Genomic DNA, 57,671 nt, shown 5'->3' on the forward strand with positions numbered 1-57,671 from the left:
TACCCTGTCATGGAAGTTAGGAGTTTAACATGGTCAAAGTTTATGCCCCGGCTTCCAGCGCCAATATGAGCGTCGGATTCGATGTGCTGGGTGCGGCGGTCACGCCGGTGGACGGTTCGCTGTTGGGCGATACGGTTACGGTTGAGGCAGCGGCGAGTTTCAGCCTCAATAACGTGGGCCGATTCGCCAGCAAACTGCCGTCCGACCCGCGCGAGAATATCGTCTATCAGTGCTGGGAACGCTTCTGTCAGGAGATCGGCAAAAACGTGCCGGTCGCCATGACGCTGGAAAAAAGTATGCCGATTGGTTCGGGGCTGGGCTCCAGCGCCTGTTCCGTGGTTGCCGCGCTGGTGGCGATGAACGAGCACTGCGGCAAGCCTTTGAATAACAGCCGCCTGCTGGGGTTAATGGGCGAGCTGGAAGGGCGTATCTCCGGCAGTATCCACTATGACAATGTGGCACCGTGCTTCCTTGGCGGTATGCAACTGATGATCGAAGAAAATGGCATCATCAGCCAGCAGGTGCCAGGGTTTGATGAGTGGCTGTGGGTGCTGGCGTATCCGGGGATTAAGGTCTCTACCGCGGAAGCGCGTGCGATCCTGCCTGCGCAATATCGTCGTCAGGACTGTATTGCTCACGGACGTCATCTGGCGGGCTTTATCCACGCCTGCTATACCCGTCAGCCGCAGCTGGCGGCGAAGCTGATGAAGGATGTCATTGCCGAGCCGTACCGCACGAAGCTGCTGCCTGGCTTTAACGAGGCGCGACAGGCCGCCATGGATATCGGCGCGCAGGCGTGCGGCATCTCCGGCTCCGGCCCGACGCTGTTCGCCCTGTGCGATAAGCCAGACACCGCGCAGCGCGTGGCGGACTGGCTCTCTAAACACTACCTGCAAAATCAGGAAGGCTTTGTTCATATTTGCCGTCTGGACACGGCTGGCGCACGAGTACTGGGATAACGAATGAAACTCTATAACCTTAAAGATCATAACGAGCAGGTCAGCTTCGCGCAGGCAGTGACTCAGGGGCTGGGCAAAAATCAGGGGCTGTTCTTCCCGCATGACCTGCCGGAATTTCAGTTGACCGAGATTGATGAACTGCTGAAGCAGGACTTTGTCACCCGCAGCACCAAAATTCTGTCTGCGTTTATCGGCGACGAAATCCCTCAGGAGCTGCTGGAAGAGCGCGTGCGTGCGGCGTTTGCCTTCCCGGCTCCGGTGCAGCAGGTGGAGCCTGACGTCGGTTGTCTGGAGCTGTTCCACGGCCCGACCCTGGCGTTTAAAGACTTCGGCGGCCGCTTTATGGCGCAGATGCTGACCCACATCAGCGGCGACAAGCCGGTGACCATTCTGACAGCCACCTCCGGCGATACCGGTGCCGCGGTCGCGCATGCGTTCTACGGCCTGAAAAACGTCCGCGTGGTGATCCTCTATCCAAAAGGCAAAATCAGCCCGCTGCAGGAAAAACTGTTCTGTACGCTCGGCGGCAACATTGAGACCGTGGCGATCGACGGTGACTTTGATGCCTGTCAGGCGCTGGTCAAGCAGGCGTTCGATGATGAAGAGCTGAAGGCCGCGCTGGGGCTGAATTCCGCCAACTCCATCAACATCAGCCGTCTGCTGGCGCAGATTTGCTACTACTTCGAAGCGGTAGCGCAGCTGCCGCAGGAAGCGCGCAATCAGCTGGTGGTGTCCGTACCAAGCGGTAACTTCGGTGACCTGACGGCGGGATTACTGGCGAAATCGCTCGGTCTGCCGGTGAAGCGCTTTATCGCCGCTACCAACGCCAACGACACCGTGCCGCGCTTCCTGAAAGACGGGAAATGGGCACCGAACGCGACGCAGGCAACGCTCTCCAATGCCATGGATGTGTCACAGCCAAACAACTGGCCGCGCGTGGAAGAGCTGTTCCGCCGCAAGGTATGGCGTCTGGTGGACCTGGGCTACGCGGCGGTGACGGATGAGACCACTAAAGCGACCATGCGCGAGCTGAAGGCGGTGGGATATACCTCTGAGCCGCACGCGGCAATTGCGTATCGCGCACTGCGCGACCAGCTCAACCCGGGGGAATATGGTCTGTTCCTCGGTACCGCCCATCCCGCCAAGTTCAAAGAGAGCGTGGAAGCGATCCTGGGCGAAACGCTGCCGCTGCCAAAAGAGCTGGCCGAGCGTGCCGACCTGCCGCTGCTGTCACACGAGCTGCCTGCGGATTTTGCCGCGCTGCGTAAGTTGATGATGACTCGCGCGTGAGTGTGTTGCCCGGTGGCGGCTACGCCTTACCGGACCTACGGGGTTTGTAGGCCGGGTAAGCGCAGCGCCACCCGGCAAAAGCAGCACCGATTTTTAGGCCGGGAAAGGCGAAGCCGCCACCCGGCTTTTTTGTGAAGAAAATAAGGAGGAATAAAGCAGGAAAAAAGCAGAAATTCCCAATAAATGCGGTCACTTAGCGTTTAGGATTGCAGAGAATAACATCCCCCGTTCCCCTCGCGTACTCTCCTTACATCGGCCCACGTTGGGCAAGAAGAATAAGGAGTCACAGATGTCTACACTGAAACCTGCACTCATCGCGCTTTCACTGGTGCTGGTCGCTCCCATGGCGGCACAGGCATCCGAAATCACCCTCGTACCGGCGGTTAAACTGCAGATTGGCGACCGGGACAACAGCGGGCATTACTGGGACGGCGGCCGCTGGCGCGACCACGACTGGTGGAAGGCGCATTATGACTGGCGTGATAACCACTGGCGCCCGCATGACGAACATCGCGATCGCGATCGCGACGATCGACACGACCATCATCATGACGATCGCCATCCAGGGCCGGACTGGAAGCACCATTAATGCAACACCCCGCCAGCAGGCGGGGTGTTGTTTTACTGTTCGTGGCGTTTAAAGACCAGTTCGCCTTTCCCCGACGCGTCTTCGTCAAAGAAATAGCCTTCGCTGTTAAAACCGGTCAGTTGCTCCGGCTTGGTCAGGCGGTTCTGAATGATATAGCGGCTCATGAGGCCCCGCGCCTTTTTGGCATAGAAGCTGATGACCTTGAACTTGCCGTTTTTCTCATCCAGGAAGACCGGCTTGATGATCTCCGCATCCAGCTTTTTCGGTTTCACCGACTTGTAGTATTCATCGGATGCCAGGTTAATCACCACGTTATCGCCCTGAGCGCGTAGCGCCGCGTTCAGCTTATCGGTGATAATTTCGCCCCAGAAATGGTACAAGTCTTTGCCTTTGGCGTTTTCCAGACGAATGCCCATCTCCAGACGGTACGGCTGCATTAAATCCAGCGGACGCAGTACGCCATACAGACCCGACAGCATACGCAGATGCTGCTGGGCAAAATCGAAGTCGGCTTCACTGAAGTCTTCCGCCTGCAGACCGGTATAGACATCACCTTTAAACGCCAGAATCGCCTGACGCGCGTTAGCAGGGGTGAAATCCGGATGCCATTCATGGAATCGGGTCGCGTTCAGGTCCGCCAGCTTGTCGCTGATGCCCATCAGCGAGGCGATTTGCGGCGCAGAGAGCTTGCGCGCTTCACGGATCAGCTGCTGTGAATAATCCAGCAGTTCTGGCTGGGTATAGCGCTCAGTGGCGAGCGGGCTCTGGTAGTCGAGCGTTTTTGCAGGTGAAATCAGAATCAGCATATCCAGTCCTTGCAGGAAATTTAGAGCGACTTTAACAAAAAATCGCCCTGAATTGATCGATAGCTGTTATCGCCGGGGCAAATCATCCCAGGTGCCAGGGGCAAGTTGTGACGCAATTTCGGGGTAACGTGATGCATCAAATACCGGGGCAACCCCCAGCTTGCGCTGGCGAAGATAATCTTTGGCAATAAGCGTCACAACGGGGGAGAGCAGCAGGATCGCCGTCAGGTTAGTGATTGCCATTAGCGCCATAATGACATCCGCCAGCTGCCAGATCATAGGCATCGTCAGAAGGGCGCCCGCGAACACCATCAGTATCACCCCCAGGCGAAGCAGGAGGATAGCAGGGCGAGCGTTGAATCTCAGGAAAATGAGGTTGTTTTCAGCGTACAGATAGTTGACCACAATTGAGCTGAAGGAGAACAACATCAGTATGAGCGAGACAAAGCCAGCCCCCCAGCCGCCGGTCAGGTTCACCAGCGCCTGCTGAAGAAATTGTATCCCGACGGCATCCGAGGTATGGGGGACCGGGCCGGCCAGCAGGAGGATCATGGCACTGGCGGAACAGATGATCACCGTATCCATAAAGACGCCGATCATCTGCACAATACCCTGCGCAGCCGGGTGTGGCGGCCACGAAGAGGCGGCCGCTGCGACGTTGGGAGTGGAACCCATTCCGGCTTCATTGGAGAACATGCCCCGTTGAAAACCTGCCATCAATGCCTGGCTCAGGGTATAGCCCAGCGCGCCTGATGCGACTTCTCGCCAGCCAAAGGCGCTTTTAAAGATGGACGCAATGACCCCCGGAACCTGTTCGAAATGCAGTGCTGCAACGACCAGACTCGCGGCAACCCAGAGCAGGGCCATAATGGGCACCAGCCACTGCATCAGGCGGGCGACGCCCCTAAGGCCGGCAGAAATGGCGAGCAAAACAAAGAGGGCTAACACGCTGCCCGTGAGCCACTCCGGACAGGAGAAGGTATAGCGCAGAGCATGGGCAACCGAGTTTGACTGGACGGTATTAAAAATGAGGCCGTATGCGAACAGTAAAAAAAGCGAGAACAGCACGCCCATCCAGCGCATCCCTAAGCCACGCGCCATATACCATGACGGGCCGCCACGAAACTGTCCGCTTTTATCCTTCTCTTTGTAGAGTTGCGCCAGCGAACTTTCGGCGAAAGAGGTGGCCATCCCCAGAAGTGCCGTGACCCACATCCAGAACACTGCGCCAGGCCCTCCTGCGCTGATGGCCAGCGCAACGCCTGCCAGATTGCCGCTGCCAAGGCGTGCCGCAAGGCTGGTACACAGCGCCTGAAACGAGGTGAGTCCGCCCTGATGGGGCGTGACGCTGTTTTTCAGACTTCTGCCAAACTTGCGAATATAGCGAAACTGGATAAACCCACTGCGTAGCGTAAACCAGATACCTGCTCCCAGGAGCAGGTAAATCATTATCGAACCCCAGAGGACTTCGTTAATAAAGAAAAAGAAATCAGGCATTAACGTCCCTCTTGTTGATGCCAATGTGAATATGTAAGCGCTACCACTGATTGGGCATGCTGTTGCTTAGCAGCCTGTTAATATTCTCAGTTTATCATACTCTGCCTAAGCGCACTGTCTGCGGTTGCGCTACCCCTCCGTCGTGTTATCATCAGGGCAGACCGGTTACATCCCCCTAACAAGTAAACCTGTCATTTTTCCGCTGCAGGCATGCTGTCGGTAGCGTGAATTATCCAGGGCACGTTAAAAGAGAAACACTATCATGACGGATAAATTGACCTCCCTTCGTCAGTTCACCACTGTCGTAGCTGACACCGGAGATATCGCGGCAATGAAGCTGTACCAGCCGCAGGATGCCACAACTAACCCTTCTCTGATCCTTAACGCCGCACAGATCCCTGAGTATCGCAAACTGATTGACGAGGCCGTGACCTGGGCGAAAGCACAGAGCAATGACCGCGCGCAGCAGGTTGTGGATGCCACTGATAAACTGGCCGTGAACATCGGTCTGGAAATTCTGAAACTGGTCCCGGGCCGTATCTCCACCGAAGTGGATGCACGTCTGTCCTACGACACCGAAGCGTCAATTGCTAAAGCAAAACGTCTGATCAAACTGTACAACGATGCGGGCATCAGCAACGACCGTATCCTGATCAAACTGGCGTCTACCTGGCAGGGCATCCGCGCGGCGGAGCAGCTGGAAAAAGAAGGCATCAACTGTAACCTGACCCTGCTGTTCTCCTTCGCGCAGGCGCGTGCTTGTGCTGAAGCTGGCGTATACCTGATTTCTCCGTTCGTAGGCCGTATTCTGGACTGGTACAAAGCCAACACCGACAAGAAAGAGTACGCGGCGTCTGAAGATCCAGGCGTGGTTTCCGTGACTGAAATCTACGAATACTACAAACAGCATGGTTATGAGACCGTGGTGATGGGCGCAAGCTTCCGTAACGTCGGTGAAATCATCGAACTGGCTGGCTGTGACCGCCTGACCATCGCCCCTGCGCTGCTGAAAGAGCTGGCAGAAAGCGAAGGTACCATCGAGCGTAAACTGTCCTACACCGGTGAAGTGAAAGCACGCCCAGAGCGCATCACTGAATCCGAGTTCCTTTGGCAGCACAACCAGGATCCAATGGCGGTAGACAAACTGGCGGACGGTATCCGTAAGTTTGCTATTGACCAGGAAAAACTGGAAAAAATGATCGGCGACCTGCTGTAATCATTCTGCGTGACCGGGTCCCCGGTCACGCTACTTCTTTCGTACTCTGTCTGAATTTCCCCTCTGCGTGTATCATTCCCTTTAATCAGTACTTTTTGAATGGAATGGATATGAATACCTTACGCATCGGCTTAGTGTCGATTTCCGACCGCGCCTCCAGCGGCGTTTACCAGGATAAAGGCATCCCTGCTCTGGAAGAGTGGCTGGCAAGCGCGTTGACCACCCCGTTTGAGATCCTGACCCGCCTGATCCCGGACGAACAGCCAATCATCGAGCAGACCCTGTGTGAGCTGGTGGATGAAATGAGCTGTCACCTTGTGCTGACGACGGGCGGAACCGGCCCTGCGCGCCGCGATGTTACCCCGGACGCGACGCTGGCGATTGCCGATCGTGAAATGCCAGGCTTCGGTGAACAGATGCGTCAGATCAGTCTACACTTTGTCCCGACGGCCATTTTGTCTCGCCAGGTGGGGGTGATCCGCAAACAGGCGCTGATTCTGAACCTGCCGGGCCAGCCGAAGTCCATCAAAGAGACGCTGGAAGGACTCAAAGCGGAGGATGGCAGCGTCATCGTCCACGGCATCTTTGCAAGTGTACCGTATTGTATACAGTTGCTGGAGGGACCGTACGTCGAGACGGACGACAAAGTGGTAGCAGCATTTCGTCCTAAAAGCGCCCGCCGCGAGACAATCTCCTGAAATTAATTAAAATGTGACATTAGCGTCAGCCGCAGTGGCGTGTAAATGGATTTACGATATAGTAATTTTTTCTTTACGATTGCTGTAAAAAATAATCCACAAAACATGCACAATGGTTCGCTATGTCACATAACACCCGACCTCTGAATCGACAGGATTACAAAACCCTCACGCTCGCCGCTCTGGGCGGCGTGCTGGAGTTTTACGACTTCATCATCTTTGTTTTCTTCGCCGCTGTGGTAGGGGAGTTATTCTTCCCGGCGGATATCCCGGAATGGCTGCGACAGGTGCAAACCTTCGGCATTTTTGCTGCCGGATATCTGGCACGTCCGCTGGGCGGCATTGTGATGGCGCACTTTGGCGATCTGGTCGGGCGCAAGAAAATGTTTACCCTGAGTATCCTGCTGATGGCCGTGCCGACGCTGGCGATTGGCCTGCTGCCAACCTATGCCTCAATGGGTATTGTTGCCCTGTTATTGCTGCTACTGATGCGTATTCTTCAGGGGGCGGCGATCGGTGGTGAGGTACCGGGGGCGTGGGTGTTTGTTGCGGAACATGTTCCGGCGCGCCGCATTGGTATCGCCTGCGGCACCTTAACCGCGGGGTTAACGGTGGGGATTTTGCTTGGTTCCGTCGTTGCGACCATTGTAAACACCAGCATGACGCAGCAGGCTGTGCACGACTGGGGCTGGCGCTTACCGTTCCTGCTGGGCGGAGCGTTTGGCCTGGTGGCGATGTACCTGCGTCGCTGGTTGCAGGAGACGCCGATTTTCCTTGAGATGCAGCAGCGCAAAGCGCTGGCTCAGGAGTTGCCGGTCAAAGCCGTGGTGGTGCGCCATAAAAAAGCGGTCGTGGTGTCGATGCTGCTCACCTGGCTTCTCTCGGCGGGCATCGTAGTGGTGATTTTGATGTCGCCGGTCTGGCTGCAAAAACAGTACGGGTTCGCCCCGGCAGTGACGTTACAGGCGAACAGTATCGCGACCATTATGCTTTGCTTTGGCTGTCTTGCCGCCGGGCTGGCTGCCGATCGTTTCGGTGCCAGCGTGACCTTTATCGTCGGCAGCCTGTTACTGGCCGTATCAAGCTGGGCGTTTTACCATTTGGCAGGCAGCCACCCTGAACAACTGTTCCTGCTGTACGGTGTGGTAGGCCTGTGCGTGGGCGTTGTCGGGGCGGTACCGTATGTGATGGTACGTGCGTTTCCACCTGAGGTGCGCTTCACCGGCATCTCATTTTCTTACAACGTCTCGTATGCCATCTTTGGCGGACTGACGCCGATTGCGGTGACGGTATTAATGGGGGTGTCTCCCCTGGCGCCGGCCTGGTACGTGCTGGCGTTATCGTTAATGGGGCTGGTATTGGGGGTTTGGCTTCGGCAGTCAGGGGAAAATCGTGCCCGCGAGGCGGGCACGACAGACGAATCAGTGTTTTTCACCAATCGGTAGAATAGTGCGGCCGAACTGCTCGTTCAGCACTTCACCCATGGCCAGGTAGATAGCGCTTGCGCCGCATACCAGGCCAATCCAGCCTGCAACGTGTAAGATGCCTTCGTTATCCACCAGGTGGCCGATGGCCAGCAGGGCGAACAGTACGGTCAGGCTCAGGAAGACGAACTGCAGCGCGCGGTTCCCCTTCAGCGTGCCGAAGAACATGAACAGGGTGAAGACGCCCCACAGACCCAGATACACGCCCAGGAAGTGGGCATTCGCTGCGTCTGCCAGACCCATTTTAGGCATCAGCAGGATAGCGACCAGCGTCAGCCAGAACGAGCCGTAAGAGGTGAAGGCGGTTAAGCCGAAGGTGTTGCCTTTCTTATATTCCAGCAGACCCGCGAAGATTTGTGCGATGCCGCCGTAAAAAATGCCCATCGCCAGGATAATGCCATCCATCGGGAACATCCCGATGTTGTGCAGGTTCAGCAGGATAGTGGTCATGCCAAAACCCATCAGGCCCAGCGGAGCCGGATTAGCCAACTTAGTGTTGCCCATAAGTCCTCAAAAAAAATCATCATTAATATGGTGAAATGGTTAAACCCGCGTCATTACTCCCTGACGGGGCGCGGCATCATAATGGGCGCAATCGATGCCGTCTATGATCTCATCAGGGTGAAATTAAAAATTTTTTTACGCTTGCCCCTTGATGGATGCCGTAGCGACCCCATCTTGTAGTCAACCGCAGTGTGTGGACCTGAAAAAAATCAAATCTGGGCAGTTGAAAAAGCACGTTCTGCCCTTATTACAGGTACACAACCACATGTTGACTGAATTTTTAGTGGAGACGTTTAGATGGGTAAAATTATTGGTATCGACCTGGGTACGACCAACTCTTGTGTAGCGATTATGGACGGCACTACTGCACGCGTGCTGGAGAACGCCGAGGGCGATCGCACCACGCCTTCTATCATTGCTTATACCCAGGATGGTGAAACTCTGGTTGGTCAGCCGGCTAAACGTCAGGCAGTGACAAACCCGCAAAATACCCTGTTTGCGATTAAACGCCTGATCGGCCGCCGCTTCCAGGACGAAGAAGTTCAGCGTGACGTTTCTATCATGCCTTACAAAATCATCGCAGCAGATAACGGCGATGCATGGCTTGATGTGAAAGGCACCAAAACTGCACCACCGCAGATCTCTGCTGAAGTGCTGAAAAAAATGAAGAAAACTGCTGAAGATTACCTGGGTGAGCCAGTAACTGAAGCCGTTATCACCGTACCTGCCTACTTTAACGATGCTCAGCGTCAGGCTACCAAAGATGCTGGCCGTATCGCAGGTCTGGAAGTAAAACGTATCATCAACGAACCTACCGCAGCGGCTCTGGCTTACGGTCTGGATAAAGAAGTGGGCAACCGCACTATCGCGGTTTACGACCTGGGTGGTGGTACCTTCGATATCTCTATTATCGAAATCGACGAAGTTGACGGCGAAAAAACCTTCGAAGTTCTGGCAACCAACGGTGATACCCACCTGGGTGGTGAAGACTTCGATACCCGTCTGATCAACTACCTCGTAGACGAGTTCAAGAAAGATCAGGGCATCGACCTGCGTAACGACCCGCTGGCCATGCAGCGCCTGAAAGAAGCCGCTGAGAAAGCGAAGATCGAACTGTCTTCCGCTCAGCAGACCGACGTTAACCTGCCGTACATTACTGCAGATGCGACCGGTCCTAAACACATGAACATCAAAGTGACCCGTGCAAAACTGGAAAGCCTGGTCGAAGACCTGGTGAACCGTTCTATCGAGCCACTGAAAGTTGCTCTGCAGGATGCTGGCCTGTCCGTGTCTGATATCAATGACGTTATCCTCGTTGGTGGTCAGACCCGTATGCCAATGGTCCAGAAGAAAGTGGCTGAGTTCTTCGGTAAAGAGCCACGTAAAGATGTTAACCCGGACGAAGCCGTTGCTATCGGTGCTGCCGTTCAGGGTGGCGTATTGACTGGTGAAGTGAAAGACGTTCTGCTGCTGGACGTTACCCCGCTGTCTCTGGGTATCGAAACCATGGGCGGCGTGATGACTGCGCTGATCACTAAAAACACCACTATCCCGACCAAGCACAGCCAGGTGTTCTCTACCGCTGAAGACAACCAGTCTGCGGTAACCATCCATGTGCTGCAGGGTGAGCGTAAACGTGCGTCTGATAACAAATCTCTGGGTCAGTTCAACCTGGATGGTATCAACCCGGCACCACGCGGCATGCCGCAGATCGAAGTGACCTTCGATATCGATGCTGACGGTATCCTGCACGTTTCCGCGAAAGACAAAAACAGCGGTAAAGAGCAGAAGATCACCATTAAGGCTTCTTCCGGTCTGAACGAAGAAGAGATCCAGAAAATGGTTCGTGAAGCAGAAGCGAACGCGGAATCTGACCGTAAGTTCGAAGAGCTGGTTCAGACCCGTAACCAGGGTGACCATCTGCTGCACAGCACCCGTAAGCAGGTTGAAGAAGCGGGCGACAAACTGCCAGCGGAAGATAAAACGGCTATCGAAGCTGCACTGACCGCGCTGGAAACGTCTCTGAAAGGCGAAGACAAAGCGGATATCGAAGCGAAGATGCAGGAGCTGGCACAGGCTTCCCAGAAGCTGATGGAAATTGCTCAGCAGCAGCACGCGCAGCAGCAAGCGGGCGCTGACGCTTCCGCGAACAACGCGAAAGACGACGACGTTGTCGACGCTGAGTTCGAAGAAGTTAAAGACAAAAAATAATCGCCCTGATGCAGGGTAATTAATCGGCACGGGCGTAGGAGAACTCTCCACGCCCGTGCTCGCATGTTAAGGGGCTTAAAAAAACCAATGGCAAAGCAAGACTATTACGAGATTTTAGGCGTTCCGAAAACTGCGGAAGAGCGTGAAATCAAAAAGGCGTATAAGCGCCTGGCCATGAAATTCCACCCGGACCGCAACCAGGGGGATAAAGAGGCTGAAGCAAAATTTAAAGAGATCAAAGAAGCCTACGAAGTCCTGACCGATGCACAAAAACGTGCGGCCTATGACCAGTACGGCCACGCAGCCTTTGAACAGGGCGGCATGGGCGGCGGCGGATTCGGTGGCGGCGGCTTTGGCGGCGGTGCTGATTTCAGCGACATCTTCGGCGACGTGTTCGGCGATATCTTTGGCGGCGGTCGTGGTCGTCAGCGCGCAGCGCGCGGCGCAGACCTGCGCTACAACATGGAGCTGACGCTGGAAGAGGCCGTTCGCGGTGTCACCAAAGAGATCCGTATCCCGACGCTGGAAGAGTGTGACGTGTGCCACGGCAGCGGCGCGAAAGCGGGTACCCAGCCGCAGACCTGTCCAACCTGTCACGGTTCCGGTCAGGTGCAGATGCGTCAGGGCTTCTTCGCAGTACAGCAGGCCTGTCCTCACTGTCATGGCCGCGGTACGCTGATTAAAGATCCGTGCACTAAATGCCACGGTCATGGTCGCGTTGAGAAAACCAAGACCCTGTCCGTCAAAATCCCGGCAGGCGTGGATACGGGCGACCGCATCCGTCTGGCAGGTGAAGGTGAAGCCGGTGAGCACGGCGCACCGGCAGGCGATCTGTACGTTCAGGTTCAGGTGAAGCAGCATGCCATCTTCGAGCGTGAAGGTAACAACCTGTACTGTGAAGTGCCGATCAACTTCGCCATGGCGGCGCTCGGTGGTGAAATTGAAGTGCCTACCCTGGATGGTCGCGTCAATCTGAAGATCCCGGGCGAAACCCAGACCGGTAAGCTGTTCCGCATGCGCGGTAAAGGCGTGAAGTCCGTTCGCGGCGGTGCTCAGGGCGACCTGCTGTGCCGTGTGGTTGTAGAAACCCCAGTGGGGCTGAACGACAAGCAGAAACAGCTACTGAAAGAGCTGCAGGAGAGCTTTGGCGGCCCAACGGGCGAGAAAAACAGCCCGCGCTCCAAAAGCTTCTTTGATGGCGTCAAAAAATTCTTCGACGATTTGACCCGCTAATCTGTTAGCCGGTTTTCCACGATATAAAGCCTGGAAGCGATTCCGGGCTTTTTTATTTTGGGGGATAGATCGGTAAAACTGAGTCTACACTCAATATTAATCTGTTTTTGCCGAGCTATTTGGCTTGGTATTATGGTTTTATCGAGGTATTGTTGTAAAAGAGAGAACTTAAATGAAATTACTACACCGTTTCTTTAGCAGTGAGGCGTCCGGTGGTGTGATCCTGATTATTGCCGCGGCAGCCGCAATGGTGCTGGCGAACCTGGGCATGACGCGCGATCTCTATCACGCATTTTTGGAAACACCCGTTGAGCTGAAGGTCGGGGCGCTGGAAATTAACAAGAACATGCTGCTGTGGATCAACGATGCGCTAATGGCGGTGTTCTTCCTGCTGGTGGGACTTGAGGTCAAACGGGAGCTGGTGTTGGGCTCCCTCGCCAGCCGTCAGCGCGCCGCCTTTCCGGTGATCGCCGCTATCGGCGGGATGGTCGTTCCGGCACTGCTGTTCCTTGCGTTTACCTGGCAGGATCCTGTTGCGCGTGACGGGTGGGCTATCCCGGCGGCAACGGATATCGCGTTTGCGCTCGGTGTCTTAGCCTTGCTCGGCAGCCGCGTGCCGATGGCGTTGAAAATCTTCCTGATGGCGCTGGCGATCATTGATGATCTGGGCGCGATCGTGATTATCGCGCTGTTTTATACCAGCGATCTGTCGATTCTGTCGCTGAGCGTGGCAGCAGGTGCAATTGCGGTCCTGGCGCTGCTGAACATTTTCAATGTCCGCCGCATCGGCATTTACATCCTCGTGGGGATGGTACTCTGGACAGCGGTATTGAAATCCGGCGTGCATGCCACGCTGGCCGGGGTGATTGTTGGCTTCTTTGTGCCGCTAAAACCGCAGGAGGGTAAATCCCCTGCTAAACAGCTTGAGCACGTCCTGCACCCGTGGGTCGCCTTTATGATCCTGCCACTGTTTGCCTTTGCTAACGCCGGTGTTTCCCTGCAGGGCGTGACGCTGGATGGGCTGACGTCTGTCCTTCCGCTGGGCATTATTGCCGGGCTGTTTATTGGTAAACCGCTGGGGATCAGCCTGTTCTGCTGGCTGGCGCTGAAGATGAAGCTGGCATCGCTGCCGAACGGCACCACCTTTGGTCAGATTATGGCTGTCGGCGTGCTGTGTGGTATTGGATTTACCATGTCGATCTTTATCTCGACGCTGGCGTTTGGCGCAAATGCCCCTGAACTCATCGTCTGGGCGAAGCTCGGCATTCTTATCGGGTCATTACTGGCCGCGGTAATCGGTTATACCTTGTTGAAGGTGAAATTGCCCGGACAGGCTGTCCAGGCATAACGGAAACCGGGAGAAGATGAGCCTTCTCCCGTTACATACTCAGGGAGTGAAGACGCTATGTCTCATTTGAATTACAACCATCTTTACTACTTCTGGCACGTCTACAAGCAGGGCTCGGTGGTGGGGGCGGCTGAGGCGCTCTATCTCACGCCGCAGACCATTACCGGCCAAATCAAGGCGCTGGAAGAGCGCCTGCAGGGCAAGCTGTTCAAGCGTAAAGGCCGCGGGATTGAGCCAAGCGAACTTGGGGAACTGGTCTTTCGCTATGCGGACAAGATGTTCACCCTGAGCCAGGAGATGCTGGATATCGTCAACTATCGCAAAGAGTCTAACCTGCTCTTTGACGTCGGCGTGGCGGATGCGCTGTCCAAACGGCTGGTGAGCGGCGTGCTGGATGCCGCGGTGGTGGAAGATGAACAAATCCACCTGCGCTGCTTTGAATCTACCCACGAGATGCTGCTGGAACAGCTGAGCCAGCATAAGCTGGATATGATTATCTCGGACTGCCCCATCGACTCCACGCAGCAGGAAGGGCTGTTCTCAGTGAAGATTGGCGAATGCGGTGTCAGCTTCTGGTGCATTAATCCGCCGCCGGAAAAACCCTTCCCGGCCTGTCTGGAAGAGCGTCGCTTATTGGTGCCGGGAAGGCGGTCAATGCTCGGGCGTAAGCTGTTGAACTGGTTTAACTCGCAGGGGCTGAAGGTGGAGATCCTCGGTGAATTCGACGATGCGGCACTGATGAAAGCCTTTGGCGAAGCGCACAATGCCATCTTCGTTGCGCCAACGCTGTACGTGCTCGATCTCTATTCAGACAACAAGATTACGGAGATTGGCAGAGTGGATAACGTGATGGAGGAGTATCACGCCATATTTGCCGAAAGAATGATTCAGCACCCGGCGGTGCAGCGAATCTGCAACCGTGACTACTCGGCGCTGTTTACGCCACCGGCAATCTGAAGACATAAAAAAACCCGCGTTAAGCGGGTTCTTTAAACAAGCAACAACAAGTAGCGATTAAGCCAGTTTGTTGATCTGCGCGGTCAGGTTTGCTTTATGACGCGCTGCTTTGTTTTTATGGATCAGACCTTTAGCAGCCTGACGATCCACGATTGGTTGCATTTCGTTAAATGCGTTCTGCGCTGCAGCTTTGTCGCCAGCTTCGATTGCTGCGTATACTTTCTTGATGAAAGTACGCATCATAGAGCGACGGCTTGCGTTGTGCTTACGAGCCTTTTCAGACTGAACGGCACGTTTCTTAGCTGATTTGATATTAGCCAAGTCCAACTCCCAAATATGATCTATGTGGACAATTCAAAGGCCGAGGAATATGCCCTCTTTGCCTTCTTTTGTCAATGGATTTGTGCAAATAAGCGCCGTTAAAAAGCGACGCTACGTTACGTAGTGATGGCGCAGGATTCTACCAGCTTGTCTTGCGTGAATACAGCCTTTCGGCATAAAAATCGCAGTTCACGCGCAGATTTTTTCGCTGTGAAAGGTCAGCCTGATGAAATCATTACGGCTTTCTGTTTTGCGCGAACAATCGCCGGTTAACCTTAACCGCGGTACAAGGTATACTTTGGCGATTTTCACTGTTTTGAGCCAGACATGAAGCTGATACGCGGCATACATAATCTCAGCAGCGCACCACACGGGTGCGTGCTGACTATTGGTAATTTCGACGGCGTGCATCGTGGTCATCAGGCGCTGTTGCAGGGATTGCGTAAAGAGGGGGAGGCCCGTGGCCTGCCCGTGGTGGTGATGATTTTCGAACCGCAACCGCTGGAGCTGTTTGCGGGGGATAAATCGCCCGCCCGTCTCACTCGCCTGCGTGAGAAGCTGCGCTACCTGGCAGAGTCCGGCGTGGACTACGTGCTGTGCGTGCGTTTCGATCGTCGCTTTGCCGCACTGACAGCACAAAATTTCGTCAGCGACCTGCTGGTTAAGCGTCTTGGCGTACAGTTTCTCGCCGTGGGGGATGATTTCCGCTTTGGCGCTGGTCGGCAGGGCGATTTCTTGCTATTACAGAAGGCGGGCCTGGAGTACGGTTTTGACGTGACCAGCGCGATGACCTTCTGTGAAGGCGGCGTGCGCGTCAGCAGCACGGCGGTGCGTCAGGCGCTGGCGAATGATGAACTGGATACGGCAGAAACGCTGCTGGGGCATCCGTTTACCATCTCAGGCCGCGTCGTGCATGGCGACGCCCTGGGGCGCACGATAGGTTTCCCGACGGCGAATATCCCGCTGCGTCGTCAGGTTTCCCCGGTTAAAGGGGTCTATGCGGTGGAAGTGGCAGGACTGGGCGATAAGCCGTTTTACGGCGTTGCCAACATTGGCACGCGTCCCACTGTCGCCGGTGTACGTCAACAGTTAGAAGTGCACCTGCTGGACGTTGTAATGGACCTTTATGGTCGCCATATAGATGTAATACTGCGTAAAAAAATACGCAATGAGCAGCGATTTGCTTCACTGGATGAACTAAAAGCGCAGATTGCGCGTGATGAATTGACGGCCCGCGAGTTTTTTGGGCTATGAACCCGGCTTAAATGCCTACGTGATAAATACGGAACCGAGAATCTGATGAGTGACTATAAATCAACCCTGAATTTGCCGGAAACAGGGTTCCCGATGCGCGGCGATCTCGCCAAGCGCGAACCGGGAATGCTGGCGCGTTGGACCGATGATGACCTGTACGGCATCATTCGTGCAGCCAAAAAAGGCAAAAAAACCTTCATTCTGCATGATGGCCCTCCCTATGCGAATGGCAGCATTCATATTGGTCACTCTGTAAACAAGATTCTGAAAGACATTATCGTGAAGTCCAAAGGCCTCACGGGATATGACTCGCCTTACGTTCCGGGCTGGGACTGCCACGGTCTGCCAATCGAGCTGAAAGTAGAGCAAGAGTTTGGCAAGCCAGGTGAGAAGTTCACCGCCGCTGAGTTCCGTGCAAAATGCCGCGAATACGCTGCCACGCAGGTTGACGGCCAGCGTGCGGACTTTATCCGTCTGGGTGTATTGGGCGATTGGTCGCACCCGTACCTGACTATGGACTTCAAAACTGAAGCCAACATCATCCGTGCGCTGGGCAAAATCATCGGTAACGGCCATCTGCACAAAGGCGCGAAGCCGGTGCACTGGTGCGTGGACTGCCGTTCTGCGCTGGCAGAAGCCGAAGTAGAGTATTACGACAAAACCTCGCCTTCTATCGACGTGGCGTTCGACGCTGTCGATCAGGATGCGGTGAAAGCCAAATTTGGCGTCTCCTCCGTTAACGGCCCGGTCTCGCTGGTGATCTGGACCACCACGCCGTGGACGCTGCCAGCCAACCGTGCAATCTCTCTGTCCGGTGAGTTTGACTACGCGCTGGTGCAAATTGAGGGTCGCGCGGTTATCCTGGCGAAAGATCTGGTGGAGAGCGTGCTGAAACGCGCGAACATCACCGACTACACAGTGCTGGGTACCGTGAAAGGCGACGCGCTGGAACTGATGCGCTTCAAACACCCGTTCCTGGGCTTCGACGTTCCGGCCATCCTGGGCGACCACGTTACGCTGGAAGCTGGTACCGGTGCGGTACACACCGCCGGTGGTCACGGCCCTGACGACTACAACATCAGCCTGAAGTACGGTCTGGAAATCGCTAACCCGGTGGGGCCGGACGGCTCGTACCTGCCTGGTACTTATCCGGCTCTGGACGGTATCAACGTCTTTAAAGCCAACGACATCATCGTGGATATGCTGCGCACCAGCGGCGCACTGCTGCACGTTGAGAAAATGCAGCACAGCTATCCATGCTGCTGGCGTCACAAGACGCCGATCATCTTCCGTGCAACCCCGCAGTGGTTCGTCAGCATGGATCAGAAAGGCCTGCGTGAGCAGTCTCTGAAAGAGATCAAAGGCGTGCAGTGGATCCCGGACTGGGGCCAGGCGCGTATCGAATCCATGGTCGCTAACCGTCCTGACTGGTGTATCTCTCGTCAGCGTACCTGGGGCGTGCCGATGTCTCTGTTCGTACATAAAGAGACGCAGGAACTGCACCCGAATACCCTGGAACTGATGGAAGAAGTGGCGAAGCGCGTCGAAGTTGACGGCATTCAGGCGTGGTGGGATCTCGATGCCCGCGACATCCTGGGCGCGGACGCGGACAACTACGAGAAAGTGCCAGATACCCTGGACGTGTGGTTCGACTCTGGTTCGACCCACGCCTCGGTGGTTGACGTGCGTCCAGAGTTTGCCGGTCACGCTGCCGACATGTATCTGGAAGGGTCTGACCAACACCGCGGCTGGTTCATGTCATCCCTGATGATCTCCACCGCCATGAAAGGTAAAGCACCTTATCGCCAGGTACTGACTCACGGCTTCACCGTGGATGGTCAGGGTCGTAAGATGTCTAAATCCATCGGTAACACCGTTTCTCCGCAGGATGTGATGAACAAGCTGGGCGCAGATATCCTGCGTCTGTGGGTGGCTTCTACCGACTACACCGGCGAAATGGCAGTGTCTGACGAGATCCTGAAGCGTGCTGCCGACAGCTATCGTCGTATCCGTAACACCGCGCGCTTCCTGCTGGCGAACCTGAACGGTTTTGATCCAGTGAAGGACATGGTGAAACCGGAAGAGATGGTCGTGCTGGACCGCTGGGCGGTAGGCTGTGCAAAAGCGGCGCAGGACGATATCCTGAAAGCCTATGAGTCTTATGATTTCCACGAAGTGGTGCAGCGCCTGATGCGCTTCTGCTCCATCGAAATGGGCTCGTTCTATCTCGACATCATCAAAGACCGCCAGTACACCGCGAAAGCGGACAGCGTGGCGCGTCGTAGCTGCCAGACCGCCCTGTTCCACATCGCTGAAGCGCTGGTGCGGTGGATGGCGCCGATCATGTCCTTCACCGCAGATGAAATCTGGGGCTACCTGCCAGGCGACCGTGAGAAATATGTCTTCACGGGCGAGTGGTACGAAGGTCTGTTCGATCTCTCCAGCACCGAAGCGATGAACGATGCCTTCTGGGACGAGCTGCTGAAAGTGCGTGGTGAAGTGAACAAGGTTATCGAGCAGGCGCGTGCGGACAAGAAAGTCGGCGGCTCTCTGGAAGCGGCAGTAACCCTGTACGCCGAACCTGAGCTGGCGGCAAAACTGACCGCGCTGGGTGATGAATTACGATTTGTCCTGTTGACCTCCGGTGCGAAAGTTGCGGATTATGCCGAGGCCTCTGCTGATGCTCAGCAGAGCGAGCTGCTCAAAGGACTGAAAGTCGCGCTGAGCAAAGCCGACGGTGAGAAATGCCCGCGTTGCTGGCATTATACCACGGATGTCGGCCAGGTGGCGGAACACGCAGACATCTGCGGACGCTGTGTAAGCAACGTCGCCGGTGACGGCGAAAAACGTAAGTTTGCCTGATGAGTAAAACTCTCTGTTCAACAGGACTGCGCTGGCTGTGGCTGGTTGTGGTAGTGCTGATTATCGATCTGGGCAGCAAGTTCCTGATCCTCCAGAACTTTGCTCTGGGGGAGACGGTCCCGCTGTTCCCGTCGCTTAACCTGCACTACGCACGTAACTACGGTGCGGCGTTTAGCTTCCTTGCTGACAGCGGTGGCTGGCAGCGCTGGTTCTTCGCGGGTATCGCTTTAGGTATTTGCGTCATACTGGCAGTGCTGATGTACCGTTCGAAGGCAACGCAAAAGCTGAATAACATCGCCTACGCGCTGATCATTGGCGGCGCGCTGGGCAATCTGTTCGATCGCCTGTGGCACGGCTTTGTGGTCGATATGATCGACTTCTATGTCGGCGACTGGCACTTCGCGACCTTTAACCTCGCCGATAGCGCAATTTGCATCGGTGCGGCGTTAATCGTGCTGGAAGGTTTCTTGCCGAAACCGGCCGCGAAAGAGCAGGCGTAAGCATCAATGCCGGGTGGCGCTACGCTTACCCGGCCTACAGAATTTGTGGCCTCCCGTAGGCCCGGTAAGCGTAGCGCCACCGGGCAACAGGTGACCCAAAACAAGCGAGCAATTTGCATGTCTAAATCCGTACAGAGCAACAGCGCGGTTCTCGTCCACTTCACGCTGAAGCTGGATGATGGCTCCACGGCTGAATCCACCCGCAATAACGGCAAACCGGCCCTGTTCCGTCTTGGCGATACCTCCCTGTCTGAAGGTCTTGAGCAGCAGCTTCTTGGCCTGAAAGAGGGCGAGAAAAAAGCCTTTTCGCTGGAGCCAGATGCTGCGTTTGGTGTGCCAAGCCCGGATCTGATCCAGTATTTCTCGCGTCGCGAATTTATGGACGCTGGTGAGCCGGAAATCGGGGCGATTATGCTCTTTACCGCTATGGACGGCAGCGAAATGCCTGGTGTGATCCGCGAAATCAACGGTGACTCCATTACCGTTGATTTCAACCATCCGCTTGCCGGGCGTACCGTTCATTTTGATGTTGAAGTGCTGGAGATTGACCCAGCACTGGAGGCCTAAAATGCAGATCCTGTTGGCTAACCCGCGCGGCTTCTGCGCCGGTGTAGACCGCGCTATCAGCATTGTTGAAAACGCGCTGGAAATTTACGGCGCGCCGATTTATGTGCGTCACGAAGTGGTGCACAACCGCTACGTGGTCGACAGCCTGCGCGAGCGTGGTGCTATTTTCATCGAGCAGATTAGCGAAGTGCCGGACGGCGCGATCCTGATCTTCTCCGCGCACGGTGTCTCTCAGGCCGTCCGTAACGAAGCGAAAAGCCGCGATCTGACGGTCTTTGATGCCACCTGTCCGCTGGTGACGAAAGTGCATATGGAAGTGGCGCGCGCCAGCCGTCGTGGTGAAGAGTCGATTCTGATTGGCCACGCGGGTCATCCGGAAGTCGAAGGCACGATGGGCCAGTACAGTAACCCGGAAGGGGGCATGTATCTGGTGGAGTCGCCTGAAGATGTCCTGACGCTGAACGTCAAAAACGAAGCCCGTCTGTCGTTTATGACCCAGACGACGCTCTCCGTTGACGATACCTCTGATGTGATTGACGCACTGCGCCAGCGCTTCCCGAAGATCGTCGGGCCGCGTAAAGACGATATCTGCTACGCCACCACCAACCGTCAGGAAGCGGTGCGCGCGCTGGCTGAACAGGCGGATGTGGTGCTGGTGGTCGGCTCGAAAAACTCCTCTAACTCTAACCGTCTGGCCGAACTGGCACAGCGTATGGGTAAAGCGGCATTTCTGATCGACGACGCGACGGATATTCAGGAAGCGTGGGTGAAAAATGCGGCCTGCGTCGGCGTGACCGCAGGCGCTTCCGCGCCGGATATTCTGGTGCAGAACGTCATTGTCCGCCTGCAGGAACTCGGCGGCGGCGAAGCGGTTCCGCTCGAAGGACGCGAAGAGAACATTGTTTTCGAGGTCCCGAAAGAACTGCGTATCGATGCGCGCGAAGTGGAATAACCCCTTATCTGATGAAAGGCCAGCATCTCATGTGCTGGCCTTTTTTTTGCCCCGTACTTTATCGTGACGACAAAATCATGTCTTTTACTGATATTTAAGTCTGTTTCACGTTAAATTCTAATTATCGGTGTTTTCAGTTGGCAGCCTTTGCGAAGGCTGGTTAATCTGAAAACGATTTACATCATTTTTACGTAAGAGAATAACTATGCATGATGCACAGATCCGTGTCGCCATTGCGGGCGCGGGTGGACGTATGGGCCGTCAGCTGATTCAGGCGGCAATTCAGATGGATGGCGTGGCACTGGGCGCGGCGCTGGAGCGTGAAGGGTCATCACTGTTGGGAGCCGATGCAGGTGAACTGGCGGGCGCAGGAAAGACCGGCGTCACCGTACATAGCAGCCTGGAAGCGGTTAAGGATGACTTCGATGTATTTATCGATTTTACCCGCCCGGAAGGGACGCTGACGCATCTGGCGTTTTGCCGGCAGCACGGTAAGGGGATGGTGATCGGCACCACCGGTTTTGACGACGCAGGTAAGCAGGCCATCCAGGATGCATCGAAAGAAATTGCGATTGTCTTCGCGGCAAACTTTAGCGTGGGCGTTAACGTCATGCTGAAGCTACTGGAGAAGGCGGCGAAGGTGATGGGCAACTACACCGACATTGAGATTGTTGAAGCGCACCACCGCTACAAAGTTGATGCGCCGTCAGGCACGGCGCTGGCGATGGGCGAAGCGATTGCTCATGCACTTGATAAAGATTTAAAAGACTGCGCGGTCTATACCCGCGAAGGTCATACCGGCGAACGCGTACCGGGCACGATTGGTTTTGCTACCGTCCGTGCGGGTGACATAGTCGGCGAACATACGGCGATGTTCGCCGATATTGGCGAACGCGTCGAAATTACGCATAAAGCTTCCAGCCGAATGACGTTTGCCAATGGTGCAGTGCGTTCCGCTTTGTGGCTGAAAGGCAAGAAGAGCGGCCTTTTTGATATGCGAGATGTGCTTGATCTCAACAATCTGTAAGCATTATTACCCATCGTGATGTGGTTATTGCAGTCGTAATATATTGATTGCATAGGGCAATATTTTATTGCCCTTTTATTTTGCCTCATTTTCTTTAATTTTTGCTCTAAAGCTTAAAAACAAGCGTTTTTATCTCTTGTTTTCGTTACTGAAATGTAAATTTTGACCATTTGGTCCACTTTTTACTGCCTCGCCGAATAATTTTTCATTAAACCTTGCACGCAAGCGTTTTCTACAGTGATTTACCTGATCTTTTTGTCGCTTAAGTGGCTTTACTCTCGCCAGGCTTGCAAAAGGATAAACAAAATATCCGTTTTAAGTTGACTTTTAGCCTCCCAGTCTCCAGAATGCCGCCGTTTGCCAAAAATCCGCTGGCAACACATTTGCATTGATTCATGACATGGTTATGAATTAATATGCAAATAAAGTGAGTGAATATTCTCTGGAGGGTGTTTTGATTAAGTCAGCGCTATTGGTTCTGGAAGACGGAACCCAGTTTATCGGTCGGGCCATAGGGGCAACGGGTTCGGCGGTTGGGGAAGTCGTTTTCAATACTTCAATGACCGGTTATCAAGAAATCCTCACTGATCCTTCCTATTCTCGCCAAATCGTTACTCTTACTTATCCTCATATCGGCAATGTCGGCACCAATGCGGCTGACGAAGAATCTTCTCAGGTACATGCGCAAGGCCTGGTCATCCGCGACCTGCCGCTGATTGCCAGCAACTTCCGCAGCACTGAAGATCTCTCGTCTTACCTGAAGCGCCATAACATCGTGGCGATTGCTGATATCGATACCCGTAAGTTAACGCGTCTGCTGCGCGAGAAGGGTGCACAGAACGGCTGCATCATCGCGGGTGATAACCTCGATGCCACGCTGGCGCTGGAAAAAGCGAAAGCCTTCCCGGGTCTGAACGGCATGGACCTGGCGAAAGAAGTGACTACCGCTGAAGCCTATAGCTGGACGCAGGGTAGCTGGACGCTGGAAGGCGACCTGCCGGAAGCGAAAAAAGAGAGCGAGCTGCCGTTCCACGTGGTGGCCTATGATTTCGGCGCCAAGCGCAACATCCTTCGCATGCTGGTTGACCGCGGCTGCCGTCTGACGGTGGTTCCGGCGAAAACCTCTGCCGAAGACGTACTGAAGATGAACCCGGATGGCATCTTCCTTTCTAACGGTCCTGGCGACCCGGCACCGTGCGACTACGCTATCGACGCCATCAAGTCCTTCCTGGAAACCGACATCCCGGTATTCGGCATCTGCCTCGGCCATCAGCTGCTGGCGCTGGCGAGCGGTGCGAACACCATCAAGATGAAGTTCGGCCACCACGGTGGTAACCACCCGGTGAAAGATATTGATAACAACACGGTGATGATCACCGCGCAGAACCACGGTTTTGCCGTCGATGAAGCGTCAATGCCGGCTAACCTGCGCGTGACGCATAAATCACTGTTCGATGGCACCCTGCAGGGGATTCATCGTACCGATAAGCCAGCGTTCAGCTTCCAGGGCCACCCGGAAGCCAGCCCGGGCCCGCACGACGCCGCGCCGCTGTTCGATCACTTCATCGAACTTATCGAGCAATACCGTAAGACCGCTAAATAATCAGGAGCCGAGAAGACCATGCCAAAACGTACAGACATAAAAAGCATCCTGATCCTTGGCGCTGGCCCGATTGTTATCGGCCAGGCCTGTGAATTTGACTACTCCGGTGCGCAGGCATGTAAAGCCCTGCGTGAAGAGGGTTACCGCGTTATCCTGGTCAACTCCAACCCGGCGACCATCATGACCGACCCGGAAATGGCGGATGCAACCTACATCGAGCCGATTCACTGGGAAGTGGTACGCAAAATCATTGAGAAAGAGCGTCCGGATGCTGTGCTGCCAACCATGGGTGGCCAGACGGCGCTAAACTGTGCGCTCGAGCTGGAGCGTCAGGGCGTGCTGGCCGAGTTCGGCGTGACCATGATTGGCGCGACCGCCGATGCGATTGATAAAGCAGAAGACCGTCGTCGCTTCGACGTGGCGATGAAGAAAATCGGCCTCGACACCGCGCGTTCCGGTATTGCGCACAATATGGAAGAGGCGCTGGCCGTTGCGGCTGAAGTGGGCTATCCGTGCATCATCCGTCCATCCTTCACCATGGGGGGGACCGGCGGCGGTATCGCCTACAACCGCGAAGAGTTCGAAGAGATTTGCGAACGCGGTCTGGATCTCTCGCCAACCAAAGAGCTGCTGATTGATGAATCGCTGATTGGCTGGAAAGAGTACGAGATGGAAGTGGTGCGTGATAAAAACGACAACTGCATCATCGTCTGCTCCATCGAAAACTTCGATGCGATGGGTATCCACACCGGCGACTCCATCACTGTTGCGCCAGCCCAGACGCTGACCGACAAAGAGTACCAAATCATGCGTAACGCCTCGATGGCGGTGCTGCGTGAAATCGGTGTGGAAACCGGCGGCTCAAACGTGCAGTTCTCGGTGAACCCGAAAACGGGGCGTCTGATTGTTATCGAAATGAACCCGCGCGTGTCCCGTTCCTCCGCGCTGGCCTCCAAAGCGACCGGCTTCCCGATTGCGAAAGTGGCGGCGAAACTGGCGGTGGGTTACACCCTCGATGAGCTGATGAACGATATCACCGGTGGCCGCACGCCAGCCTCCTTCGAACCGTCCATCGACTACGTTGTGACCAAAATTCCACGCTTCAACTTCGAGAAATTCGCCGGTGCGAACGACCGCCTGACCACCCAGATGAAATCTGTCGGTGAAGTGATGGCGATTGGCCGCACGCAGCAGGAATCCCTGCAGAAAGCGCTGCGCGGCCTGGAAGTGGGTGCAACCGGCTTTGACCCGAAAGTTAGCCTGGAAGACCCGGAAGCACTGACCAAAATTCGCCGCGAACTGAAAGATGCGGGTGCAGAGCGTATCTGGTACATCGCCGATGCCTTCCGTGCTGGCCTGTCAGTAGACGGCGTATTCAACCTGACCAACATTGACCGCTGGTTCCTGGTGCAGATTGAAGAGCTGGTGCGTCTGGAAGAGAAAGTGGCAGAGCTGGGCATCAACGGCCTGGACGCAGACTTCCTGCGTATGCTGAAGCGTAAAGGTTTCGCCGATGCGCGTCTGGCCAAGCTGGCGGGCGTACGTGAAGCGGAAATCCGCAAGCTGCGTGACCAGTATGACCTGCACCCGGTTTACAAGCGCGTGGACACCTGTGCGGCGGAGTTCTCCACCGACACCGCGTACATGTACTCCACCTATGAAGACGAGTGTGAAGCGAACCCGTCCGTCGACCGCGACAAGATTATGGTGCTGGGCGGCGGTCCAAACCGTATCGGCCAGGGCATTGAGTTTGACTACTGCTGCGTACACGCCTCGCTGGCGCTGCGCGAAGACGGTTACGAGACCATCATGGTCAACTGTAACCCGGAAACGGTCTCAACCGACTACGACACCTCCGACCGCCTCTACTTCGAGCCGGTTACTCTGGAAGACGTGCTGGAAATCGTGCGCATTGAGAAGCCAAAAGGCGTTATCGTGCAGTACGGTGGCCAGACTCCGCTGAAGCTGGCCCGTGCGCTGGAAGCCGCAGGCGTACCGGTTATCGGTACCAGCCCGGATGCGATTGACCGTGCGGAAGACCGCGAGCGTTTCCAGCAGGCGGTTGACCGTCTGAAGCTGAAACAGCCAGCCAACGCCACCGTCACCGCCATTGAGATGGCCGTTGAGAAGGCGAAAGAGATTGGCTATCCGCTGGTGGTGCGTCCTTCTTACGTCCTGGGCGGTCGCGCGATGGAAATCGTGTATGACGAAGCTGACCTGCGTCGCTACTTCCAGACGGCGGTGAGCGTTTCTAACGATGCGCCAGTGCTGCTCGACCGCTTCCTCGACGACGCGGTAGAGGTGGACGTTGACGCCATCTGCGACGGCGAAATGGTGTTGATTGGCGGCATCATGGAGCATATCGAGCAGGCGGGCGTGCACTCAGGTGACTCAGCCTGTTCTCTGCCAGCCTACACCCTGAGCCAGGAAATTCAGGATGTGATGCGTCAGCAGGTGCAGAAGCTGGCCTTCGAGCTGCAGGTTCGCGGCCTGATGAACGTCCAGTTCGCGGTGAAAGACAACGAAGTCTACCTGATTGAAGTGAACCCGCGTGCGGCACGTACCGTCCCGTTCGTCTCCAAAGCCACCGGTATTCCGCTGGCGAAAGTGGCGGCGCGCGTGATGGCGGGCCAGACGCTGGCGCAGCAGGGCGTGACCAAAGAGATCATTCCGCCGTACTACTCGGTGAAAGAAGTGGTGCTGCCGTTCAACAAATTCCCGGGCGTTGACCCACTGTTAGGGCCAGAAATGCGCTCTACCGGGGAAGTGATGGGCGTGGGCCGCACCTTCGCTGAAGCGTTCGCGAAAGCGCAGCTCGGCAGTAGCTCCACCATGAGAAAATCAGGTCGTGCGCTGCTCTCCGTTCGCGAAGGCGATAAAGAGCGTGTGGTTGACCTGGCGGCCAAGCTGCTGAAACAGGGCTTCGAGCTGGATGCAACTCACGGTACGGCGATTGTGCTGGGTGAAGCCGGTATCAACCCGCGCCTGGTGAACAAGGTGCATGAAGGTCGTCCGCACATTCAGGACCGTATCAAGAATGGCGAATACACCTACATCATCAACACCACCGCAGGTCGTCAGGCGATTGAAGACTCCAAGCTGATTCGCCGCAGCGCGCTGCAGTACAAAGTGCACTATGACACTACCCTGAACGGCGGTTTCGCAACAGCTATGGCGCTGAATGCGGATGCCACCGAGAAGGTGATTTCAGTGCAGGAAATGCACGCGCAGATTAACAAGTAAGACAAAATGCCCGGTGCCATTCGGTTGCCGGGCATTCTTCCCCTCTTCAGAACCTTCTGGTTTTCCATCCGCTTTCAGTCAGTTAGCCTAAAATGGTTAGGTCGATAACGAAATTCATCTGAGAGCAGGGGAAAACACCATGCAAAATAAATTACTGATCGCTTCCGTTCTGGCTGCCACTGCACTGTTTACCGTAGCAGGCTGTTCATCTAACCAGGCAGTCAAAACCACCGATGGCAAAACCATCGTGACTGACGGGAAACCGCAGGTAGATGATGACACCGGACTGGTGTCGTACAAAAACGCCGAAACCGGTCAAACGGAGCAGATTAACCGTGACCAGGTGAAATCCATGGGCGAGCTGGATAACTAAAAAAAAGCCGTGGCAAATGCCACGGCTTTTCGCTTTTGCTGGACGATTACCAGCGGTGGTTCAGCAGGATATGGCCGCCATAGGCAGCATAGCTGTTCTCACCCCATTCGCCGCTGGCACGCAGCGAAAGCGTCGTGGTTTCGTTCAGGTTGCCGGTGACGCCCAGTTCTAACTGACCACGATCTTCCGGCGTATCGTTGCTCACGGTTTCATCATTAAACGCCAGATCGTTTTGGCCTGCCCCTTTCAGCCAGTTCACCGCAACGTACGGCTGCCAGGCTTTCACGTCCTTCTGCTCGAAGTAGCTGGACTTAACGCCCAGACGACCAAAGATGCTGTCGTTGTCCAGAGTCGTTACGCGCACGCCGTCGCGATCGGTATGATTTTCCTGATCGAGATAGCTGTAGATCACCTGCGCCTGCGGCTCGATCTTCCAGGTACGCGCGTTTTCTGACGGGATAACCCACGCGTGGCCGACTTCGACAGACGCAGCGAAGCCTTCGCTGTCGTAGTCTTCATCATTGCGGTTGCTGGTCACTTTATTGTTGTACCAGCTATAAGCGGCCCAGGTATCAATGTAGCTGCCCAGGCGTAATGTCTGATCTTCCTGCCAGGTGGCATACACCCCAACATTGAAACCATCCACCTTGCCTTGAGCATCACGCACGTTGTGCTTCGCATCCGAATGCGTCTTCGCCTGGCCAGCACCGAACATGCCACCGGCACGCAGGATCCCATTGTCCATTGGCTTGCTCATGAAATCGCTGCCGACTTGCAGAACGGTCGTGGTGGTGTCGTAGCTGACTTTATCGCCACCCGCGTCGTTCTCGTGATAACGACCCTTAACGTACATCCAGGTGTTCAGATCGTCTTCATTGCGGAAGGTGATTTGATCGCGGTCGTCACGCTTGTGCAGGAACATGCTTTGGGCAGCAAGGTAGTTGCCTAAGTAAGCGCCAACTTCAGGGGCCATAACTTCAGGGGCTGAGTAGCCACCGTTATCGCTATTACCGCCGTTATCCGTGTTGCCACCGTTATCGCTATTACCGCCGTTATCCGTGTTGCCATCGGTATCGGTATTGCCACCGTTGTCGGTATTGCCACCGTTGTCGGTATTGTCGCCGTTATCGGTATTACCACCGTTATCGGTATTGTCACCGTCGGTGTTTCCGCCGTCATCATTATCGTCTGCCGGCTCATCTGATGGCGTCGCCTTCGATTCCAGATACCAGTTGCCGTCGCCGTGCTGATACAGATTGTATTCATACGCCCCGGCAACAACCGGTGCTGCCAGCGTCAGTTGGGCTTCAGAACTGCCACCGACGCTCACAATTTCCATACCATTTACCGTTTGAGCGCCCAGACCGCCTATATTCTTAACGCTGACATCAGACTGACCGAAGCTGCTGCCCGTAATGGTGAGGTGGTCGGTTGGTGCGTTATCTTCGCCGAGGCTGCTGTTCATTACGATCTGGCTACCAGAAGAACCCGTGTAGTCGCCGTTTATTATGAAATTGTTGCCAACACTGTTATTGGCCGCGCCGAGTAACAGCGTGCCACCGTTGGTAACGTTGCCGTTAACCGTATCGATACCTGAAACGCTCAGGGTCGTGTTACCCTGAACCGCATTCCATGCCGCCAGCGTACCGCCGGTCAGGATATCAATGTTGTTATTCACTTCACCTGCCGTGGCAAACGCTGCACCATTTTCAACGGTGACGGTGGCGTTACTGCCTTTCACGCCGAGCGTTGCACCACTGGCGATCAGCGTCGTACCGTTATGCAGAACGGTATTTCCCGTGTAGCTATTATTGCCGGAGAGCGTCAGGGTGTTTGAATCTGCTTTTTCGACATTACCGCTACCGGTAATGCCGGTGGCGAATGTGGAAGAACTGCCCTGATTAAAAATAACGGTGCCGTTGTTGGTCAGGCCACCGCTCAGCGTGGCGGTTTTCGTGCCATCACCAAGCTGGAGAGAGGCATCTTTTGCAACGAGGGTATTACCGGCATTCGCGACGGCACCTGACAGGACTAAATCACCGCTGTTGACCTGTAAAGAGTCATCTGCGCCGATAATGTCTATATTGCCTGACAGCGTCCACTTTTCACCATCCATTTTTACTGACGCAAAGCCATCCCCTTCCTTCAGTCCGATGAAATTGCTGTCTTCTGTGCCCGTACCAACCAGTGAAAGCGTGTTGCCTTTTGACGCGGTGGAGATGACATCTCCTTTGAGTGACGATCCTGTGTTCAGTACCAGCGTATTATTTTTCGTGCTGGCAAACATAATAGCTGTCGTATCGCCACTAATCGCGCCACTGTTTGTGATGTCCGCTTTCGACGTGTCCGTGACGTTGATACCGTACTGCGTTCCCTCTAAGGTGCCGGTATTAATAATTTTGGTATTACCATCGCTCAGGCTGATACCATCGCCGTTTGTACCCGTTATTTTTCCGCTATTATTTATTCCCACACCAATCTGAGAACTCAGGCCTGTGTTTCCTCTGATTATGCCTGTGTCAGTGTTAGCGATATTGACGGCTGAAGAGCTTTCACTGACGAACACGCCATTCTCTGTGCCTGTGATGTTTCCATCATTGTTTAGATCGCCAAGCATTGACTGAACATTTACGGCATTGGCTGTTGTAGAGGAAATGGTTGCACCGCTTTCATTATGAATAATGACTCGCTGAGCCCCGGTATTAATATCTAATCCATTCCCTTTTCCGGAAATATTACCTTTGTTGGTCGTGGATGTGACATTGATGCCTGTGACCGATACGGCACTCTCGCTTCCTGCGGAGGAAATGGTGACATCTTTATTTATCACGTATTCTGCATCAGCGGAAAAATCCTGGGGTACTGAGGTTGACTGGCTAATAGTTCCAGCGAAGGCCACTACCGGTGTGAATATAAGTAAAGCAGGAAATATATTTCCCAGAGTTTTTGTGGTCTTGTTTAATTTGAATATTTTGTTGCGCATTTACACGTCCATTTGAAAAGAAGTGGCGCTAATTAATGACTTAAAATAGCGCTTCTGGGCTACTTAAAAGAATGATTCAACGATAAAAAGCGTAAAATTATTAATTTTTCAATGTGTTATGTATAGATCATTTTGCTAAAGAATAATTTTATATTTTCTTAATTGATCACTTGCTAATATGCTTTAGCGCTTAATTATTCATTTCAAATATCATCTGATAACAGTTATTTTTGTTGGTTTGAGGTCTGCTATACCCGCCAGGAAGGAGGGTTGCCAATAGTTGCGTTTTACCTTTACGCGGCCTGTTGACCCTTTCACCGGGCGGGTTAACTGTCTACACTCACTGCTACAAGAAGAGAAGAAGACAGGTCATTTGATGATACTCATAATTTACGCGCACCCTTATCCGCAGCACTCGCATGCGAATAAGCGGATGCTTGAGCAGGTAAGGACGCTTGATAACGTAGAGATACGTTCCCTCTATCAACTTTATCCCGATTTTAATATCGATATCGCTGCTGAACAGGATGCGCTCTCCCGTGCCGATCTGATTATCTGGCAGCATCCAATGCAGTGGTACAGCACGCCTCCGCTCCTGAAACTCTGGATTGATAAAGTCTTCTCCCACGGTTGGGCGTATGGCCACAATGGCAATGCGCTAAAAGGGAAAAGCCTGATGTGGGCGGTGACCACTGGCGGAGGAGAAAGCCACTTTGATATTGGTTCTTTCCCGGGGTTTGACGTGCTGGCCCAGCCGCTACAGGCCACTGCACTCTATTGTGGTTTGAACTGGATCCCACCTTTTGCGATGCACTGCACGTTTGTCTGCGACGATGAAACGCTGCAGGCGCAGGCTCGCCATTACAAACAACGCTTACTTGAGTGGCAGGAGACGCACCATGGATAGCCATACGCTGATACAGGCGCTGATTTATCTCGGCGCGGCGGCGCTGATTGTGCCCGTGGCGGTACGCCTGGGGTTGGGCTCGGTTCTCGGCTACCTGATTGCGGGCTGCGTCATTGGGCCGTGGGGTTTTCGTCTGGTTACGGATGCAGAGGCGATTCTCCATTTCGCTGAAATCGGTGTTGTGCTGATGCTGTTTGTGATTGGTCTGGAGCTCGATCCGCAGCGCCTGTGGAAACTTCGCGCCTCGGTATTTGGCGGCGGGGCATTGCAGATGGTGGCCTGCGGCTTGCTGCTGGGCGGGTTCTGCATCCTGCTGGGAATGGACTGGAAAGTGGCTGAGCTCATCGGCATGACGCTGGCGCTCTCCTCGACGGCCATTGCCATGCAGGCGATGAACGAGCGAAACCTGACGGTCTCCCAGATGGGGCGCAGTGCATTCTCGGTGCTGCTGTTCCAGGATATAGCGGCGATTCCGCTGGTGGCGATGATCCCGTTGCTGGCGGCAAGCGGCTCCTCCACCACGCTGGGCGCGTTCGCGCTGTCGGCACTGAAGGTTGTAGGGGCGCTGGCACTGGTGGTCCTGCTGGGCCGCTACGTGACCCGTCCGCTGCTGCGTTTCGTCGCCCGCTCGGGTCTGCGCGAAGTATTCAGCGCCGTGGCACTGTTCCTGGTCTTTGGTTTTGGTTTGCTGCTGGAAGAAGCCGGGCTGTCGATGGCGATGGGGGCATTCCTTGCGGGCGTTCTGCTGGCAAGCTCTGAATACCGGCACGCGCTGGAAAGCGATATTGAGCCGTTCAAAGGGTTGCTGCTGGGACTGTTTTTCATCGGCGTGGGGATGTCCGTCGACTTTGGCACGCTGGTCACACACCCGCTGCGGATTATCATCCTGCTGGTCGGTTTCCTGGTCATTAAAATGGCAATGCTGTGGCTGATTGCGCAGCCATTAAATGTGCCGGGTAAACAGCGCAGCTGGTTTGCCGTACTGCTGGGGCAGGGGAGTGAATTTGCGTTCGTGGTCTTTGGCGCCGCGCAGATGGCAAACGTGCTGGATCCTGAGTGGGCAAAAGCGCTGACGCTGGCGGTCGCACTCTCGATGGCGGCAACGCCTGTTCTGCTGGTGGTGCTGACTCGCCTCGAAAAATCGGGTAGCGATCAGGAGCGCGAAGCCGATGAAATCGACGAGGAGCAGCCACGCGTGATCATCGCTGGTTTTGGTCGCTACGGACAGATCGTAGGGCGTTTGCTGCTGTCGAGTGGGGTGAAAATGGTCATCCTCGACCACGATCCCGACCATGTCGATACGCTGCGTAAATTTGATATGAAAGTGTTTTACGGTGATGCCACCCGTGTCGATCTGCTGGAATCCGCGGGGGCCGCAAAAGCGGAGGTGTTGATTAACGCCATTGACGATCCGGAGACCAGCATACAGATGGTGGAGCTGGTAAAAGAACATTTCCCGGCGCTGACGATCATTTCCCGCGCGCGCGATGTGGATCATTATATCCGACTACGTCAGGCAGGCGTTGAGGCACCCGAGCGTGAAACATTCGAAGGTGCGCTGAAATCCGGGCGTATGGCGCTCGAGAATCTGGGGCTCGGGGCGTATGAAGCGCGCGAACGTGCGGATCTGTTCCGCCGCTTTAACACCGGGATGGTGGAAGAGATGGCGGCTATGGCAGGCAGCACGGCCACGGAGCGGGCGGCGGTGTTTAAACGCACCAGTGCGATGCTGACGGAAATCATCAATGAGGACCGTAATCATCTGTCGCTGATCCAGCGTCATGGCTGGCAGGGCACGGAAGAGGGCAAGCATACCGGCGATCCGGCTGACGAGCCCGAGAGTAAACCTTCAGTGTGAAGTGGCGTTGCCAGCAATATTAAAAAATTTCTGTATCTTTACTCTGCCGCCAGTCGACGAAAGATTAAGCTTTCCGTATAGTGGCGGCAATTTTTTGCATCCGGGAAATTTTCAATGATCAGTCTGATTGCAGCGCTGGCGGTAGACCGCGTTATCGGTATGGAAAATGCCATGCCGTGGAACCTGCCTGCCGATCTCGCATGGTTTAAACGTACGACGTTAAACAAGCCGGTAGTGATGGGCCGCCTGACCTGGGAGTCGATTGGTCGTCCATTGCCGGGCCGTAAGAATATCGTTATCAGTAGCCAGCCGGGTACTGACGATCGCGTCGAATGGGTTAAGTCCGTAGATGAAGCGATTGCTGCCTGCGGTGATGCCGAAGAGATCATGGTGATCGGCGGTGGTCGTGTGTATGAGCAGTTCCTGCCTAAAGCGCAGAAGCTGTATCTGACCCACATTGATGCGGAAGTGGAAGGGGATACCCATTTCCCGGATTACGATCCGGACGAGTGGGAATCCGTATTCAGTGAATTCCACGACGCCGATGCGCAGAACTCCCACAGCTACTGCTTCGAGATTCTGGAACGTCGTTAAGTTTTTCCCCCTCACCCTGGTTGAGGGGGATTCATCAGGAGGCGACGGCCTCACTCTCCCCTGAGTCCTGCTGTCGGTTGGATGGCTGCACGAAGTAAGCTTTATCTTCCCAGCGTAAGCAGGTTAACTCGCCTCCCCAGCAGCAGCCGGTATCCAGACCGTAGATACCCTCTGGCATGCCTTTGCCCTCCAGTGCCGCCCAGTGACCAAACGCTATGCTGTATTCGGTTGTTACCGGCCCCGGAATGGCAAACCACGGTTTGAGGGGGGCAGGCGCGCTTTCCGGCGTTTCCTTGGAATACATGTCCAGCTGCCCGTTCGGGAAGCAGAATCGCATGCGGGTGAACGCATTGGTGATAAAGCGCAGGCGGGCCAGACCGCTGAGCTCTTCGCTCCAGTGGTTCGGCATATCGCCGTACATGGCATCCAGGAAGAAGGGATACGAGTCGCTCGCCAGTACCGCTTCTACGTCACGCGCACAGGTTTTTGCCGTCTCAAGATCCCATTGCGGGGTGATCCCGGCATGGGCCATGACCAGTTTTTTATCCTCGTCGACCTGCAACAAGGGCTGACGGCGCAGCCAGTTAATCAGATCGTCCGCGTCTGGCGCTTCCAGCAGCGGAGTGAGGCGATCTTTAGGCTTGTTGCGGCTGATCCCGGCAAACACGGCCAGCAGATGGAGATCGTGATTACCCAGCACCATGCGCACGCTGTCGCCCAGCGATTTGACGAAACGTAAAACCTCAAGCGAGCCCGGGCCGCGCGCGACTAAATCGCCCGTCAGCCAGAGGGTGTCCTGTCCTGGCGTAAAGTCGACCTGTTTTAACAATGCGATCAGTTCATCGTAGCAACCGTGAACGTCGCCAATCAGATATGTAGACATTAGATTAATGAATGAGTGTGGTTACGGCGAGACGGAACACAGGAATAGCAACGCGGAACACATTGCCATCGACGTCGACCATTTCGTAATGGCCTTGCATGGTACCCAGCGGCGTTTCAATCACCGCACCGCTGGTGTACTGGTACTCTTCGCCAGGGGCGATGTGGGGCTGTTCGCCCACGACACCTTCACCCTGAACTTCAATTTCGCGGCCATTGCCGTTGGTGATAAGCCAGTAGCGCCCGCGCAGCTGCACGGGCATCCGCCCCAGATTGCGAATGGTCACGGTGTAAGCAAAGACAAAACGCTCTTCATCGGGTGAGGATTGCGATTCAACATAGACGCTTTGTACATGGACACATACGCGGGGCGAATCAATCATGGCTTAACTCTCCTTCGGCGGCGCATTTTCGCTGATGTAATTAGCCAGCTTGCAGTACTGCTCTACGGAAATGTTCTCCGCACGCATTGCCGGGTCGATCCCCAGCTCGGCTAACACCTCAACGGTAAATGAATTGCTCAGGCTGTTACGGATCGTTTTACGGCGCTGGTTAAAGGCTTCTGTGGTAATGCGGCTGAGGACACGCAGATCTTTAACCGGATAGGGTTTCGTTTTATGTGGCACAAGGCGCACAACCGCTGAATCCACTTTCGGTGGTGGTGTGAACGCTGACGGCGGCACTTCGAGTACCGGGATCACGTTACAGTAATATTGTGCCATCACGCTTAAACGACCATACGCTTTACTGTTCGGCCCTGCAACCAGACGGTTAACCACCTCTTTTTGCAACATGAAGTGCATATCGGCAATGGCATCAGTATAGCTAAACAGGTGGAACATGAGCGGCGTGGAGATGTTGTACGGCAGGTTGCCGAAGACGCGCAGCGGCTGACCCATTTTCTCCGACAGTTCGCCAAAGTTCATGGTCATGGCGTCCTGCTGGTAGATGGTCAGCTTCGGTCCGAGGAACGGGTGCGTTTGCAGGCGTGCGGCAAGATCGCGGTCCAGTTCGATGACGGTCAGCTCGTCGAGGCGTTCGCCTACCGGCTCGGTCAGTGCAGCAAGGCCCGGACCGATTTCGACCATAGCCTGACCTTTTTGCGGATTAATAGCCGAAACAATGCTTTCGATCACGAACTGATCGTTGAGGAAGTTTTGCCCGAAGCGTTTTCGGGCTAAGTGGCCCTGATGGACTCGATTAGTCATTGAGTATTAACAATCATTTTGATGGCGAGATTAAGCGCCGTAATAAAACTGCCGACATCCGCTTTCCCCTGTCCTGCCAGATCCAGCGCAGTACCGTGGTCAACGGACGTTCGAATAAAGGGTAAACCGAGGGTGATATTCACCCCGCGGCCAAAGCCCTGGTATTTTAGCACGGGCAGGCCCTGATCGTGGTACATCGCGAGGACGGCGTCGGCATTATCCAGGTATTTCGGCTGAAAAAGCGTGTCCGCAGGGAGCGGCCCGCTAAGATTCATCCCTTTAGCGCGCATTTCTTCAAGCACCGGAATAATGGTGTCGATCTCTTCGGTGCCCATGTGTCCACCTTCTCCCGCATGCGGATTCAGGCCGCAAACCAGAACGTGTGGCTGTTTGATGCCGAATTTGGTTTGCAGGTCATGATGCAGGATCCCGATGATCTCCCGCAGCAGTGCCGGGGTGATGGCATCAGGAATGGCCTTAACAGGCAGATGGGTGGTCACGAGCGCAACGCGCATTGCCTCCGTCGCCAGCATCATCACTACTTTCGGGCTGTGCGAGCGCTCTTCAAAGAATTCCGTGTGCCCGGTAAAGGGGATACCCGCTTCGTTGATGACGCCCTTGTGCACGGGGCCGGTGATCAGGGCAGCAAATTCACCCTTCAGGCAACCGTCGCAGGCGCGCGCGAGGGTTTCCACGACGTAGTGGCCGTTTTCCGTGCTGAGCTGGCCTGGAATGACCGGTGTACGAAGAGGGACAGAAAGAACCGTGAGCGTACCGGCTTGCTGTGGTGCTGGCTGTTGGCCTTCAACGTAAGGAATAAGCGTTAAAGGCAGACCGAGCAGCTTCGCCCGGTCTTGTAACAGTGTTGCATCTGCGCAGACAACCAGTTCCACCGGCCAGCTTCGCTGGGCGAGCTGGACAACGAGGTCTGGCCCAATCCCGGCGGGTTCGCCGGGGGTGATCACAACACGATGCGGTTTCATTAGTTACTCAGAACTTTCACGTAAGCACTGGCGCGTTGTTCCTGCATCCAGGTTGCCGCTTCTTCAGAGAACTTACGGTTAAACAGCATACGGTAAGCGCGGTCTTTCTGCGCCGCATCCGTTTTATCCACGTTACGGGTGTCCATCAGCTCGATCAGATGCCAGCCAAATGAAGAGTGTACCGGAGCACTGATCTGGCCTTTGTTCAGCTTCATCAGCGCATCGCGGAAGGCAGGATCGTAAATATCTGCTGCAGCCCAGCCCAGATCGCCGCCCTGATTAGCAGAGCCTGGATCCTGAGAGAACTCCTTCGCGGCATTGGCAAACGAGGTTTTACCGCTCTTAATGTCTGCCGCAATCTGCTCCAGCTTCGCACGTGCCTGATCGTCAGTCATGATCGGTGACGGTTTGAGCAGAATATGACGAGCGTGAACTTCAGTCACGGAAATGTTCTGGCTCTGACCACGCAGATCGTTCACTTTCAGAATGTGGAAGCCCACACCGGAACGGATTGGACCCACGATATCGCCTTTCTTCGCCGTACTCAGCGCCTGGGCAAAGATGGATGGCAGCTCCTGAATACGTCCCCAGCCCATCTGGCCGCCTTTCAGCGCCTGTTGGTCAGCGGAGTAGGTGATAGCCAGCTTGCCAAAGTCGCCGCCGTTACGCGCCTGTTCGACAATAGAACGTGCCTGACTTTCTGCTTCCGCAGCCTGATCGGAGGTTGGGTTCTCTGGCAGTGGGATCAGAATGTGGCTCAGGTTCAGCTCTGTGCTCGCATCGTTCTGGTTACCCACCTGTTTTGCCAGCGCGTCCACTTCCTGCGGCAGGATCGTGACGCGACGACGGACTTCATTGTTACGCACTTCCGAAATCAGCATCTCTTTACGGATCTGGTTGCGGTAGGTGGCGTAGCTGATGCCGTCATAGGCCAGACGACTGCGCATCTGATCCAGAGACATGTTGTTTTGCTTTGCGATGTTAGTGATGGCCTGATCGAGTTGCTCGTCAGTCACCTTCACGCCCATTTTCTGACCCATCTGCAGAACGATCTGATCCATGATCAGTCGTTCCAGGATCTGATGGCGCAGCGTGGCGTCATCCGGAAGTTGCTGACCTGCTTCGCCCGAATTGAGCTTCACAGATTTCATCAGACCGTCAACGTCACTTTCGAGCACGACGCCGTTGTTAACAACAGCGGCGACCTTATCAACAACCTGGGGGGCCGCGAAGCTGGTATTCGCAACCATAGCGACACCGAGCAGCAGCGTTTTCCAGTTCTTCATACTTTTTCCATTTCAATTAACCGCAAAGCGGATTACGTTGTAAATCAAATACATTACAAGGAACTACGGTATGGCAGGATGTTCGAACGCAGCATCTGCTGGGTGCCCAGGCCGTAGTTGGAACTCAGGCCGCGCAGTTCGACATTAAAGCCAATCACGTTATCGTATTTGCTCTGATTGTTTTGAGTATCCCAGCCGTTAAGCTTACGTTCGTAGCCGACACGCAGCGCATAACAGCAGGAGTTATATTGCAGACCCACCATCTGGTCAGCAGGTTTATTGGCGTTAGTGTCAAAGTAGTAAGCGCCTACGATTGACCAGCGATCGGCGATAGGCCAGCTTGCTGCGCCACCCACCTGCGAAATCCCATCTTTGTATTGGTCAGCATTGGCGTAGTTCGGCAATGTCGCCTGAATATATTCCGGACTGGCATAGCGGTACGTCAACTGCATCATACGGTCTTCATCACGACGGTATTCAATAGCTGCACTGCTCGTCGCGATATTGTCCAGTCGCGTATCGTACTGCAACCCACCGCGCAGACCCCAGCGATCGGTCATGCGCCAGTAGGTATCACCCGCCCACACCAGTGAACCCGTTTTGTTGTCTTTCTCCCAGTTAATGTCGTCATCACCCGTACGAGACTCGGTGAAATAGTAAATTTGACCAACAGAAACGTTAAAACGTTCAACGGCAGATTCATCATAAACGCGCGTTGTGACACCGGTCGTTAACTGGTTAGCGGAAGCAATTCGGTCGAGACCACCGTAGGTACGGTCGCGGAACAGGCCGCTATAGTCCGATTGCAGGAAAGAGGAGTCGTAGTTCTGAATCTTGCTCTGATCGCGATAAGGCACGTAAAGATACTGCATACGCGGTTCAAGCGTCTGAGTATAGCCATCCGCCAGGAGTGCCATATCACGTTCGAAAATCAGTTTACCGTCCATCTTAAACTGGGGAAGCGTACGGTTTACTGATTCTTCAAGATCGGTACCATAGCGATTGTTGTACCAGTCCAGATTTTTCTGCTGATAGTGCGTCGCCATGAGCTTGGCTTCGGTATTCAGACTTGCCCAGTCATTTGACCAGGGCAGGTTGACCGTCGGCTCAATATGAACGCGTGTGGATTCTGGCATATCCGAGTTGGTATTAACGAAATGCACTGCCTGAGCGTAGACGTGGGTGTCGAAAGGACCGACATCGTTTTGGTACCAGTTCACGTCCAGTTGCGGTTCAGCACCGTAGGTACTTGCTGTTTGGGTATTAAAGACCTGGAACTGCTTGGTTGACACCGTGGCGTTAAAGTTTTGAATCGCATAGCCAACGCTGAATTTCTGCGTCGCATAGCCATCGGTACTTGAACCGTACTTGGAGTCAAAGTCATTAAAGTAGTAAGGATCGCTGACCTTGGTATAGTCGACGTTAAAACGCCAGACCTGATCCAGTACCCCGGCATGCTGCCAGAAATACATCCAGCGGTGCTTGTCGCCTTCGGTCGGGTGCTCATCCTGGAAGACTTTATCTGACGGCAGATAATCCAGCTCCATCAGACCCGCACCGGCCTGAGTCAGATAGCGGAACTCGTTCTCCCACATGACGTTGCCGCGCTTATGGATATAGTGCGGCGTGATCGTGGCGTCCATGTTGGGCGCGATGTTCCAGTAATACGGCAGGTAGAACTCAAAGTAGTTCGAGGTGCTGTATTTGGCATTGGGGATCAGGAAGCCTGAGCGACGCTTGTCACCCACGGGAAGCTGAAGATAAGGGCTGTAGAATACCGGTACCGGACCCAGCTTAAAGCGGGCGTTCCAGATCTCCGCGACCTGCTCTTCACGGTCGTGGATCACTTCGCTCCCGACCACGCTCCAGGTGTTTGACCCTGGCAGACAGGAGGTAAAGGAGCCATTTTCCAGGATCGTATAGCGGTTTTCACCGCGCTGTTTCATCAGATCCGCTTTACCGCGTCCCTGGCGACCCACCATCTGGTAATCACCTTCCCAGACGTTAGTATCTTTCGTATTCAGGTTTGACCAGGCTTTCGGACCTTTCAGGATGACCTGATTGTCGTCATAGTGCACATTACCCAGCGCATCCACCGTTCGTACCGGCTCGGCCGCGCCTTCCGGCTGCTTCTGGTGCAACTGCACTTCATCTGCCTGCAGGCGGCTATTGCCCTGGTTAATATCCACATTGCCAGTAAACGTGGCGTTGTCAGGATAAGTACCCTTAGAACTGTCTGCAGTAATGGTTACCGGCAAGCTATTTGTATCACCCTGCACCAGTGGGCGATTATAACTTGGAACGCCAAGCATACACTGCGAGGCGAGATCGGCCGCCAGCCCCTGTTGACTGTACAGGGCGGTGCCAATCATTGTGGCCAGAAGGGTGGGGATACGTTTTTTCATACGTTGTATTTTATTGTTCCGTCATCAGTGGCTACGGCTTACAAACGCTCAGAGACTATCTTACTCATCAGCGCAGTACCAGCGTTAATCCTGCCCGTTTGCGTGCCAGAGTGTTAGGCTCGCTATCGAATGACGAGTATGATAAAGCAAATTATAGGCGATGTCCTTCAATTGACCGTGGCTTGAACACTGTGATGATGACGTTGCGTCGGCCAGGAATATGACTATCCGGGGAGTATATGCAGTATTGGGGTAAAATAATCGGCGTTGCGTTCGCCATCATCATGGGTGCCGGGTTCTGGGGAATCGTGCTTGGTCTCATTATCGGTCATATGTTTGATAAGGCGCGCAGCCGCAAAATGGCCTGGTTTGCGAATCAGCGCGAGCGCCAGTCACTCTTTTTCTCCACCACCTTTGAAGTCATGGGGCATTTAACCAAATCCAAAGGCCGCGTGACCGAAGCCGATATTCAAATCGCCAGCATCTTTATGGACCGCATGAATTTGCATGGTGAATCCCGTGTGGCCGCGCAGAATGCGTTTCGCATTGGGAAATCAGATAACTATCCGCTGCGTGAAAAAATGCGTCAGTTCCGCAGCATCTGCTTCGGACGTTTTGATTTAATTCGGATGTTTCTGGAAATTCAAATCCAGGCGGCGTTTGCTGACGGTTCACTGCATCCTAATGAACGTGATGTTCTGTACGTCATTGCAGAAGAGTTGGGCATCTCCCGAATGCAGTTCGACCAGTTCTTACGCATGATGCAGGGCGGCGCGCAGTTTGGCGGGGGGTATCACCAGCAGTCTTCCGGCGGTGCATGGCAGCAGGCGCAGCGTGGACCGACGCTGGACGATGCCTGCAACGTACTTGGCGTGAAACCCACTGACGATCAAACCACCATCAAACGCGCCTATCGCAAGCTGATGAGCGAGCATCACCCTGACAAACTGGTCGCGAAAGGCTTACCGCCGGAAATGATGGAGATGGCGAAGCAGAAAGCGCAGGAAATTCAGAAGGCTTACGAGCTGATTAAAGAGAAGAAAGGTTTCAAATAAAAAAGGGCCCGACACTGTCGGGCCCTTTTTTCAGAAGTCCACCGGGGCGTTAAACGTCATCGTGTTACCGAAGGCCGGATGGGTAATGGTTAGCGTCTGGGCGTGAAGCTGCAGACGCGGCGCTAACGCCAGCGCTTCCGGCGGCGCGTAAAACCGGTCGCCTAAAATCGGATGACCTAGCGCAAGCATATGCACGCGCAGCTGGTGTGAACGTCCGGTAATCGGCTTAAGGAGTACGCGCGCGGTGTTATTCGGTGCGTACTCCAGCACTTCATACTCGGTCTGCGCGGCCTTGCCGGTTTCATAGCAGACCTTCTGCTTAGGCCGGTTCGGCCAGTCGCAGATCAGCGGCAGATCCACCAACCCTTCTGCCTGTGCAGGATGTCCCCAGACGCGCGCCACGTACTGCTTCTTCGGCTCGCGCTCGCGGAACTGGCGCTTCAGCTCGCGCTCCGCCGCTTTATTGAGCGCCACCACAATCACGCCGCTGGTTGCCATATCCAGACGATGCACAGATTCCGCCTGTGGATGATCGCGCTGAATGCGCGTCATCACGCTGTCTTTGTGCTCATCCAGACGCCCCGGTACGGACAACAGGCCGCTCGGCTTGTTAACTACCATAATGTGTTCATCCTGATACAGGATGACCAGCCAGGGATCCATCGGCGGATTGTAGGGCTCCATTACCATTTTTTTGCTCCGCTTACTGATGCGTGACAACAATCAGACGCAATGCGTCCAGTCGCCAGCCCGCCTGATTCAGGCTTTCCATAATTTGCTGACGGTTGCTTTCAATGGCAGCCAGTTCATCGTCACGGATGTTCGGGTTCACCGCCTTCAGCGCTTCCAGACGGGACAGCTCTGCTGAGAGTTTCTCATCGGCCTCGGTGCGTGCAGCATCGATCAGCGCACGGGCCGCTTTCTCGATCTGGCTTTCGCCCAGCTGCAGAATGGCATGCACGTCCTGCTGTACCGCATTCACCAGCTTGCTGCCCGTATGGCGATTCACCGCGCTCAGCTGACGGTTGAAACTCTCGAATTCAACTTGCCCTGCCAGGTTGGTACCGTTTTTATCCAGCAGCAGACGCACAGGCGTTGGCGGCAGGAAGCGGGTCAGCTGGAGCTGTTTCGGTGCCTGGGCTTCCACAACGTAGATCAGTTCTACCAGCAGCGTACCCACCGGCAGTGCCTTGTTCTTGAGGAGTGAAATCGTGCTGCTACCGGTATCGCCGGAAAGGATCAGATCCAGTCCGTTACGGATCAGCGGGTGTTCCCAGGTGATGAACTGAGCATCTTCGCGGGACAGCGCCACATCACGTTCGAAGGTGATAGTACAACCATCTTCCGGCAGGCCCGGGAAATCCGGCACCAGCATGTGATCGGACGGGGTCAGGACAATCAGGTTCTCGCCGCGATCGTCCTGGTTAATTCCGACGATGTCGAACAGGTTCATGGAGAAGCTGATCAGACTGGTGTCATCATCTTGTTCTTCAATGCTTTCAGCCAGCGCCTGCGCTTTCTCTCCGCCGTTGGAGTGAATTTCCAGCAGGCGGTCGCGACCCTGCTCAAGCTGCGCTTTCAGCGCTTCATGCTTCTCGCGGCAGGATTTGATCAGATCGTCAAATCCGTCACTGTTTTCCGGTGCGGCCAGGTAGCCGATCAGATCGCTATGCACCTGATCGTAAATGGTGCGGCCCGTCGGGCAGGTATGCTCAAACGCATCCAGACCTTCGTGGAACCAGCGCACCAGCACGGACTGGGCAGTTTTTTCCAGATACGGCACGTGGATCTGAATATCATGCGCCTGGCCGATACGATCCAGACGACCGATACGCTGTTCCAGCAGATCCGGGTTGAACGGCAGATCGAACATCACCAGATTACTGGCAAACTGGAAGTTACGGCCTTCAGAACCGATTTCCGAGCACAGCAGAACCTGTGCACCACTGTCCTCTTCACCGAACCACGCCGCGGCGCGGTCACGTTCAACGATGGACATCCCTTCGTGGAACACGGCGGCGCGAATACCTTCACGCTCGCGCAGCACCTGCTCCAGCTGCAGCGCGGTAGCCGCTTTGGCGCAGATCACCAGCACCTTCTGGGAGCGGTGGGCGGTCAGGTAGCCCATCAGCCACTCCACGCGCGGGTCGAAGTTCCACCAGGTGCCGGTATCGCCTTCAAATTCTTGGTAGATTTGTTCCGGGTAGAGCATGTCGCGGGCGTGCTCTTCCTGGGTTTTGCGCGCGCCCATAATGCCAGAGACTTTGATCGCCGTCTGATACTGGGTGGGCAGCGGAAGCTTGATGGTATGCAGCTCGCGTTTCGGGAACCCTTTCACGCCGTTACGGGTGTTGCGGAACAGCACGCGGCTGGTGCCGTGGCGGTCCATCAGCATGTCGATGAGCTCTTTACGCGCAGGCTCCGCGTTATCGCTATCGCTGTTCGCGGCCTGCAGAAGCGGTTCAATATCCTGCTCGCCAATCAGCTCGCTCAGGGTGTTGAGTTCCTCATTAGAAAGACGATTGCCTGCCAGCAGCATGGCCACGGCATCCGCGACCGGACGGTAGTTATTCTGTTCTTCCACGAACTGCCCGAAATCGTGGAAACGGTTTGGGTCGAGCAGGCGCAGACGGGCGAAGTGGCTTTCCAGACCCAGCTGTTCCGGCGTTGCGGTCAGCAGCAGAACGCCAGGGACGCGCTCCGCAAGCTGTTCGATAGCCATATACTCGCGGCTTGGCGCGTCTTCGCTCCAGACTAAATGGTGCGCTTCGTCAACGACCATAATGTCCCACTCGGCATCGCACAGGTGCTCGAGACGCTGCTTGCTGCGGCGCACGAAGTCCAGGGAGCAAATGACCAGCTGTTCGGTTTCAAACGGGTTGTCGGCGTCGTGCTGCGCTTCGGCATAGCGTTCGTCGTCAAACAGGGAGAAGCGCAGGTTAAAGCGGCGAAGCATCTCGACCAGCCACTGGTGCTGCAGGGTTTCAGGCACCACGATCAGCACGCGCTCGGCGGCACCGGAAAGCAGCTGTTGATGCAGGATCATACCCGCTTCAATGGTTTTACCCAGGCCCACTTCATCGGCCAGCAGTACGCGAGGGGCATGGCGACGGCCCACGTCATGGGCGATATTCAGCTGGTGGGGGATCAGGCTGGTGCGCTGACCGCGCAGGCCGCTCCACGGCATGCGGTACTGTTCACTCTGGAACTTGCGCGCGCGATAGCGCAGCGAGAAGCGATCCATACGGTCAATTTGCCCGGCAAACAGGCGGTCCTGCGGCTTACTGAAAACCAGTTTGCTGTCGAGCAGCACTTCACGCAGGATGACATTTGCTTCGTCTGTATCAAGACGCGTACCAATGTAAGCGAGCAGTCCATTCTCTTCTTTTACGTCTTCAATCTTGAGCTGCCAGCCGTCATGGCTGGTCACGGTGTCACCCGGATTGAACATCACGCGGGTTACAGGGGAGTCATTGCGAGCGTACAGGCGGTTTTCACCGGTGGCAGGGAAGAGGAGGGTAACCATACGCGCATCGACGGCAACGACGGTTCCTAATCCAAGTTCGCTTTCTGTATCGCTGATCCAGCGTTGACCAAGTGTAAAAGGCATAGTTGTTCGGCTCTAATCTTTAATTGCAGGCAATAGTTCGACCCCCATCAAAAAAAGACGGTCATCGAAAAATGGGTCCGGGAATGGAAAGGGCGCTATGGTACTGGATGGCAGCCATTTCGTCACGTGTCAAAATAGGCCAAGTTGCCCTGTCACTAGTGTAGCAAAATCGTCGTCGATGAAGGGCAAAATTCCGTCGGCGACCGGCTGAAGCTGACGCGTCAGGTAGTGATCGTAATCGAGCGGTGAGTATTGATAATCCACCGGTTCCGGACCGTTAATTGTCCAGACGTATTTGATCGTTCCCCGGTTCTGATACTGCGGGGCGCGGCCGCGCTTCACGTTCTCTTCATCCGCCAGGCGCGCGGCGCGTACGTGGGGAGGCACATTACGTTGATACTCTGCTAGCGGGCGGCGCAGGCGTTTGCGGTAAACCAGTTGGTTATCCAGCTCACCTGCCATCAGGCTGGCGATGGTTTCGCGCACGTAATCCTGATAGGGCTCGTTGCGGAATACCCGCAGGTAAAGCGTTTGCTGGAACTGCTGCGCCAGCGGGGTCCAGTCGGTGCGCACCGTCTCCAGCCCTTTGAACACCATCCGCTGCGTGTCACCTTCCTGAATCAGCCCGGCGTAGCGCTTCTTGCTGCCCTGGTCGGTACCGCGAATGGTGGGCATTAAAAAGCGGGCGAAATGGGTTTCAAATTCCAGTTCTAACGTGCTGGTTAACCGCTCTTTTTGCAAACTTTCGCGCCACCAGGCGTTCACAAAGGCGACCAGTTCTTTGCCGATTCGCGCGGCGTCCTCTTCAGAATGGGCGGCTTTCAGCCAGACAAAGGTGGAGTCGGTATCGCCATAAATGACGTCATAGCCCCGGGATTCAATCAGCGCTTTGGTTTGACGCATGATTTCATGCCCGCGCATGGTGATGGATGACGCCAGTCTGGGGTCGAAAAAGCGGCAGGCGCTGGTGCCCAGCACGCCGTAAAAGGCATTCATAATGATTTTCAGCGCCTGCGAGAGGGGCTTATTCCCGTGACGCTTCGCCTCGTCGCGCCCGTGCCAGATGTTTCCCACAATTTCAGGCAGGCAGTGTTTTTCACGCGAGAAACGGGCGCCGAGAAAGCCTTCAGTGCTGTGCGCGTCGTCCGGCTGCGCCATCCCTTCCACCAGCCCCACCGGGTCAATCAGGTACGTGCGGATAATCGACGGATACAGGCTTTTGTAATCCAGAACCAGCACCGAATCGTAAAGCCCTGGCCGGGAGTCCATCACATACCCGCCGGGGCTGGCCTGTGGCGGTACGTCCCCGAGGTTGGGGGCAACGTACCCTGCCCGGTGCATGCGGGGGAAATAGAGGTGGCTAAAGGCCGCTACCGAGCCGCCGTGCCTGTCGGTCGCGAGGCCGTTTACCGTCGCGCGCTCCAGCAGGAACGGCATGATCTCGGTTTTATGGAAAATCTGCGTAACCAGCTCGCAATCTTTCAGGTTATAGGTGGCGAGCGCCGGTTTATCTTCATTAAAGCGTCGGTCAATCTCATCCATTCTGTCCCAGGGGTTGTCAATGGATTTGCCCTCGCCAAGCAGCGCCTGCGCTACGGCTTCAAGAGAGAATGACGAGAAGTTCCAGAAGGCGGATTTCAGTGCCTCGATGCCGTCGATAATCAGGCGGCCATTGGCCTGGGCGAAGAAGACGCCATTCTTAAAGCCGTGCTCGCGCCACTCCAGCTCGCTGTTGCCGCGCCCGAGTATCAGCGGAATGCGATACCGCTCGGCATGTTTTTGCAGCACGCGCAGGTCGAACTGCACCACGTTCCAGCCGATCAGGACATCGGGATCGTAGTCGGTAAACCACTGGTTAAGCTTCTCCAGCAGCTGGGGTCGGCTATTGACATATTCAAGCCGGAAATCCAGCGTGGACGCATCGCCATTTGGCGGCCCAAGCATGTACACAACCCGATCGCCGCAGCCTTCCAGACCAATGCAGTACAGCTCGCCGTGGCGGGTGGTTTCAATGTCCAGGGAGACCCATTTTAGCGGCGGGCGATAGCCCGGGTTAGGCTTCAGACGAGCGTTAACGAGGCGACCGTTTTGCGCTGTGCCATCCACCCAGACGGGCGCGGTAATAAACCGTTCCATCAGGAAACGCTCGGGGGGACGGATATCCGCTTCGTAGAGCGTTACGCCCGCCTCGCGCAGCAGCTTTTCATAGTGCATCAGTTGACGATGGGCGCGACAGTAAAGGCCGTATACCGGCTGACGCTGGAAATCTTTCAGCTCAAGAGGGGTGATGCGCCAGCCGTTTTCGCCGCGCAGCAGTTGTTTGACTTTTTCGACGTGCGATTCAGGAATAAACGCCACGGACTCCTGCGGCGGCAGCGTTACGTGCAACGGGCCGCTGTCCGTCGCCAGCCAGAATTCAACCTCAGTGCCCTGAGGCGTATCCCGCCAGTGCCGGGTCAGTAAAAAGCCTTCTTGCGCCTGCGTCACACCGTTATCCCATAAACAAAACCAGGCTTGATTATAGCCTGGTTAAGGGGTGTTTGCTGGGGTTTTATACAGTGTCTGTTTTGCCGGATGGCGCTGCGCTTATCCGGCCTACAAGCTACTGCCCGTAATACGCTTTCGCGCCGTGCTTGCGCAGGTAATGCTTATCCAGCAGGGTTTGCTGCATATCCGGTAGCCGTGGCGCGAGCTGGCGACAGAAGATCCCCATATAGGCGACCTCTTCCAGCACGATGGCGTTATGTACCGCGTCTTCCGCGTTTTTACCCCAGGCGAAGGGACCATGGGAGTGCACCAGCACGCCAGGCATCTGCGCCGCGTCGATACCCTGTTTTTCGAAGGTTTCGACAATCACGTTGCCGGTTTCCCACTCGTACTCACCGTTGATTTCCGCCTCGGTCATTAAGCGCGTGCAGGGAATGGTGCCGTAAAAGTAATCCGCGTGGGTGGTACCCGTGGCCGGAATGGACTGGCCCGCCTGCGCCCATATGGTGGCGTGACGCGAATGGGTATGCACGATGCCGCCGATGGTCGGGAATGACTGATACAGCAGACGGTGGGTAGGCGTATCGGAGGAGGGTTTTTTGTTGCCTTCCACCACTTCACCCGTTTCGATGCTGACCACCACCATATCGTCTGCCGTCATCACCGTGTAATCCACGCCAGAAGGCTTGATCACGAACACACCTTTTTCGCGGTCAACGGCACTGACGTTGCCCCAGGTCAGGGTCACCAGGTTATGTTTCGGCAGCGCCAGGTTGGCTTCGAGCACCTGTCGTTTGAGATCGTCTAACATTGTTGTCTCCCTGCCCGGTGAACACGGTGCCACCGGGCATTTCGTACTTAGCGTTTCGAACCGTAATAGACTTCGTTCCAGCGCAGCGCATCTTTGAACGCAGGCAGGCGGGTGTCGTTATCAATCACGGTCAGTTCGATATCGTGCAGCTCGGCGAACTGACGCATGTCATTCAGATCCAGCGCGTGGCTGAACACCGTGTGGTGCGCGCCACCGGCCAGGATCCAGGCTTCTGACGCGGTTGGCAGGTCTGGCTGTGCTTTCCACAGGGCGTTGGCGACCGGCAGTTTTGGCAGTGAATGCGGCGTTTCAACTGCATCGACGCAGTTCACCAGCAGGCGGAAACGATCGCCAAGGTCGATCAGACTGGCGTTGATGGCCGGGCCCGTGCGGGTGTTGAAGATCAGACGAGCCGGATCGGCTTTACCGCCAATGCCGAGGTACTGCACGTCAAGAATCGGTTTCTCTTCCACCGCAATAGACGGGCACACTTCCAGCATGTGCGAGCCGAGTACCAGGTCATTGCCGTTTTCGAAGTGGTAGGTGTAGTCCTCCATAAAGGAGGTGCCGCCCTGCAGACCGGTTGACATCACCTTCATGATGCGAAGCAGAGCGGCAGTTTTCCAGTCGCCTTCGCCTGCAAAGCCGTAGCCCTGCTGCATCAGACGTTGTACTGCCAGACCCGGGAGCTGTTTCAGGCCGTGGAGGTCTTCAAACGTTGTCGTAAAGGCGTGGAAGCCGCCCTGTTCCAGGAAGCGCTTCATGCCAAGCTCAATGCGCGCGGCATCCAGCACGTTCTGGCGCTTGTCGCCGTTGATTTGTGCCGCAGGCGTCAGGCGGTAACGGCTTTCGTACTCGTCTACCAGCGCGCTCACGTCGCCATCGCTGATTTCATTCACTACCTGCACCAGGTCGCCCACCGCCCAGGTATTGACGGAGAAACCGAACTTGATTTGTGCTGCGACTTTATCGCCATCAGTGACCGCCACTTCACGCATGTTGTCACCGAAACGCACCACTTTCAGATGGCGGGTATCTTGTTTCGATACCGCCTGACGCATCCACGAGCCGATACGGTTTTGCGCCTGGCTGTCCTGCCAGTGACCAGTCACCACGGCATGCTGCTGACGCATACGCGCGCCGATGAAGCCGAACTCGCGGCCGCCGTGCGCGGTCTGGTTCAGGTTCATGAAGTCCATATCGATGCTGTCCCACGGCAGGGAGGCGTTGAACTGGGTATGGAACTGCAGCAGCGGTTTGTTGAGGATAGACAGGCCGTTGATCCACATTTTGGCCGGTGAGAAGGTGTGCAGCCACACGACCAGACCGGCGCACTTGTCGTCGTAGTTCGCGTCGCGACAGATATGGGTGATCTCATCCGGCGTTGTACCCAGGGGTTTCAGCACCAGTTTGCATGGCAGTTTGGCTTCCGCGTTGAGGGCATTAACGACGTGCTCCGCATGTTTCGTCACCTGCTGCAGCGCTTCCGGCCCGTACAGGTGCTGGCTGCCAATCACAAACCACACTTCATAATTATTAAAAATGGTCATCATCGTGTCCTTAATGGGTCAGGGTTGCCGTCGTGTCCGCGGTGTGTTTTGACGGGGCGGCGACAGGGAGATAGTGAAGTTCGGCGCTTTTTGCCCATTGCTGGTAGCGCTGATAAAGCTGTTCAAAGCGTTGTGCCTGCTGGGCACGCGGCTCGAGTGTGTTTTCGACGGCGCTCGCCATATGCTGCTGCGCGGTGGGGATATCCGCGTGGACACCGGCTGCCACGGCGGCGAAAATCGCCGCGCCCAGCGCGCAGCATTGATCGGACGCGACAATCTGCAGCGGACGGTTCAGCACGTCGCAGCAGGCCTGCATAATGACCGGATTTTTACGGGCGATGCCGCCCAGTGCCATCACGTTATTCACGTCGATACCCTGTTCGGTGAAGCACTCCATAATGGCGCGCGCGCCGAAGGCAGTGGCGGCAATCAGGCCACCGAACAGCGCAGGGGCGTCGGTCGCCAGGTTGAGATCGGTAATCACCCCTTTCAGTCGCTGGTTGGCAAACGGCGTGCGGCGGCCGTTAAACCAGTCCAGCACCACCGGCAGGTGATCGAGAGACGGATTTTTCGCCCAGGCTTCCGTGAGCTGTGGCAGAAGCTGTTTTTTGCTGTCGGCGATCTGGCTTTTCAGTTCAGGATGCGCAGCCGCGAGCTGATCCAGCGGCCAGCCCAGCACGCGGCCAAACCAGGCGTAGATATCGCCGAACGCGGATTGACCCGCTTCGAGACCGATGAAGTCCGGCACCACGCTGCCGTCAACCTGGCCGCAAATGCCTTTTACCGCGCGATCGCCAACGGTGGCTTTATCCGCCGTCAGAATGTCGCAGGTGGAGGTGCCGATAACTTTCACCAGCGTGTTAGGTTGTGCGCCTGCCCCCACGGCACCCATATGGCAGTCAAACGCGCCCCCGGAAATCGCCACGTTCTGCGGCAGGCCGAGGCGTTTTGCCCACTCTTCGCAGAGCGTGCCCACCGGAATATCGGCGGTGAAGGTGTCGGTAAACAGCGGGTAGGTCAGGTTTTTATTGATAATTGGATCGAGTTCATCGAAGAAGGCTGCCGGAGGCAGACCGCCCCAGCTTTCATGCCACAGGGATTTATGCCCGGCGCTGCAGCGTCCGCGGCGAATATCCTGCGGACGGGTGGTACCGGAGAGCAGGGCGGGAACCCAGTCACACAGCTCAATCCACGATGCCGCAGCCTGCGCGACGGTCGCATCGGCACGGGTGACATGCAGGATTTTGGCCCAGAACCATTCGCTGGAGTAAATCCCGCCGATATAGCGTGAGTAGTCTGTTTTGCCCGGCTGATGGCAAAGACGGGTGATGGCTTCGGCCTCTTCCACGGCGGTATGGTCTTTCCACAGCACGAACATGGCGTTCGGGTTGTCGGCGAATTCCGGGCGCAGCGCCAGTACGCGGCCTTCGGCATCCACCGGGGCAGGCGTTGAGCCGGTGCTGTCGACGCCAATCCCAACGACATCGACCCGCTGGGCATCCGTCAGCTCCGCGAGAACGGTTTTGACGGCCGCTTCCATCGACTCGATATAGTCACGCGGGTGGTGACGGAACTGGTTATTTGGCGCATCACAGTAGCGCCCCTCTTGCCAGCGCGGGTACCACTCAACGCTGGTTGCTATCTCCTGGCCAGTCGTACAGTCCACTGCCAGCGCGCGAACCGAGTCGCTGCCAAAATCGAGGCCAATTGCAATTGCCATGGTGTTGCTCCATCCGAAAAACAGGTATGGAAGAACATTAGAGACTGGGGACAAAAATCGTCAGGCAGGATTCGCTAATCTTATGGATTAAATTGCTGTTACAGCGGAAAGTGTGACGCCGTGCAAATATTCAATGTGGACATTTCTGCCGCACTTATAGACACTTTTGTTACTGCTTATCTGCCTCCTCTGGCGGAGAAATCAGGGGGAAAGGCTGAAACATGGCGGACGTAAAAGAGGCGTGATGCTTTCTGGATCTTTACGCAGACCATTTTTGACCTGCTTTTAGTGATATGGACAATTGGTTTCCTTCAGGACCGTTGGGAGAACTGAATCTATGGCCGAAACGCAAAACGATCCCTTGTTGCCGGGATACTCGTTTAACGCGCACCTTGTGGCAGGGCTGACCCCTATCGAGGCTGAGGGATATCTCGATTTTTACGTCGACCGACCGCTCGGGATGAAAGGGTATATCCTCAACCTGACCGTGCGCGGAGAGGGGATCATCAAGAATGGCGACCAGCAGTTCGTCTGCCGCCCCGGCGATATCCTGCTGTTCCCGCCGGGGGAGATCCACCACTATGGCCGTCATCCGGATGCCAAAGAGTGGTATCACCAGTGGGTCTATTTCCGTCCGCGCGCCTACTGGCAGGAGTGGCTTACCTGGCCTGCTATTTTTGCGCACACCGGTTTTTATCGCCCGGATGAAGTGCATCTGGCGCAGTTCCGTGAGCTGTTCGCGCAGATTATTGACGCGGGGCAGGCTGGTGGTCGCTACGCTGAACTGCTGGCGATAAACCTGCTTGAACAACTGCTGCTGCGACGGATGGAGGCCATTAACGAGTCGCTTAATCCTCCGCTGGATAACCGCGTGCGCGACGCCTGCCAGTACATCAGCGACCATCTCGCCGACAGTCAGTTCGATATTGCCAGCGTCGCCCAGCATGTGTGTCTGTCGCCGTCACGGCTGTCACATCTGTTTCGCCAGCAGCTTGGCGTCAGCGTCCTGAGCTGGCGTGAGGATCAGCGTATCAGCCAGGCGAAACTGTTGCTCAGCACCACCCGGATGCCGATTGCCACCGTGGGGCGTAACGTTGGCTTTGAAGATCAGCTCTATTTTTCTCGCGTCTTTAAAAAATGCACCGGTGCCAGCCCGAGTGAATTCCGCGCGGGATGTGAATAAACGGTAAAAAAAGATAAACAAACAGGTGAACGCAGAAAGCTACCTGTAAACTATTCAGACAATTGTTGCCTTGACGCAGTGCGGGGCGCTAAGCAGAATCGCTGATTCGTTTTCTGACCGGAATAGTTATGCAGGCATTGCTGGAACACTTTATTACCCAGTCCGTTATGTATTCGCTCATCGCCGTGGCGCTGGTGGCCTTTCTGGAGTCGCTGGCGCTCGTGGGGTTAATCCTGCCCGGCACCGTGATGATGGCGGGTCTTGGCGCGCTGATTGGCAGCGGCGAGGTCAATTTCTGGCAGGCGTGGCTGGCCGGGATAATCGGCTGCCTGCTGGGCGACTGGATCTCCTTCTGGCTGGGCTGGCGCTTTAAGAAGCCGCTGCACCGCTGGTCGTTCATGAAAAAGAACAAAGCGCTGCTGGATAAAACCGAGCATGCGCTGCATCAGCACAGCATGTTTACTATTCTCGTCGGCCGCTTTGTCGGACCCACGCGTCCTCTGGTGCCGATGGTTGCCGGAATGCTGGATCTGCCCGTTGCAAAGTTTGTGGTGCCGAACATCATCGGCTGCATCTTCTGGCCGCCGTTCTACTTCCTGCCGGGGATCCTGGCCGGTGCGGCCATCGATATTCCTGACGGCATGCAAAGCGGTGAGTTTAAGTGGCTGTTGCTGGCAACGGCGGTGCTGCTGTGGCTGGCTGCGTGGCTGTGCTGGCGGTTATGGCGCAGCGCGAAAGCCAGTGTCGATCGCCTGACACGCTATCTTCCGCGCACTCGTCTTTTGTGGCTGGCCCCCCTGATGCTGGGCGTTGCGGTGGTAGCGCTCGTCGCACTGATTCGCCATCCTCTGATGCCGGTGTACGGTGAAATCCTGTTGAAGGTGGTGAGCCGTTAATGTGTTTCCCTCTCCCTGTGGGAGAGGGCCAGAGTGATGGCATCAGACTGCGCTGATGCCCAGCAGCGACGACGCGGCAGCGTTACCCTTCAGAAGTTCTTCTGTCATCCCATCCCACACAATTCGTCCTTCGGCAATGACCACCGATCTGGGGGCAATCCGTGCGGCATCTTCGATGCTGTGCGAAACCATCAGCATCGTCAGCTGCTGGCGCTGACAGACATCCTGCACAAGCGTCAGCATCTCCTGGCGCAGCGCCGGGTCGAGCGCAGAGAACGGTTCATCCAGCAGCAGTATCGGCTGTTCGCGGACCAGACAACGGGCAAGCGCCACGCGCTGACGCTGGCCGCCGGAAAGCTCGCCGGGCAGCCTGTCGAGAAATTCCGCGATCCCCATCTGGGCGGCAATGACCTCCAGCTTCTGGCGCTGGGGGACGTTCAGCTTGAGTCCCGGATGCATCCCCAGCGCGATGTTTTGCCGCACCGTCAGGTGGGTAAACAGGTTGTTTTCCTGAAACAGCATGGAGACAGGACGTTTTGCAGGCGGCGTATGGGTATGGTCCCGATTTTCAATGACTATCGATCCGCTTGCCGGCTGCAGAAACCCCGCAACCAAATTGAGCAGCGTGCTTTTTCCCGCACCGCTTGGGCCAAGCACCGCAATAATCTCTCCCTGACGCACGGAGAGCGTGAAGCGCATCGGCAGATGCTGGTAAAGCCAGGTTACATCAGTCAGTTTTAACATCACGCCCCGGAAGTTTTTCGATAACGGTAAAGAGTCCAAAGCACAGCAGGAGCAGCAGCAGCGCCGTGACGGCCCCGTCCTGGCTGCGGTAGGAGCCAATCTGCTGATAAAGCCAGAACGGCAGCGTGCGGAAATCGTCATTGCCGAAAAGGGCCACCACGCCAAAATCCCCGATGGAGAGTACGCAGGCGAAGGCCAGCGCCTGGGCGAGCGGTCGTTTCAGGGCGCGAAGTTCCACCACCTTTAACCGCCGCCAGCCGGTTATCCCAAGGGACTGACACAGGACGCTGTAGCGGCTGTTGACATCCCGCATAGGATTTTCCAGTACTTTCAGCGCGTAGGGGATGGCCATTAAGGCATTGGTAAAAATGACGATGCCGTCAGCACTTTCCGGCAGGCCGACGGTGGTGTTGAACAGCAGAAAGAAGCCGGTCGCCAGCACAATGCCCGGCATCGCCAGGATCAGCATGCCCGTCAGCTCCAGCGCTTGTCCGGCTTTACGGGCATGACGCGCGTAGAGCTCGCGGCTGCTCCAGAGCAACATCATGGTCAGGATCACGCATAGCGCTCCGGCTGCCAGCGCAATGCGTACCGAGGTCCACGTCGCTTGCCACAGCACGGGCTGTTGCAGTACTGACACCACATTCCTGTTCAGGCCATCAACGATAACGGCCAGCAGCGGTGGCAACAGAAGCAGGAGTGCCAGCACGATCAGGATAAAATCGGAGACGCGGCTGTGCAGGCTATCCTGCGGATCGCGCCAGCCCGAGAGGCTATTGCTGCCCGGGGGAATCGCTTTGCTCAGGCGCTGGCTCAGCAGCACCAGCACCAGACAGCACGCCATCTGCACGATCGCCAGAAGCGCGGCGCGGCCCGGATCGTAGTCGTAACTTAAGGCCTGATAAATCGCCAGCTCAATGGTGGTCGCCTGTGGCCCGCCGCCGAGAGAAAGCACGGTGGCGAAGCTGGCGAAGCAGAGCATAAAGATCAGCGCGGCAACCGGGGCAATCTGACGTCTTAACCAAGGCCATTCGACAAAGCGGAAAAACGACCATCCACGCATGCCAAGCTGAGCGGCAATCTGGCGTTGTTCGCCGGGAATATTCTCCAGTGCCTGCAAAAAGAGGCGCGTTGCCATCGGCATATTGAAAAACACGTGCGCCAGCAGAATGCCCTGCAGGCCGTATGGCGAGAAGGTCCATTCCAGACCAAACCGGGCAAACAGCAACGCCAGCCAGCCCTGTCGACCGTAAACGCTCAGGATACCAAATACCGCGACCAGCACGGGCAGGATCAGCGTCATGGCGCACAGGCGCAGCAGGACTACTCTTCCGGGGAAATGCCGACGATACAGAGCCCGCGCAAGAAAAATAGCCGGGAGCGCTGACAGCAGGGCAGAAAGAAACGCCTGCCAGAAGGAGAAACGAATGACGTGCCAGAGATAGCTATCGCGCCAGAGCGCGAGCAGATCGCTCTCCGGCGCGTTGAACCACAACGCAAGGAATGCTCCCAGACTGACTACCACCATCAGCATGGCGGCGAGCAGTCCGGGAAGTAACCAGCCGGGAATTAACGGCTGACGGCGCGTTGCCATTCACTTACCCATGCTGCTCGCTGCGCGGCCACCTGCTGCGGCGTAAACTCCAGCGACGTTTGTGGTTTGGTTAACTGGTCGAAACCGGCTGGCAGTGCAACGTGGGTGACGGGATACATCCAGTTGCCCGCAGGAATGGCATTCTGGAACGCCGGAGAAACCATAAATTTCAGGAACTTCTCGGCGAGTTCCGGCTGTTTGCTGGCAGCGGTACGCGCGGCAACCTCCACCTGCAGATAATGCCCTTCGGCAAAATTCGCGGCGGCGTAGTTGTCTTTCTTCTCGGCGATAATGTGGTAAGCCGGCGAGGTGGTGTAGCTGAGCACCAGATCGCTTTCGCCTTTCAGGAACAGACCATACGCTTCACTCCAGCCTTTGGTCACAGTGACGGTTTTGGCGGCCAGCTTCTGCCACGCTTGCGGCGCGCTCTCCCCGTAGACCTTCTGCATCCAAAGCAGCAGCCCCAGGCCTGGCGTGCTGGTACGCGGATCTTCATAAATCACGCGCCATTTCTGGTCGCTCTCCACCAGCTCCTTCAGGCTCTTCGGCGGATTTTTCAGCTTGTTTTTGTCATAGACGAAAGCAAAGTAGCCGTAGTCGAACGGCACAAAGGTGTCGTTGTTCCAGCCGCCCGGCACGTTGACGGCCTCTGCCGCTACGCCGCTTTTGGCAAACAGTTTGGTTTGCGTGGCGGCTTCCAGCAGGTTGTTATCCAGCCCGAGCACCACGTCGGCTTTGCTGTTTTTCCCTTCCATACGCAGACGGTTAAGCAGCGACACGCCATCTTCCAGCGCCACGAATTTCAGCTCGCAATTACAGTCAGCTTCAAAGGCTTTTTTGACTACCGGGCCAGGGCCCCAGTCGGCAGAGAACGAGTCGTAAGTATAGACCGTCAGGACGGGCTTCGCGAACGCAGGCAGCGCAAACAGCGCCAGCAGAGGAAGAACTTTTTTTAACACTTTGCACCTCAGGGTTGAGTGGCAAAGGATTTTGAGCGACAGCCTCAAATCCCTTCGCCGGCGTTATCCGGATCAGGTTCGACGGGTATTATCTCAGCGCACATCTGTGATGCAGCACCCCGTTGAGAACGGCGCTATTGTAATGATTTGGTGAATATTACGAAAGCGTTATGGCTCCGGCGGCGCAAACCAGGCTGATTTGAAATCAAACCAGCCCAGGGTGTTCATCCGCAGACCGCGCATACTGCGTTGACCCTGGATCATCAGCCAGTGGTGTATCAGAGGTACAATCGCCTGTTCAGCCAGCAATTGCTGACACCAAACGGCAAGATTCATGTCGCCAGCGCGCCACTGGGCAGCGTCCTGCTGCCAGTCACGGTTGATACAGTGCTGGATCAGCGGGATCTCATACAGATGAGAAAAGAGCGAGAAATCGAGCGGCAGGGTGAAGTTGGCGCTGTT

The 57,671-nt window shown here is 55.7% G+C and carries 47 protein-coding genes, 1 pseudogene and 1 riboswitch (2 of these 49 running past the window's edge); of the genes and pseudogenes, 27 read left to right on the forward strand and 21 right to left on the reverse strand.

Annotation, left to right across the window (positions count from 1 at the left end; genetic code table 11):
• The 4 genes from thrA to BFV64_RS03050 all read left to right on the forward strand — a co-directional run.
• A protein-coding gene (gene thrA, locus BFV64_RS03035) for a bifunctional aspartate kinase/homoserine dehydrogenase I (protein WP_069601691.1) crosses the window boundary here: on the forward strand, positions 1-28 show its 3' end. The gene continues 2,435 nt to the left of window position 1, outside the view; 28 of the gene's 2,463 nt are visible here — the last part of the coding sequence; its start codon lies beyond the left edge, outside the window; the stop codon is at positions 26-28.
• A gap of 1 nt (position 29) precedes the next feature.
• Complete coding sequence (gene thrB, locus BFV64_RS03040) at positions 30-959, forward strand: homoserine kinase (protein ID WP_014882482.1); 930 nt, start codon at positions 30-32, stop codon at positions 957-959.
• A gap of 3 nt (positions 960-962) precedes the next feature.
• Entirely contained in the window at positions 963-2,249 is a 1,287-nt protein-coding gene (gene thrC / locus BFV64_RS03045) for a threonine synthase (RefSeq protein ID WP_023332051.1), read from the forward strand.
• A 289-nt stretch (positions 2,250-2,538) separates the two neighbouring features.
• Positions 2,539-2,838 (forward strand): DUF2502 domain-containing protein, encoded by a 300-nt coding sequence (locus tag BFV64_RS03050; RefSeq protein ID WP_045282215.1) that lies wholly within the window; start codon positions 2,539-2,541, stop codon positions 2,836-2,838.
• A 32-nt stretch (positions 2,839-2,870) separates the two neighbouring features.
• Here the strand turns inward: BFV64_RS03050 and yaaA are convergent, their stop codons facing one another.
• Together yaaA and BFV64_RS03060 are read right to left on the reverse strand one after the other, a co-directional pair.
• Complete coding sequence (gene yaaA / locus BFV64_RS03055) at positions 2,871-3,644, reverse strand: peroxide stress protein YaaA (protein WP_014882485.1); 774 nt, start codon at positions 3,642-3,644, stop codon at positions 2,871-2,873.
• A 66-nt stretch (positions 3,645-3,710) separates the two neighbouring features.
• Positions 3,711-5,141, reverse strand: coding sequence for an alanine/glycine:cation symporter family protein (locus tag BFV64_RS03060; RefSeq protein ID WP_045282214.1), 1,431 nt, complete (start codon positions 5,139-5,141; stop codon positions 3,711-3,713).
• Positions 5,142-5,403: 262 nt separating this feature from the next.
• On the opposite strand from BFV64_RS03060, the gene tal reads away from it, so the two are divergent.
• The 3 genes from tal to BFV64_RS03075 all read left to right on the forward strand — a co-directional run bounded on the left by tal (position 5,404) and on the right by BFV64_RS03075 (position 8,500).
• Positions 5,404-6,357: a transaldolase gene (tal, locus tag BFV64_RS03065; RefSeq protein WP_014882487.1), complete on the forward strand. Its 954-nt coding sequence runs from the start codon at positions 5,404-5,406 to the stop codon at positions 6,355-6,357.
• 110 nt (positions 6,358-6,467) lie between these two features.
• Positions 6,468-7,055, forward strand: coding sequence for a molybdopterin adenylyltransferase (gene mog, locus BFV64_RS03070; RefSeq protein WP_045282213.1), 588 nt, complete (start codon positions 6,468-6,470; stop codon positions 7,053-7,055).
• A 122-nt stretch (positions 7,056-7,177) separates the two neighbouring features.
• A complete protein-coding gene (locus tag BFV64_RS03075) occupies positions 7,178-8,500 on the forward strand; it encodes an MFS transporter (protein WP_069601692.1) in 1,323 nt (440 codons plus the stop codon).
• On the opposite strand, the gene satP is transcribed toward BFV64_RS03075, so the two are convergent.
• Entirely contained in the window at positions 8,477-9,043 is a 567-nt protein-coding gene (satP, locus tag BFV64_RS03080; RefSeq protein ID WP_069601693.1) for an acetate uptake transporter, read from the reverse strand. The genes BFV64_RS03075 and satP overlap by 24 nt on opposite strands.
• Positions 9,044-9,340: 297 nt before the next feature.
• Between satP and dnaK the strand changes: the two genes are divergently transcribed.
• The 4 genes from dnaK to nhaR all read left to right on the forward strand — a co-directional run bounded on the left by dnaK (position 9,341) and on the right by nhaR (position 14,792).
• Positions 9,341-11,254: a molecular chaperone DnaK gene (gene dnaK / locus BFV64_RS03090; protein WP_014882491.1), complete on the forward strand. Its 1,914-nt coding sequence runs from the start codon at positions 9,341-9,343 to the stop codon at positions 11,252-11,254.
• A gap of 87 nt (positions 11,255-11,341) precedes the next feature.
• A complete protein-coding gene (gene dnaJ, locus BFV64_RS03095; RefSeq protein ID WP_014830600.1) occupies positions 11,342-12,487 on the forward strand; it encodes a molecular chaperone DnaJ in 1,146 nt (381 codons plus the stop codon).
• Between the two features lie 172 nt (positions 12,488-12,659).
• Positions 12,660-13,835, forward strand: a complete 1,176-nt coding sequence (gene nhaA / locus BFV64_RS03100) for a Na+/H+ antiporter NhaA (protein ID WP_023332057.1) — start codon at positions 12,660-12,662, stop codon at positions 13,833-13,835.
• 57 nt (positions 13,836-13,892) lie between these two features.
• Positions 13,893-14,792 carry a transcriptional activator NhaR gene (nhaR, locus tag BFV64_RS03105; RefSeq protein WP_014882493.1) on the forward strand — a complete coding sequence of 300 codons (900 nt, stop codon included), beginning with the start codon at positions 13,893-13,895 and terminating at the stop codon, positions 14,790-14,792.
• 57 nt (positions 14,793-14,849) lie between these two features.
• On the opposite strand, the gene rpsT is transcribed toward nhaR, so the two are convergent.
• On the reverse strand, positions 14,850-15,113 hold the full coding sequence (gene rpsT / locus BFV64_RS03110) for a 30S ribosomal protein S20 (RefSeq protein WP_003856458.1): 264 nt from the start codon (positions 15,111-15,113) through the stop codon (positions 14,850-14,852).
• A 152-nt stretch (positions 15,114-15,265) separates the two neighbouring features.
• Here rpsT and BFV64_RS25820 point away from each other — a divergent pair.
• From BFV64_RS25820 to BFV64_RS03155, 10 genes and pseudogenes are all read left to right on the forward strand, one after another.
• Positions 15,266-15,433, forward strand: a pseudogene (locus BFV64_RS25820) (DUF2575 domain-containing protein).
• Between the two features lie 7 nt (positions 15,434-15,440).
• Entirely contained in the window at positions 15,441-16,367 is a 927-nt protein-coding gene (ribF, locus tag BFV64_RS03115) for a bifunctional riboflavin kinase/FAD synthetase (RefSeq protein WP_014882494.1), read from the forward strand.
• Positions 16,368-16,412: 45 nt separating this feature from the next.
• Positions 16,413-19,229 carry an isoleucine--tRNA ligase gene (gene ileS / locus BFV64_RS03120; protein WP_045135532.1) on the forward strand — a complete coding sequence of 939 codons (2,817 nt, stop codon included), beginning with the start codon at positions 16,413-16,415 and terminating at the stop codon, positions 19,227-19,229.
• The gene (gene lspA / locus BFV64_RS03125; protein WP_008502034.1) at positions 19,229-19,729 is read left to right on the forward strand and encodes a signal peptidase II; all 501 of its coding nucleotides are present in this window, start codon (positions 19,229-19,231) and stop codon (positions 19,727-19,729) included. The genes ileS and lspA overlap by 1 nt, the downstream gene beginning before the upstream one ends.
• Before the next feature lie 117 nt (positions 19,730-19,846).
• On the forward strand, positions 19,847-20,296 hold the full coding sequence (gene fkpB / locus BFV64_RS03130) for an FKBP-type peptidyl-prolyl cis-trans isomerase (RefSeq protein WP_003856450.1): 450 nt from the start codon (positions 19,847-19,849) through the stop codon (positions 20,294-20,296).
• 1 nt (position 20,297) lies between these two features.
• Positions 20,298-21,248, forward strand: a complete 951-nt coding sequence (ispH, locus tag BFV64_RS03135) for a 4-hydroxy-3-methylbut-2-enyl diphosphate reductase (RefSeq protein ID WP_014882496.1) — start codon at positions 20,298-20,300, stop codon at positions 21,246-21,248.
• Positions 21,249-21,453: 205 nt separating this feature from the next.
• Positions 21,454-22,275, forward strand: a complete 822-nt coding sequence (dapB, locus tag BFV64_RS03140) for a 4-hydroxy-tetrahydrodipicolinate reductase (protein WP_045282301.1) — start codon at positions 21,454-21,456, stop codon at positions 22,273-22,275.
• Positions 22,276-22,729: 454 nt separating this feature from the next.
• Positions 22,730-23,878: a glutamine-hydrolyzing carbamoyl-phosphate synthase small subunit gene (gene carA / locus BFV64_RS03145; RefSeq protein ID WP_014882498.1), complete on the forward strand. Its 1,149-nt coding sequence runs from the start codon at positions 22,730-22,732 to the stop codon at positions 23,876-23,878.
• 18 nt (positions 23,879-23,896) lie between these two features.
• Positions 23,897-27,121: a carbamoyl-phosphate synthase large subunit gene (carB, locus tag BFV64_RS03150; RefSeq protein WP_045282302.1), complete on the forward strand. Its 3,225-nt coding sequence runs from the start codon at positions 23,897-23,899 to the stop codon at positions 27,119-27,121.
• 139 nt (positions 27,122-27,260) lie between these two features.
• Positions 27,261-27,494 (forward strand): YgdI/YgdR family lipoprotein, encoded by a 234-nt coding sequence (locus BFV64_RS03155; protein ID WP_014882500.1) that lies wholly within the window; start codon positions 27,261-27,263, stop codon positions 27,492-27,494.
• A gap of 46 nt (positions 27,495-27,540) precedes the next feature.
• Here BFV64_RS03155 and BFV64_RS03160 read toward each other — a convergent pair whose 3' ends face one another.
• A complete protein-coding gene (locus BFV64_RS03160; RefSeq protein ID WP_201159195.1) occupies positions 27,541-30,477 on the reverse strand; it encodes an autotransporter family protein in 2,937 nt (978 codons plus the stop codon).
• A 376-nt stretch (positions 30,478-30,853) separates the two neighbouring features.
• On the opposite strand from BFV64_RS03160, the gene kefF reads away from it, so the two are divergent.
• The 3 genes from kefF to folA all read left to right on the forward strand — a co-directional run bounded on the left by kefF (position 30,854) and on the right by folA (position 33,836).
• Positions 30,854-31,384: a glutathione-regulated potassium-efflux system oxidoreductase KefF gene (gene kefF, locus BFV64_RS03165; protein ID WP_014882502.1), complete on the forward strand. Its 531-nt coding sequence runs from the start codon at positions 30,854-30,856 to the stop codon at positions 31,382-31,384.
• Positions 31,377-33,242, forward strand: coding sequence for a glutathione-regulated potassium-efflux system protein KefC (gene kefC, locus BFV64_RS03170; protein ID WP_069601695.1), 1,866 nt, complete (start codon positions 31,377-31,379; stop codon positions 33,240-33,242). The genes kefF and kefC overlap by 8 nt, the downstream gene beginning before the upstream one ends.
• Positions 33,243-33,356: 114 nt before the next feature.
• Positions 33,357-33,836, forward strand: a complete 480-nt coding sequence (gene folA / locus BFV64_RS03175; RefSeq protein WP_006173915.1) for a type 3 dihydrofolate reductase — start codon at positions 33,357-33,359, stop codon at positions 33,834-33,836.
• A gap of 34 nt (positions 33,837-33,870) precedes the next feature.
• Here the strand turns inward: folA and apaH are convergent, their stop codons facing one another.
• Genes apaH through lptD form a run of 6 tightly spaced genes read right to left on the reverse strand, consistent with a single transcriptional unit; the run spans position 33,871 to position 40,600 of the window.
• Positions 33,871-34,719 carry a bis(5'-nucleosyl)-tetraphosphatase (symmetrical) ApaH gene (gene apaH, locus BFV64_RS03180; RefSeq protein ID WP_014882504.1) on the reverse strand — a complete coding sequence of 283 codons (849 nt, stop codon included), beginning with the start codon at positions 34,717-34,719 and terminating at the stop codon, positions 33,871-33,873.
• 4 nt (positions 34,720-34,723) lie between these two features.
• Positions 34,724-35,101, reverse strand: a complete 378-nt coding sequence (gene apaG, locus BFV64_RS03185; protein WP_014882505.1) for a Co2+/Mg2+ efflux protein ApaG — start codon at positions 35,099-35,101, stop codon at positions 34,724-34,726.
• Between the two features lie 3 nt (positions 35,102-35,104).
• On the reverse strand, positions 35,105-35,926 hold the full coding sequence (gene rsmA, locus BFV64_RS03190) for a 16S rRNA (adenine(1518)-N(6)/adenine(1519)-N(6))-dimethyltransferase RsmA (protein WP_008502020.1): 822 nt from the start codon (positions 35,924-35,926) through the stop codon (positions 35,105-35,107).
• Positions 35,923-36,909, reverse strand: a complete 987-nt coding sequence (gene pdxA / locus BFV64_RS03195; RefSeq protein ID WP_014882506.1) for a 4-hydroxythreonine-4-phosphate dehydrogenase PdxA — start codon at positions 36,907-36,909, stop codon at positions 35,923-35,925. The genes rsmA and pdxA overlap by 4 nt, the downstream gene beginning before the upstream one ends.
• Complete coding sequence (gene surA, locus BFV64_RS03200; RefSeq protein ID WP_023332066.1) at positions 36,909-38,195, reverse strand: peptidylprolyl isomerase SurA; 1,287 nt, start codon at positions 38,193-38,195, stop codon at positions 36,909-36,911. The genes pdxA and surA overlap by 1 nt, the downstream gene beginning before the upstream one ends.
• A gap of 53 nt (positions 38,196-38,248) precedes the next feature.
• A complete protein-coding gene (gene lptD / locus BFV64_RS03205) occupies positions 38,249-40,600 on the reverse strand; it encodes an LPS assembly protein LptD (protein ID WP_014882508.1) in 2,352 nt (783 codons plus the stop codon).
• A 239-nt stretch (positions 40,601-40,839) separates the two neighbouring features.
• On the opposite strand from lptD, the gene djlA reads away from it, so the two are divergent.
• A complete protein-coding gene (gene djlA, locus BFV64_RS03210) occupies positions 40,840-41,655 on the forward strand; it encodes a co-chaperone DjlA (protein ID WP_014882509.1) in 816 nt (271 codons plus the stop codon).
• Positions 41,656-41,685: 30 nt separating this feature from the next.
• Here the strand turns inward: djlA and rluA are convergent, their stop codons facing one another.
• The 6 genes from rluA to araB all read right to left on the reverse strand — a co-directional run bounded on the left by rluA (position 41,686) and on the right by araB (position 51,833).
• Positions 41,686-42,345 (reverse strand): bifunctional tRNA pseudouridine(32) synthase/23S rRNA pseudouridine(746) synthase RluA, encoded by a 660-nt coding sequence (gene rluA / locus BFV64_RS03215; RefSeq protein ID WP_045134559.1) that lies wholly within the window; start codon positions 42,343-42,345, stop codon positions 41,686-41,688.
• Positions 42,346-42,358: 13 nt separating this feature from the next.
• A complete protein-coding gene (gene rapA / locus BFV64_RS03220) occupies positions 42,359-45,265 on the reverse strand; it encodes an RNA polymerase-associated protein RapA (protein WP_069601696.1) in 2,907 nt (968 codons plus the stop codon).
• 129 nt (positions 45,266-45,394) lie between these two features.
• Positions 45,395-47,752 carry a DNA polymerase II gene (gene polB / locus BFV64_RS03225; protein ID WP_069601697.1) on the reverse strand — a complete coding sequence of 786 codons (2,358 nt, stop codon included), beginning with the start codon at positions 47,750-47,752 and terminating at the stop codon, positions 45,395-45,397.
• A 115-nt stretch (positions 47,753-47,867) separates the two neighbouring features.
• Entirely contained in the window at positions 47,868-48,563 is a 696-nt protein-coding gene (gene araD / locus BFV64_RS03230) for an L-ribulose-5-phosphate 4-epimerase (protein ID WP_047344034.1), read from the reverse strand.
• Positions 48,564-48,610: 47 nt separating this feature from the next.
• Positions 48,611-50,113, reverse strand: coding sequence for an L-arabinose isomerase (araA, locus tag BFV64_RS03235; protein ID WP_014882514.1), 1,503 nt, complete (start codon positions 50,111-50,113; stop codon positions 48,611-48,613).
• 10 nt (positions 50,114-50,123) lie between these two features.
• Positions 50,124-51,833 (reverse strand): ribulokinase, encoded by a 1,710-nt coding sequence (gene araB / locus BFV64_RS03240; protein WP_069601698.1) that lies wholly within the window; start codon positions 51,831-51,833, stop codon positions 50,124-50,126.
• Between the two features lie 337 nt (positions 51,834-52,170).
• On the opposite strand from araB, the gene araC reads away from it, so the two are divergent.
• Both araC and BFV64_RS03250 read left to right on the forward strand, forming a co-directional pair.
• A complete protein-coding gene (gene araC / locus BFV64_RS03245; protein WP_014882516.1) occupies positions 52,171-53,016 on the forward strand; it encodes an arabinose operon transcriptional regulator AraC in 846 nt (281 codons plus the stop codon).
• 128 nt (positions 53,017-53,144) lie between these two features.
• On the forward strand, positions 53,145-53,912 hold the full coding sequence (locus BFV64_RS03250) for a DedA family protein (protein WP_048995999.1): 768 nt from the start codon (positions 53,145-53,147) through the stop codon (positions 53,910-53,912).
• 42 nt (positions 53,913-53,954) lie between these two features.
• Here the strand turns inward: BFV64_RS03250 and thiQ are convergent, their stop codons facing one another.
• The 4 genes from thiQ to sgrR form a co-directional block, all read right to left on the reverse strand.
• On the reverse strand, positions 53,955-54,656 hold the full coding sequence (gene thiQ, locus BFV64_RS03255; protein WP_059373553.1) for a thiamine ABC transporter ATP-binding protein ThiQ: 702 nt from the start codon (positions 54,654-54,656) through the stop codon (positions 53,955-53,957).
• Positions 54,640-56,250 (reverse strand): thiamine/thiamine pyrophosphate ABC transporter permease ThiP, encoded by a 1,611-nt coding sequence (gene thiP, locus BFV64_RS03260; RefSeq protein ID WP_059373552.1) that lies wholly within the window; start codon positions 56,248-56,250, stop codon positions 54,640-54,642. The genes thiQ and thiP overlap by 17 nt, the downstream gene beginning before the upstream one ends.
• A complete protein-coding gene (thiB, locus tag BFV64_RS03265) occupies positions 56,226-57,209 on the reverse strand; it encodes a thiamine ABC transporter substrate binding subunit (protein WP_045134564.1) in 984 nt (327 codons plus the stop codon). The genes thiP and thiB overlap by 25 nt, the downstream gene beginning before the upstream one ends.
• Before the next feature lie 31 nt (positions 57,210-57,240).
• Positions 57,241-57,341, reverse strand: a riboswitch (TPP riboswitch).
• 36 nt (positions 57,342-57,377) lie between these two features.
• On the reverse strand, positions 57,378-57,671 hold the 3' end of the coding sequence (sgrR, locus tag BFV64_RS03270; RefSeq protein WP_045134565.1) for an HTH-type transcriptional regulator SgrR. 1,362 nt of this gene lie beyond the right edge of the window; 294 of the gene's 1,656 nt are visible here — the last part of the coding sequence; the start codon falls outside the window, past its right edge — the gene reads right to left on this strand; it ends in the stop codon at positions 57,378-57,380.

Origin of the sequence: Enterobacter kobei, from assembly GCF_001729765.1 — a bacterium.
Taxonomy (GTDB): Bacteria; Pseudomonadota; Gammaproteobacteria; order Enterobacterales; family Enterobacteriaceae; genus Enterobacter; species Enterobacter kobei.

What these genes read in the sequence shown, in the direction of transcription:
- thrB (WP_014882482.1), top strand. Translation starts at nt 30, where the DNA reads ATGGTCAAAGTTTATGCCCCGGCTTCCAGCGCCAATATGAGCGTCGGA.
- thrC (WP_023332051.1), top strand. Translation starts at nt 963, where the DNA reads ATGAAACTCTATAACCTTAAAGATCATAACGAGCAGGTCAGCTTCGCG.
- BFV64_RS03050 (WP_045282215.1), top strand. Translation starts at nt 2,539, where the DNA reads ATGTCTACACTGAAACCTGCACTCATCGCGCTTTCACTGGTGCTGGTC.
- yaaA (WP_014882485.1), bottom strand. Translation starts at nt 3,644, where the DNA reads ATGCTGATTCTGATTTCACCTGCAAAAACGCTCGACTACCAGAGCCCG.
- BFV64_RS03060 (WP_045282214.1), bottom strand. Translation starts at nt 5,141, where the DNA reads ATGCCTGATTTCTTTTTCTTTATTAACGAAGTCCTCTGGGGTTCGATA.
- tal (WP_014882487.1), top strand. Translation starts at nt 5,404, where the DNA reads ATGACGGATAAATTGACCTCCCTTCGTCAGTTCACCACTGTCGTAGCT.
- mog (WP_045282213.1), top strand. Translation starts at nt 6,468, where the DNA reads ATGAATACCTTACGCATCGGCTTAGTGTCGATTTCCGACCGCGCCTCC.
- BFV64_RS03075 (WP_069601692.1), top strand. Translation starts at nt 7,178, where the DNA reads ATGTCACATAACACCCGACCTCTGAATCGACAGGATTACAAAACCCTC.
- satP (WP_069601693.1), bottom strand. Translation starts at nt 9,043, where the DNA reads ATGGGCAACACTAAGTTGGCTAATCCGGCTCCGCTGGGCCTGATGGGT.
- dnaK (WP_014882491.1), top strand. Translation starts at nt 9,341, where the DNA reads ATGGGTAAAATTATTGGTATCGACCTGGGTACGACCAACTCTTGTGTA.
- dnaJ (WP_014830600.1), top strand. Translation starts at nt 11,342, where the DNA reads ATGGCAAAGCAAGACTATTACGAGATTTTAGGCGTTCCGAAAACTGCG.
- nhaA (WP_023332057.1), top strand. Translation starts at nt 12,660, where the DNA reads ATGAAATTACTACACCGTTTCTTTAGCAGTGAGGCGTCCGGTGGTGTG.
- nhaR (WP_014882493.1), top strand. Translation starts at nt 13,893, where the DNA reads ATGTCTCATTTGAATTACAACCATCTTTACTACTTCTGGCACGTCTAC.
- ribF (WP_014882494.1), top strand. Translation starts at nt 15,441, where the DNA reads ATGAAGCTGATACGCGGCATACATAATCTCAGCAGCGCACCACACGGG.
- ileS (WP_045135532.1), top strand. Translation starts at nt 16,413, where the DNA reads ATGAGTGACTATAAATCAACCCTGAATTTGCCGGAAACAGGGTTCCCG.
- lspA (WP_008502034.1), top strand. Translation starts at nt 19,229, where the DNA reads ATGAGTAAAACTCTCTGTTCAACAGGACTGCGCTGGCTGTGGCTGGTT.
- fkpB (WP_003856450.1), top strand. Translation starts at nt 19,847, where the DNA reads ATGTCTAAATCCGTACAGAGCAACAGCGCGGTTCTCGTCCACTTCACG.
- ispH (WP_014882496.1), top strand. Translation starts at nt 20,298, where the DNA reads ATGCAGATCCTGTTGGCTAACCCGCGCGGCTTCTGCGCCGGTGTAGAC.
- dapB (WP_045282301.1), top strand. Translation starts at nt 21,454, where the DNA reads ATGCATGATGCACAGATCCGTGTCGCCATTGCGGGCGCGGGTGGACGT.
- carB (WP_045282302.1), top strand. Translation starts at nt 23,897, where the DNA reads ATGCCAAAACGTACAGACATAAAAAGCATCCTGATCCTTGGCGCTGGC.
- BFV64_RS03155 (WP_014882500.1), top strand. Translation starts at nt 27,261, where the DNA reads ATGCAAAATAAATTACTGATCGCTTCCGTTCTGGCTGCCACTGCACTG.
- BFV64_RS03160 (WP_201159195.1), bottom strand. Translation starts at nt 30,477, where the DNA reads ATGCGCAACAAAATATTCAAATTAAACAAGACCACAAAAACTCTGGGA.
- kefF (WP_014882502.1), top strand. Translation starts at nt 30,854, where the DNA reads ATGATACTCATAATTTACGCGCACCCTTATCCGCAGCACTCGCATGCG.
- kefC (WP_069601695.1), top strand. Translation starts at nt 31,377, where the DNA reads ATGGATAGCCATACGCTGATACAGGCGCTGATTTATCTCGGCGCGGCG.
- folA (WP_006173915.1), top strand. Translation starts at nt 33,357, where the DNA reads ATGATCAGTCTGATTGCAGCGCTGGCGGTAGACCGCGTTATCGGTATG.
- apaH (WP_014882504.1), bottom strand. Translation starts at nt 34,719, where the DNA reads ATGTCTACATATCTGATTGGCGACGTTCACGGTTGCTACGATGAACTG.
- apaG (WP_014882505.1), bottom strand. Translation starts at nt 35,101, where the DNA reads ATGATTGATTCGCCCCGCGTATGTGTCCATGTACAAAGCGTCTATGTT.
- rsmA (WP_008502020.1), bottom strand. Translation starts at nt 35,926, where the DNA reads ATGACTAATCGAGTCCATCAGGGCCACTTAGCCCGAAAACGCTTCGGG.
- pdxA (WP_014882506.1), bottom strand. Translation starts at nt 36,909, where the DNA reads ATGAAACCGCATCGTGTTGTGATCACCCCCGGCGAACCCGCCGGGATT.
- surA (WP_023332066.1), bottom strand. Translation starts at nt 38,195, where the DNA reads ATGAAGAACTGGAAAACGCTGCTGCTCGGTGTCGCTATGGTTGCGAAT.
- lptD (WP_014882508.1), bottom strand. Translation starts at nt 40,600, where the DNA reads ATGAAAAAACGTATCCCCACCCTTCTGGCCACAATGATTGGCACCGCC.
- djlA (WP_014882509.1), top strand. Translation starts at nt 40,840, where the DNA reads ATGCAGTATTGGGGTAAAATAATCGGCGTTGCGTTCGCCATCATCATG.
- rluA (WP_045134559.1), bottom strand. Translation starts at nt 42,345, where the DNA reads ATGGTAATGGAGCCCTACAATCCGCCGATGGATCCCTGGCTGGTCATC.
- rapA (WP_069601696.1), bottom strand. Translation starts at nt 45,265, where the DNA reads ATGCCTTTTACACTTGGTCAACGCTGGATCAGCGATACAGAAAGCGAA.
- araD (WP_047344034.1), bottom strand. Translation starts at nt 48,563, where the DNA reads ATGTTAGACGATCTCAAACGACAGGTGCTCGAAGCCAACCTGGCGCTG.
- araA (WP_014882514.1), bottom strand. Translation starts at nt 50,113, where the DNA reads ATGACCATTTTTAATAATTATGAAGTGTGGTTTGTGATTGGCAGCCAG.
- araB (WP_069601698.1), bottom strand. Translation starts at nt 51,833, where the DNA reads ATGGCAATTGCAATTGGCCTCGATTTTGGCAGCGACTCGGTTCGCGCG.
- araC (WP_014882516.1), top strand. Translation starts at nt 52,171, where the DNA reads ATGGCCGAAACGCAAAACGATCCCTTGTTGCCGGGATACTCGTTTAAC.
- BFV64_RS03250 (WP_048995999.1), top strand. Translation starts at nt 53,145, where the DNA reads ATGCAGGCATTGCTGGAACACTTTATTACCCAGTCCGTTATGTATTCG.
- thiQ (WP_059373553.1), bottom strand. Translation starts at nt 54,656, where the DNA reads ATGTTAAAACTGACTGATGTAACCTGGCTTTACCAGCATCTGCCGATG.
- thiP (WP_059373552.1), bottom strand. Translation starts at nt 56,250, where the DNA reads ATGGCAACGCGCCGTCAGCCGTTAATTCCCGGCTGGTTACTTCCCGGA.